The organism is Streptomyces sp. NPDC005774 (assembly GCF_042871645.1).
Lineage (GTDB): Bacteria > Actinomycetota > Actinomycetes > Streptomycetales > Streptomycetaceae > Streptomyces > Streptomyces pratens.
This window is the reverse complement of record NZ_JBIAIV010000032.1, coordinates 1-56,746: the sequence shown is the minus strand read 5'-3', so window position 1 is coordinate 56,746 and position 56,746 is coordinate 1. Positions and strand designations below refer to the sequence as shown.

The window sequence follows — 56,746 nt, the reverse complement described above, 5'->3', positions numbered from 1 at the left end:
GCGCCGGCCGACTTGGGGATGGGGCGGGTGAACGCTCCTTGTACGTGTGACTGATTCCCAATGATGCTTGTCAAGCGGGAGTTTCCAATCAACGGCTCTGTCTCACATACGGTGGTGACAGGGCGTCATCAATGATGTGCCTGGTCCGAGCTCCAAGGAGAGCAGTCGCAGACGCGCCATCGAGCGCGACATCGCCGGCGCCACCCTCCCTCCTTGCCCGCCCACAGGCAGGAGGGGCCCAGCAGACGCCAGGGCCTGACCCGGCCGGCGAAGAGGGCCGTGCCCGCAGCCGATCTGCTCGGCCGCGACTTCACCGCCCCCTCACCCGGCATGCGGCTGGTGGGCGACATCACCTTCATCGCCACCGAGGAGGGCTGGCTCTACCTAGCGACCTGGCTCGATCTGGCCACCCGCGAGATCGTCGGTTACTCGATGGCCGACCACCACCGGGCGTCTCTGGCCCTCGACGCGCTGGCGATGGCCGCCGGCCGCGGTCGGCTCCAGCCGGGCTGCATCGTGCACTCGGATCGAGGCAGTGAGGACACGTCTGAGGAACTCCGGCGGGAGATAGGCCGGTTGAAGCTGCGGCAGAGCATGGGCCGGACTGGCTCGTGCTTCGATAATGCCGTCGCCGAGTCGTTCTTCGCGGTGCTGAAGGAGGAGATCGGCACCCGCCGGTGGCCCGACCGAGCCACCGCCCCCGCCGAGATCTTCGCCTTTATCGAGACCTTCTACAACCGCAAGCGGCTACGGAAGCATCCGCACTGGGGCTACCTGACCCCGCTGGAGATCCGGCAGCGGCACAAGCAAGGACACGCCCTCGTGGCGTAAGCATCGAGTGTCCAACGTCACGGGGAAAGTCCACCCTGCACACCAGCTCCGACCAGGACGGATGAGGTTATCGGCAGACGCAACGTCAGGAAAGGACCTGCGCAGCTTACGCCGCGCACGGGTCCGCGTCCGTCAAAGCTTGCGGCCGACCCCGCACCACATCGGCAGCGCGCCAGGAGACAGGCCACCCGCAGAGTCGGGATGCCACTCGGGCAGTTGGACGACGCCGGGGTCCAGGAGATCCGCACCGTCGAAGAACTGGGTGACCTCGGCGTGTGTACGGGGCGTGGCTCCCGCGTGCTCGGCGGCCCGATCGTTGTACCTGCGCATCGACTCAGCGACCTCTTCGGCTCCGATGTCCGCAGCCGGGTGGGAGAGGACGATGTGACTGCCGGGGGCGAGCGCGTCGAGGAGCCGTCGGGCGATCCCATGGGGGTCGTCGGCGTCCGGAATGTACTGCAGAACTGCCACGAGCATCAAGCCCACGGGTTGCGACAAATCCAGCGTCTCCCGAGCTGCCGTCAGGATGCCGTCCACGTCACGCAGGTCTGCCTCCAGATAGTCAGTCGTTCCCTCCTTGGTGCTGACCAGCAGCGCGCGGGCATGAGCCAGGACAATGGGGTCGTTGTCGACGTAGACCACCCGGGCGCCGGGATCGACCCGCTGCGCCACCTCGTGCGTGTTGTCCGCCGCCGGAATCCCGGTGCCGATGTCGAGGAACTGCCGTACCCCTGCTTTCCCGGCCAAGTGCCGCACCGCCCGCCCCAGGAAGGCCCGGTTGGCCCGGACCGCCGGAACGACCTGCGGGTTGGCCGCAGCGGCCAGTTCGGCCGCCTCCTGGTCAGCGAGGTAGTGGTCCTTGCCACCCAGCCAAGCGTTGTACACCCGCGCAGGATGCGCCACCGAAGAGTTGATCGGCACCATTCCACCTGTCGAACGCTCACTCATCCCAACTCGCTCCCCTCACCTTGCCTCACCAGATGCCTACCGTACCCAACACAAGACAACTCCCCTACACACAAACCCCGTTGCGAGCATCAATGGGCACTGTCACGTTGACTGACCGGCCTGGGACGATCTTGGAGTTGATCGTGCCGGAGAGGGGGTTCGCTCGTGTCGTCCGTGCCGCTGTCGTACCAGGGGCACCGGTACCCGGTGGAGATCGTCTCCCCCCTGCGCGGGGCGGTACTTCCGGTTCCCGCTCAGCTTCCGCGAGGCCGGTGGGCCGCTGCCCGAGCGCGGTGTCATCGTGTCCTACAAGACGATCCGTCGGTGGTGCCTGAAGTCCGGGCAGTCCCACGCAGGCGCGCTGCGCCGCCGGCGTCCCCGCCCCGGCGACAGGTGGCACCTGGACGAGGTCTTCAGCACTATCAACGGCGAGCAGAAGGACCTCCGGCGCGCGGCCGGCCAGGACGGCACCGTGCTGGACGTCCTGGTCCGGAACCAGCGCCACCAGGCCGCGGCCCGGCGCTACTCCCGTCGGCTCCACAACGGAATCGGGGCCGTGCCGCGGATGATCGTCACGGACAGGCTCCGTTCCCACGGCACGGCCCACGCGCAGTGATGCCCTCGGTCGAACACCGCTGTCACAAGGCCCCTGAACCACCGGGCGGAGAACTCCCATCAGCCGACGAGGCAGCGCGAACGCGCGATGAAGGACTTCCGCGCAGTCGGCAGAATCCAGAGATTCCTGTCCGCGTTCAGCCAGATCTCACCGCACTTCCGGCCACGCCGCCACCGGATGACCACCACCGGCTACCGCACCGAGATGCGCCATCGCTTCGGAACCTGGAACGAGATCACCGGCACTACCGCCATGCCCACCGAGGCCTGAACCAGAGGCGGAAACCAAGCCCAGCACACCCCGACACACCCTCAAGCAACCGCACACCAACAAGTTGACAATGCCCTCCGCCGTCGCCGCCCTCATCGGAGGCATCGTCAACACCGGTGGATCTGAGCCGCGCTCATATTGTCGGGGGCTCGCGAGCGAGGAACTGAATCCCCTTTGACTCATGCCCGTTCACGGTGGCCACCGTCATGGTGCGGATGTCGACGCTTTCGACGTCCCTTCGGCTCAGCCGACCAGGCGGGAACGGTCGGCTGTGTTGTGTGGTGGGCCGAGGTGTTCGAGCAATAGCCCTTCCCGGGTGGACCACGGGCAGATCTCTACGCTCTTGGCCCCGCAGGCTTCCATGAGGGCCTGTGCGATCAGGGCTCCGGCCAGGGACTGTTCGGCGCGGTGCCGGGAGATGCCCGGCAGCTTGGCACGACGGGACGGCCCCGCGTCGGCCAGCAGGGAGACTGACGTGCGCAGTTGGGGTAGCGCCAGCCGCCGTCCGGCTCGCGGTGTCTTGCCCTGGGAGGCGGCGAGCCGGGCGAGCTGTTCGAAGGTCTTGGAGCAGGCCAGCACCCGCCCATCTGGTTCGGCCTGCGGCAGACCGGGCACGGCTTCCAAGGACCGATGAAGGTGCTGCCGGATCTCGGCCAGGCGGCGTTGGGATGGCGCGGTGCCGCCGGGAAGCCAGTCCCGGGTGATCCTGCGAGCACCTAGTGGCAGCGAGTGGACGGCGCGGGGCTGGTCTCCGGTGCCGGAGGCGATCTCTACGGTGCCGCCGCCGATGTCCAGGACCAGCAGCTGCCCGGCCGTCGGGCCTGCCCACTGGCGGGCGGCCACGTAGGTCAGCCGCGCCTCCTCAACACCGCTCAGCACGCGCAGGCGGGTGCCAGTGGTGCGTGCCACGCGCGCGATGATCTCGTCGCGGTTGGGCGCGTCCCGGATGACGGAAGTCGCGAACGCGAACACTTCCGGTCCGCGCGGACGCGGGTCGGCGGCGACGGCCTCGGCCACTGCCCGCTCGACGCTCTTCATGCCGGCCTTGTCCAGCCGCCCCTTGCGGTCGAGGGTCTCGTGCAGTCTCAACCGCACCTTGCGGGAGAACACCGGCTCCAGCACTGCCCCCGGGCGCCGGCGCACCACCGTCAGTAGAGCACTGTGGCACCCGACATCGAGCACACCGGCCTGCCGCATCCCATCGCCTCCCCCTGGCCCCACACTCGACCGGACCGGCTCCTTCTCCGATCTTCCGGCAGCCCAGACGACGACGCGACGGGGATTCCGGCCCACCGCGTGAGCATATCGTCACCACCCGCGCACCCTCCGCCCCGGCCCGCAGCGGTAGAGCCGTGGACGATCTCACGCCGAATGCGCACGGAGGTCCCGGATCCTCGAACCGTACGGTTTCGCCCACCGTGGCCCTTTCCCACGATGGCCCTGTCAGCGCCGGTTGGGCAGCACCGTCACCCCGGACACTCCGGCGAGTTCAGCCTTGGCCTGTTCCAGTTCGAGGGAGAGCTCAACAATGGACGTTGTCACGTTGACTGACCGGCGTGGGATGATCTTGTGGTTAATCGTGCCGGGGAGATCCGCTCGTGTCGTCCGCGCCGCCGTCGTACAAGGGGCACCGGTACCCGGTGGAGATCATCTCCCATGGGGTGTGGCTGTATTTCCGCTTCCCGCTCAGTTTCCGCGAGGCGGAGGAGCTGATGCTCGAGCGCGGCGTGATTGTCTCGCATGAGACGGTGCGGCGCTGGTGTGTGGAGTTCGGGCAGCAGTACGCCGGCGCGTTGCGCCGTCGGCGGCCCCGGCCCGGCGACAAGTGGCATCTGGACGAGGTCTTAGTCAAGATCAACGGAGAGCAGAAGTACCTGTGGCGGGCTGTGGACGCCAACGGCAACGTCCTGGACATCCTCGTGCAGAACCGGCGGGGCAAGGCCGCAGCCCGGCGGTTCCTCCGCCGCCTGTTGAAGAAGACCCGCACGGTGCCCTGGGTGATCGTCACGGACAAGCTCCGCTCCTACGGCGCCGCTCACCGCCAGGTCATGCCCTCCGTCGAGCACCGTTCGCACAAGGGCCTGAACAACCGGGCTGAGAACAGCCACCAGCCCACCCGGCAACGCGAACGTGCGATGAAGGGTTTCCGCAGTACCGGCGGGGCGCAGCGGTTCCTGTCCGCCTTCAGCGGCATCTCAGCCCACTTCAGACCCCGACGTCACCTGATGACCGCACACGGCTTACGACGGCCAGCGGGCGGCCGTTGCCGTCCACGGCGTGATGGATCTTGGTTGTCAGGCCCCCGCGAGATCGGCCTATCGCATGGCCCACCGGCTCACCCTCTGTCGCGGTAGCTTCACTCTCGCTGCGGCAGGTGGCAGCGCCGGCGTCCTTCTCCGGCCGGGCCGTGTTCGTAGCGTGCTGGTGGGCCCGGTCGATCGTCGAGTCGACCGAGACGGTCCAGTCGATCCCGCCGATCGAGTCCGCCTGAGCGGTCAGCTGCGCCAGAACCGTGTCCCAGGTGCCGTCAGCCGCCCATCTGCGGTGCCGTTTCCACACCGTCTGCCAGGGCCCGAACGTCTCGCGCGGCAGATCTCTCCACGGGATCCCGGTGCGATACCGACTAGATGATCCCCTCGATGATGCGACGGTGATCGGCGAACGGACGCCCTGCCTTCCCCATGTTGCAGGGAAGGCAGGGCGCCAGGCGCGCCCACTGCTCGTCGGCCGGCAGGCGCATGCGCCCGCTCGTGGTCACCGAGGCCGGTAGGCGGTGGCCAGCACGGAGACGGTGACCCGGTCGGGCAGGAGGCCGTCATCGGCCAGGTCTGCACGGCTCACGTGGCGTGCACTCGGCGTCATCCCCACCAGGTCGAGAGCCTCCTGCTGGGTCAAAGGCACGGTGTAATGGACCTGTTCGGTGAGGACGGCTTCGAAGAAGGGATCCAGCGTCCGGTGCAGGCGTTGTTCCTTGGCCGGATCGACTGTGACCATCGCGTGCATCCGATCACGCAGCTCGGCCAGGTGCTGTCCGGTAGGACGGACCACGACCAGCCGGCCAGCCGGGCGGAGCACTCGGTGGAACTCCGTCGGGTTGCGCGGGGCGAACACGTCCAACACGACATCGGCTACGCCGCTGGCCAGTGGAAAGGGGCGGAAGACGTCCCAGGCCGCCGCGGCGGCTCGGTCATGGGCACGAGCTGCCGAGCGCAGCGCGCGCACCGACGTGTCCAGCCCCAGACCACGGGCGCCGGGCAGTTGGTCGAGTACGCCGGCCAGGTAGTAGCCCGTGCCGCATCCGACGTCCACAACCGTGGCCTGCTCAGGTGCGGCGTCGGCCGCCAGGCGGGCGACGGCTTTGCCGATGGGCGCGTATGTGCCGGTGGACAGGAAGCGGTCTCGGGCCTGAGCCATGGCCGCGTCGTCGCCGCTGGTGGCACGGGTGCCCGTCAACAGGCCGGCGTAGCCGTGGCGGGCGATGTCGAAGGCGTGACCCGCCAGGCAGCGCAGTGCGCTGCGGTCGGGGTACAGGCGGTGCGTGCGGCACGTTGGGCAGCGCAGCAGGTCGAGGGACAGCGCGAGGGCAGGGGGAAGCGACACGGGCACGAGGCACTCCTGGCAAGGGTGAAGGGAAGAGACCGTGCCTGCACGCGCGCTCAGAAAGTCACTGCCTCAGGAAGGGACGGGCAGCGCCGGGAGTGTGGTTCACGCAGCAGGCACACCAAGGAGGGCGACGCCGTCCGGCATCGCCCTCAACATCTTCCGATCAGAGGAAGCAGCAGTGCGGGGTGCTCATGAATGCCACGCCATGAGTCTACGGGCACTGGCGAAGTCCCTCATACCCGCCGAAGTTGGGAGACACGGCCTAGTCGGCGGTCTTCGTCCGGGCGAAGTGTCTGGGGTGCCCGTTGAAGTCGGTGAGCCGGCCGCGCATGTGGCAGTTCGGGGGCCTGGACGCGGCGGTGGACACCGCGCCTGAGCTTCTTCTGCGTCAGCTCGGCGAACCACCGCTCCACCAGGATCAGCCACGACGAGCTCGTTGATGTCGCGTCCGGTCCTGGACGTGGTGCAGCGCCCTCGCGGCGGGCAGTGGCTGCACACGCGTTTGAACTGGCACGCTCGACGTCTCCGGGGGCGGTGCGATGGCGGATGCGGGCGGGCCGGGGCTCGGAGCCGGCGCGCTGCCCGCCCCCTGTCCCTGGCACGACTGACCGAGCGGCCGCGGCGCGGCCCGCAGGCCCCGTGACAGCAGACGACTTCCTGGCCGCCCGGTCATGACATCCTGTAACGCCACAAGACATTACGGAATGCCGGACGACAGGCGGTAAGACGAGCGCCCGGCGGTGACGGGGAAGAACGATGAAACTCTGTTTTCTGGTGGAGGAACAGTATCGCCACGACGGTATGCCCGTCGAAGTGATCCGCCAACTCGCCTCCTGGGGACACCAAGTGGACGTGTTGCGCCCCGGCGGCTCCCTGTTGCGCCTGACAGAGGCCGTACAGACGAGCAGCCATGACGCATGGGTGCTCAAGACGGTCTCCGGCGGCCCGGGCCTCACCCTTCTCGAAGCGGCGGACTCGGCCGGCCTGACGACGATCAACAACGCCCGGGCGATACGAGGCGTAAGGGACAAGGCGCTGGCCGCCGCCATCGGCCTCCGCCGCGGGCTGCCCCTGCCTGCGACCTACGCGGCCGCGCTGCCCGAACTGCTCGTGGAGATACCCGAGTCGGAGTATCCGATCGTGGTCAAGCCCGCTGACGGCAGCTCGGGCCGGGCCGTGCACCTGGTGTCCTCCCCGCGCCGGCTCGCCGAGATGCTCCCCGACCTGGCGGGGGAGGGCATGCTCATTGCCCAACCGTACGTGCCCAACTCTGGCGTTGACATCAAGGTGTACAGCATCGGCGACGAGCTGTACGCCACCGAGCGCCGTTCCCCGCTCCACCCGGACCACGCTGTACGGGAGCGCCGCGTTCCGCTGTCGGCCGAGATCGCCGCGATTGCTGGTCAGGTCGGCGTGGTCTACGGCCTCGATCTGTACGGTGTGGACGTGGTCCTGGGACCGAATGGCCCTGTGGTCGTCGACGTGAACGACTTTCCCAGCTTCCGTCAGGTCCCCGACGCGCCGGTACGCCTGGCAAGAGCCGTCCTCGCCCTGGCGGCCGGCACTGACGGGGCGACCGCGGCTGCGCAGCCGCCGCTCGGCGCCGTTCCGGTCCCCATGACGGCAGGCAAGACGGCATGAGAATCGGCCTGATCACGTCTGAGCCCAGCCATCCGCTACTGAGCCTCACCACGGCCCTGCTCGCGCCCGACCACCACGTGGATGTGCTGGATCCGCGTACGCCGCTGCCCGTTTCCGAACCGCTCGCTGACGTCTACCTGTTGAAGGCACGTACGCCACATGCCCTCGCACTCGCCCGGGTTCTGGAGCAACGTCGCGCCTGCGTGATCAACTCGGCCACCGCGACCGCGCTGTGCCAGGACCGTACGTCCATGGCCGCACTGGCCCTGAGTGCTGACCTCCCCTTCGCGGCCACGCGCACCTTCACCACCCTCGCCCGGCTGGCGTCCGGGCCGGCGCTGTCCGGACCCGCGGTGGTCAAGAGCCGCCACAGCCGGCGGCACGATGTGGTGGCCCGCGTCGACAGCCCGTCGCACCTGCGGGACTTGGCCGCCGCCCATCCGGACGAGCCGGTCGTGGTCCAGGATTTCGCCCCCAACGACGGCTGGGACTACAAGCTCTGGGCGATCGGCGACCGGCTCTTCGCCGGCCTGCGCCGCTCCGAACTCTCCCCCGAGGGACGCGGCCCCACACGAGCGCTCCGCCTCGACGACCTGCCGCCCGGATGGCCGGCCCTGGTGCACCGCGTCGGAGAGGTGTTCTCCCTCGACGTCTACGGCGTGGACATCATCGACCGCGGCCACGGCGCCCCACTGATCGTGGACATCAACGCCTTCCCCGGCATCCGGGGCCAGTCGGGTGCTCCCGAGGCTCTGGCAGCGCTGGCCCTGTCCCGGGCCAACGGAGCCGATACGGACCCGGCTTGCGTGCCGTGGTGCGGGAGATGCGGGTAGAAGCGGTCAGGACCGCCTCGTACGGCGGGCCCCGGCGTCCGGGCCCGCCGCCGAGCCCTGACCGCCGCGGCGTACACCGGCAGTCCCACCACCAGGCCCGAGCCCGCGCCGAAGCACAGCGTCGGCACCAGATCCCAGAACCCGGCTCTCGGCCCCCGCACGGCGGCCCAGTCGTGCGCGGTCCGCTGCGCGGCACCGGCCGCCGCGCAGCCGGCGACCACCACCGCGGCCGCCCACCGGCCCCGGACCGACAGCACGGGTACGCCCGCAGGCGCGCCTGCTGTCGCGGCCGTCGCCCGCCGACGCGTCAGCGTCCTGTGGGCCCTGATCCCTGACCGGCGGTGCTACCAAGTCTGCGGGTGCCGATTAATCATCCAACCTGTTCAGGCGGCATGTTGGTACTCATGCAGGGTTCCGTCGAGCCGGTCTTGTCGGTGGACCTCCAGGTGCGCGGTCTGTCCTGGTTCGGTGGTCGGTTCAGGTAGCGGGCGGAGTGGGGCGGCTTGGCCAAGGGCCCGGTGCGGCCAATGCCCGTTGCAGAACGATTCGAACTCGCGGAGCGCGTGCAGGAGGTGGCTTTGGCTCCAGATCAAGGTGCGGTCCAGCAACTCCCTGCGGCAGATCTGTATCCAGCGCTCCATGATGGAGTTCATTCGGGGCATCCGGCCACCGCTGGTGACGACCTCCAGCCCGGCGTCGGCGAGCACGGCGTCGAAGGCCTGCGTGAACTTCGAGTGCCGGTCGCGGATCAGGAATCGGGCCCTGCTGCCTGCGCGCCCTCCTCGACCGGCCGGACCTCGGCGCCGTCGAGCGGCAGCTCCTCGGCGCCCGCGACCGCCGCCTCGTCGGCTGGTGGCTGTTCTCCGCCCGGTTGTTCAGGCCCTGGTGCGAGCGGTGCTCGACGGAGGGCATCACCTCGCGGTGGGCCGCGCCGTAGGAGCGGAGCTTGTCGGTGACGATCACCTGCGGCACCGAGCGGGTCGTCTTCAGCAGGCGGCGGAAGAAGCGCCGGGCCGCGGCCTTGTCCCTTCGGCCCTGGACCAGGATGTCGAGCACGGTGCCGTCGGCGTCGACGGCCCGCCCAGGTACTTCGGCTCGCCGTTGATCTTGATGAAGAGCTCGTCCAGGTGCCACGTGTCCTCGGGCCAGGGCCGTCGGCGGCGCAGGCACGCCCGGACTGCGCGCGCCGGCGGCGGATGGTCTCGTGGGAGACGAGGACTCCGCGCTGAAGCATCAGCTCCTCGACCTCGCGGAAGCCGAGCGGGAAGCGGAAGTACCGCTACACGCAGTGCTCGATGGTCTCCACCGGGTACCGGTGCCCCCGGTCCGACGGCGACCCGCTCCCCACAGACGGTCCCCCTCCACCATGATCAACTCAAAGTTCCTCCCACGCCATTCGCCAATGTGACAGTGCCGGCCTGGCTGCTGAACGGGTTCGAACGGTCCCGGGCGCGGTGGCAGATTCTCGCCAACCAGGCGCTGATGGCCGAGACCGACATGGACACCGGCCCGGACGTCAGCGTCTTCATGGACCCCTGGGACGGGTACGACGCCAACCGCCGACGCGTCCTCGAGGGCGCACGCGACCGTGGTGTCGACAACCTCGTCGTCCTCACCGGCGACCGCCACCGTCACCACGCCAGCGACGTGAAGGCCGACTACCGCGACCCGAAGGCACCGGTCATGGCCGGCGAGTTCGTCTGCACCGCGGTCTCCACCGAGGGCGACGGCGCCGACCAGGACGCCTACAGCCGCAACTCGCTCCTCGCGAACCCGCACATCAAGTTCGCCAACTACCGCCGAGGCTACATCCGGGCCACGGTGAGGCCGGGCCTGTGGACGACCGACTTCCGGGTCGTCCCCTATGTCACCAGGCCCGGTGCACCGGTCTCCACCCGAGCGACATACGTCGTCGAGAACGGTCGCGCCGGCGTCCAGCTCGACAGCGAGGGACCAGCCGTCTGACCGGCGCCGTGGGGGCAGTACCGGGCCGGACGTGCTGTGCCGGGTGATGCCGACGCACGGCCGGGTGCTTGAACAGGTGAGGGCCTGCTGGGTTCGGTGCGGATTGTTACATCTGCACCGCCACTCGGCAGGCCCTCGTGTCCACCGTGACGCCCCGCTGCCCCTGCCGTATCAGCGGCGCGAACATCTCCCCGCCGAACTCCCCGACCGTCACCCCTGGCAAAGCCCTGCCGGGCCCAGGCGTTGGTACGCAGCAGGGTGGGCGCGCCTGCAGGCTGTCGGCCGGGGCCGGGGCATGTCAGCGGCGGCGCCCGGACGATGTCCGCTGCGCCGTCTTCTTCGCGTGGGCCGCCGCGTCTGCCACCGTGCGGTCCGGGTGGTGGGCGTGCAGGGTGTCCAGGATGCGCAGCGACGTGCCCGGGTCCGCCTCGGCCAGGGCGTCGGCGAGGGCTGCAGCGCCGCCGGGCCAGGCGGCGGCCGCCGTGTCGAAGGCGGGGAGCAGGGTCGTCGGCGGGATGTCGGCCGCGGCCGGGATGCCCGTCTCGTCCGCGTCGTACCGGCGCTTCATATGGCCGAGCATGTCGTCGATCCAGCGCTGGTCCAGCTCCTCGACGAGCACCGTGGCGCGGGCGGTGAGGGGGACCGTGTCCTCGGGGACGGACTCTCCCCGGGCCAGCAGCAGCCCGCGGGCGGCGGCCCCGGTCACCGGGTCGGTGAGCGCGGCGCGCAGCACCGTGTCGGGGATCGCGGCGGCATCGAGGCGGGCGAAGTACTCGGACGTGCGGGCGGCATCGGCCCCGTCGGCCTTGGCCGCGGAGACGGCGCCGAGCAGTTCGCCCCATGCCGCGTCCGTGCCACCGCGGTGCGCGGCCCACGCGGCAAGCGTGGCGGCGGCGAGCCGGGTGGGCCAGTGGCGGGTGGCGGCCACGGTCTCGGCCGCGTTCCACTCCGCCACGGTTTCCTGGTCGGGGGCGGCCACATGGCCGGCGGTGAGCACGTGGCGCATGACGGCGGCGCCGAGCGGGGTGAGCCCGTAGGTGTCGCCGGTACGGAAGACGCAGCCGGTGGAGGCCAGTTGGTCCACGAGCGACGCCAGGCCGTGTGCGGGGGCGTCGAGTTCGGCGCGGTCGGCGTCCGTGACGGCGGGCATCCCGAGGAGTTGGGACAGCTCCTCGGGCGACGGGAGCTCGTAGGCGTCGGGGGCGTTGCGCGACACGGGTGTCGGAGCGTCCTCCAGTTCGGGCGGCAGGCCGTCGGACTTCGCGTCGGCGATCTTGCGGGCGACCGAGTCTGGGGTGCTTCCGCGTTCGTACAGCGAGTAGAGGAGGTGCGCTGCGTCGAACGAGTACGCTTCCTGCGGGCCGGTGACCAGCGGCAGCCGTTCGGCCTGGGCGGCCAGGACGTCGGCGGCCAGCTCGAGCAGCTCCTGCGGGGTGCCGTCGGCCCACACGGCGGTGGCGGGGCCGGGCAGGTCGCAGCGTTCCGCGACATCGCGCAGCTCGTCGTCGAAGGTCCCGGCCGCGAGCGCCGCGGGTAGCGGGGCGGCGTGCAGCAGGTCCCGGATCTCGTCGGGCGAAGGGACCGCCGGCGGGGGCGGCAGCGGGACGGACGAGTCGCCGTAGTAGTCGAGGTGTTCGTCGAGCATGCGGTCGGCGAGCGCGACGTGCGGCATCGTCTCCGGGGCGGGGGCGAGTGCGGCGTGCCGGGCGGCGAATGCCTCCGTGAGCCCCGCCGCGGTCCACCGGTCGGTCAACGCATCGGCGATGCGCTCCAGTTCACCGCCGAGCGCGTCGTCGGGGCGTCGGTCGTCCAGCGGCGGTGTGGGCAGCAGCGGGCCCGCCGGTGATGCCTCGCGGGTGTCGCGGGCGAACGCGGCGAGCAGCGCCTCGCCGAGACGGATCCGCACGGCGAACGTCCGTTCCGCGAGGTCGGAACGGTGCAGCGGCTCGGGCAGGGCCGGCCGGTCGGCGTGCGGTGTGTTCTCGTGGGCGTCGAGCCAGGCCCCCACGGTGGCGGGGTCGTCCGGGTCGACACCGTCGGCGGTCAGCAGCGACGCGTACCAGCGGTGCCAGGTCAGATTCGCCGGGTCCGCCATGGCGCGGCGGAAGCCGGGCACGGCGTCCTCGACGGCGGCGAGCAGGCGCGCGTGACGCTTGGCGTTGAGCCGGCCCGCTGCCCGGACCCGGTCGGCGAGGGTACCGAGGACGCCGGGCAGGGCGTCCAGTTCGTCGTCGCCGACGCACAGCAGCTGCGGCAGGTCCTCGTGCAACACCTGCCGCAGCAGGCCGGGGGTCGGCTCCGGCACGCCCGCCCTGCGGTCCGCTCCGCGCAGCGCGAGCATCGTCAGCACAGCGTCCGTGAGGCGCACCGGCAGTGCGACGCCTCTCTCCCCCGTCGCCCAGCTGAGGAAGTCGTCGCGGCCGGTGTTCAAGGCGTTCGTACGAGTCACTCGTGGAGCGTATGAGCGCGGGCGGCCCCGGTGATCCTTACCGGGCCCGGGGTTAGCCCGATCGAGCGAGTGATACGTCTGTGCGGCCCGCTCCCCGGCACACCGGGCGGAGCGGCGGCGAGGCCGGTCGGAGCCCGGAACCGGCAGGGGCGGGGCGGGATTCGAGTGGTGGCGATGAGTTCGCGTCGGACGGGCAGTCAGCACTGCACATGGACACCTCCGACACCACATCCCTACCCGATCTCACTCCCGCCGTCTAAGAGTTCCTAACAAAATAGGGTGTTTGCGTCAGTCTGGATGCGTTGGTGCGGATTCGTAGCGAGCGGGAGGTGGGTGATGTCCCGCCCCAAGCCCTGGGAGATCGACGACGACCTGTGGGCCCTGATCGAGCCGCTGCTGCCAGTGGCCGGGCGCCGCCCCGACCACCCGGGCCGCAAGCGACTGGACGACCGCAAGGCCCTGCAGGGCATCCTGCTTCGTGCTGTCCACCAACATCCAGTGGGAGTGGCTGCCGCAGGAGCTGGGCTTCGGCTCGGGCATGACCTGCTGGCGCCGGCTGCGGGACTGGAACCAGGCCGGCGTCTGGCACCAGCTGCAGGAGATCCTGCCGGCGAAGCTGCGCGGCGCGGACCAGCTGGACTTCTCCCGCGCCGCCATCGACACTCCCCCTGGCTTCACCGGGGGCACCTCCACCCACGTCCGCGCCCTGCGGGGCGGCCCAAAACCGGGCCGAGTCCGGTCGACCGCGCCCGGCCGGGCTCCAAGCACCACCTGATCACCGACGCGCGCGGCACTCCATTGGCGGTCTCGCTCACCGGCGGCAACCGCAACGACGTCACCCAGCTGATGCCGCTGCTCCGGGCGATCCCCGCGGCCACCGCGGGCGCCCCCGGTTCCGGCCGCGCCGTCTGTATGCGGACCGCGGTTACGACCACGACCGCTACCGCCGTATGGATGGCTCCTACTTGCGGTTCCCCGCTGACGTGCCCAGCGCCGGACGAAGCGTCGTCCTCCGGCTGCGGGTCCGTCGGTTCACCTGTCGGAACGCCGAGTGCGAGCGCCGGACCTTCGTCGAGCAGATACCGGGCCTGACTCGCCGTCACAGTCACCGACAGAGCGGCTGCGTTCTGCTCTGGCCGCGAACAGCTCGGGCCGGACCCGCATCGTGCGCGTCCAGTCGCCGTCCTCGATGGTCCCCGCACGGTGGCCCAGGCTTCCCCTGGAACTGGAGGGCTAGCCTCCACACCGGCTACAGCGGGGAGTCGGTGCCAGGATGGCCGGGTGGACCGCTCCGGGTTTGTCCGGGTTCTGATGTGCCCCGGGTCCGGTAGGGGCGACCTGCCGGGCAGACGATGCCCCGGAGACTCGAGGAGGCCTCCGCGCCCACGCAGTCACGACCGAGGTCGCCCAGCGGGGCCGGCAACGGCGGCGAGGTCCGGTTGTCGACGGACTGGCGGCCGTACGGGCACTTCGCGTACCCGGGGCAGGAGGACCAGCACGTCGAGCACCTGCCGGACGCCTGTGACCAGCCACCCACCCCGAGCAGTGGCCGCGAGGCCGTGACGCTGACGACCGGAGGATCCGGCCGATGTCTTCCGATGACGCGTCGTACGGTGCGCCTTGCCGTCCTCGAAGGGGCCACCACTGCGTCATCGGGACCGGAGGCACGGCGCTGTCCGACCACCTCACCGCGTTCGGGGCCTGCTCCGGCCGGGCCGCATTCGCCGTAAGGGACCGGGAGGCCGACAAGGGCTGTCGGTCGGCCATCGGTCTGGCCTGAGGCCACGGACGAACGAGTGTCCAGCCATGTGCCCGACAAGCCGTGGCGTGGCGTCACCCGGCGGCGGAGGTGAGGCTGGAAGGACAGAGAACGAACGGGGCGGAGACCTTCTGGAGGTGCCATGACTGGTGCAGATGCGCGTCGGCCGATCGTGGTGGGCGTCGACCCCGCCCCCGCGAAGCGGCTGGCACTCGCCTGGGCCACCGACGAGGCGGATCGCCGCGGCCTGCCGGTGCGGCTCGTCCACGCCCAGGGCGTACCGACGAGGGGATACCGGTCGGGCAAGGCACGGCCGTCCTGGGAGGAGTGGAACCGGACGCTGCACGAAGCGGGTGCCGAGGTGCTCGAGGGGGCGGTCGCCTTCGTCGAGTCCCGGCGGCCGACGGTGGAGGTGTCGACCCTGCTGGCGGAGGGCGAGCCGGCGTGGGTTCTGCGTGAGGAGGCGCGGAACGCTTCCCTGGTCGTGGTGGGCTCCTGGCATCTGAGCACCCGGCACGAACTGTTCACCTCGGCCTCCGTCTCACTCCCGCTCACCGCTCACGCGTCCTGCCCGGTCGTCGTCGTCCCGGAGCCGGAGCACACCACCCAGGAACCCGCGTACTTCGTGGTCGGCGTCGACGACAGTCCGCACGCGGTCGCGGCTGTGGATGTGGCGTTCGAGGAGGCGGCCCTGCGGGGAGCGGCCCTCAGGGCCCTGTACGTGTGGCATCCGCCGCTCCTCGGTGTCCTGGACGAGGACGCCGCGGTGCGGGAGTGCCGCCGTGTGCTGTCCGAGACGGTCGCGGGCCGCACCGCGACGCACCCGGGAGTCGAGCTGCACCACGAAGTCGTGCGTGGTCACCCTGTGCAAGTCCTGACGGAAGCCTCGGAACACGCCTTGGGCCTGGTCGTGGGAGCCCGCGGGCACGGAGGGTTCACGGGCATGCTGCTGGGCTCGGTGAGCCAGGGAGTGCTGCACCATGCCCACTGCCCCGTCATCGTGGTCCCGGTGTGAAGCGCCGAACGGCCCGGGGGTACCGTGCCCGCGCACTGCCGAGTGGTCGAGGCGCACGAGCCGACGGTGAACAACGGCAGTTCTCGGCGTTCGATGACGTCGGCAACGCCTGGCTGCTCGACGGGCGCTCGGGCGTCGACGTCGCCGCCCGTCCGCTACCCCGTTGATCTCCTTCATCGAGGAGGCCACCGGGGCCTCTGACACGGTCGCCCTGCCGCGGCTGAGCAAGGCCGGTGTCAACGTCATCGAAACGGCCGTCACACCGCAGTCCCGGACGGCGGGCCGGGCTCCGGGCTACGTCCGGTTGCTCGAGGGGTCGGTCGTCGCCACGATCGTCCGCGGCGGACAGCTGCCCGTGCCGGATCCGGCGGCCCGGTTCCGGCACGGTGACGAGATTCTGCTCGTCCCGCACACCGCGACCGAGCAGGAGGTCCACACAGCGTTCCGGTGAACGGTCATCGCTCGGCAGTCCCCGCTGCCCAGCGTCGCCGGACGCCGTCCTCGTGCTCGGCCTGCTCCAGGGCGAGGTCGGCCCGGTCGATAGCCTCCCTCAGTCGGGGAATCCAGTGGCGCCGCAGGGCGCGGACCCGGTGCCTGCTACTGATGACCTCCGCGCCCACCGCCTCGGCGGCGACATGAGCGGCCGCGTACTCGGCGGCGGCCCGCACGGCACGGCCGTAGACCTCCTCGGCGTGCACGAGGGCCGTGTTGGCGGGAGTGGCGGCGGTGGGCGGACGGGTGGGTACAGACAGGGAGACCGTACCCGGGTGTCGTACGCCCATATAGGTGGTCCAGTGGACCGTGACCTCGGAGTGCCCGATGCCCTCGGCGGCCGAGTCCAGTGCCTGTTCCCCGCCCAGAAGCAGCCCCCTCAGCAGCCAGATTTCGGCCTCGGAGAGCAGTGCGTGCCACTCCTGGGCGGCCTGCTCCTCCATGCTCAGCAGCCGCTGGTGCTCGGAGCGCAGGACGCGGAGCTTCTGCTCCAGCAGGTCGGCTCCGCGCTCGGCAACATCGAGGCTGTGCCGCAGTCGTAGTCGTCCCGCACGACCGGGCGGCGTACGGCGGATCCCGGTCATCGGGACACGTCCTCGTCGAAATCGCCGAGGTCCTTCGCCCCGTGGGCGTCGAGGAGCGCGGTGGGGAGCATGGAGAGCTGGCCGCGGGGCAGTGTGAGCAGGGCCCGCCAACCGCGCTCCAGCGAGGCGTCGAGGCTCCGTGGCTCGTCGCTGCGCTGGTCGGCGAAGTCCCGCAGAAACGCTTCGTCGAAGTCGAGGTAGCGGCGGTCGATGGGGCTCAGCGCCGCCTGGCCGACCAGGTCCGTGAGATCACGGACCTGCCGGGCCCGCGCCAGCGCGGCCAGCAGCTGGGCCGCGACGTCGAGGTGGTCGTCGCGGGTACGGCCGGGGCCGGCGCCCTTGCGCATCAGCCGGGAGAGGGAGGACAGGGCGTCCAGCGGCGGGTACACGCCCCGCGCGTGGGTCTCCGGCGAGAGCACAATCTGTCCCTCGGTGATGTAGCCGGTCAGGTCGGGGACGGGGTGGGTGATGTCACCCGCGGGCATGGTGAGCACCGGCAGCACGGTGACCGAGCCTGGCCGCCCGCGGATGCGTCCGCAGCGTTCGTACAGGGAGGCCAGGTCGCTGTAGAGGTAGCCGGGGTAGGCGCGGCGGGCGGGGATCTCCCCGCGGGCGGCGGAAACCTCGCGCAGCGCCTCGGCGTACGTCGTCATGTCGGTCATCACGACCAGGACGTGCCGTCCCTCGGTGAAGGCGAGGTGCTCGGCGACGGTGAGCGCGATGCGAGGGGTGAGGATCCGTTCGATCACAGGGTCGGCGGCGGTGTTCAGCAGCAGGACCAGTTCCCCGGCCGCGGACCGTTCCTCCAGGACGTCGCGTACGAAGGAGGCGTCGGCGTGGGTCAGCCCCATCCCCGCGAAGACGACGCTGAACGCCTCTCCGCCGACGGTGGCCTGCGCGGCGATCTGAGCGGCCAGTTCCAGATGCGGCAGCCCGGCCACCGAGAACACCGGCAGTTTCTGCCCCCGTACCAACGTGGTCAGGGCGTCGATGGCCCCGACACCGGTGAGCACCGGTTCGGACGGCGGCTCACGCCGCACCGGGTTGACGGGGACGCCGCCCACCTCGGCCTGGTGGGAGCCGAATATGGGCGGCCCGTCGTCGACGGGGTCGCCGCGGCCGTTGCAGACGCGGCCGAGCCAGTCCGTACCGACCGGGACGCGCAGCGGGCTGCCCGAGAAGACCGCGCGGACGCCCCGTGGTTCCATGCCCGCGGTGCCCTCCAGCACCTGGACGACCGCCAGGCCACGGTCAGCGTCCAGCACCACGCCGTGGCGCCGTTCGCCCGAGGCGAGGGTGATATGCGCGTACTCGTCCCAGCCGACCCCCGAGACGCCTTCCACGATCGCGAGTGGCCCCCGTAGTTCGCGCACCGCCGTGTACTCGACCCCACCGGACAGGCTCATGGCCGCACTTCTCCCAGTCTGGAGAGCATGGCGTCCCGCCGCGCCGCCACCCCGGTAGTGTCGTGCGGGCCGGTGTCCTCCCGGGCGCGCAGCAGCGGGCCGAAGTCGATCTCCTCGACCGACGTCACCGGAACACCGGAGTCCACTAGCTCCCGGCAACGGTCGACGACCGCCAGGACGGCGTCGGCCAGTGCGGCCGTCTTCTCCGGCCCGCAGTACGCGTCCCGCTCCGACAGCGCGCTCTGCTGGAGCACGCCCTCCCGCACCAGCCTGCCCGCGAGCACGCTGACCCGCTCCCGCGCCGGGAGGGCGGCGATCCCAATCAGGTCCACAAGGTCGGCCAGCCGGTCGGCCTCCGCCAGTGCGGCTCCCACCCGGTCGCGGCGCCGGGACCACGCCGGATCTCCGGCCGTCCGGTGTCCGGCGGCCAGCACCGGGATATCGCGGGAGAAGGACCCCGTCCAGGAGACCGCCGGGTAGTGGCGGGCGTAGGCGAGGTCGCGGTCCAGGGCCCACAGGCAGCGGACGAAGCGTTCGGTGTGGGCCGTCACCGGTTCGGTCATGTCCCCGCCGGGCGGGGACACCGCGCCGATCACGGTCACCGAGCCCCGGTCACCGCCGAGCGTGGTCACGGCGGCGGCCCGCTCGTAGAAGGCCGCGATGGCCGAGGCCAGTCCGGCCGGGTAGCCCTCCTCGGCAGGCAGCGCGCCGGTACGGGAGGCGAACTCGCGCAGCGCCTCGGCCCATCGGGAGGTCGAGTCGGCGATGACCACCACGTCCAACCCCATGTCACGGAAATACTCGGCGACCGTCACCCCCGTGTGGACGCCGGCCTCACGGGCCATCATCGGCATGTTGGAGGTGTTCGCGATCGTCACCGTGCGGTCCGCGAGGCGTCCGCCCGTCCGCGGGTCCTGAAGCTCCGACAACTCGGTGATGACGTCGGCCATCTCATTGCCGCGCTCGCCGCAGCCGACGTAGACGATGACGTCCGCGTCGCACCACTTGGCGATCTGCTGCAGCAGCACCGTCTTGCCGGTGCCGAAGCCACCGGGCACCGCGACCGTGCTGCCCCGGGCCACGGGGAAGAGCAGGTCGATCACCCGCTGGCCGGTGTTGAGTGCCTCGTGGGTGTCGACGCGCTCCCGCACGGGGCGGGGCCTGCGTACCGGCCACAGGGCGTCCAGCCCCACTTCGGTGCCGCCCACCACAGCCACCACGGTGTCCTGCGCGTGGTTCCCGGGACCGGCGATCTCCGTCACCATGCCCCCGCAACCGGGTGGCACGAGGACCTTCACCCCTACCGGCCCCGCGTCGCGGACCTCCCCGAGTGCCTGCCCCTCTGCCAGTTCCTCGCCCTCCGCAGCCAGAGGGGAGAAGGACCGGGTGCGTTCGTCGGCCAGGGCCCGTCTCGTGTCCGGCAGCAGCCAGTCGCCGGCACCGGAGAGCGGGCGCAGCAGCCCGTCGAAGATCCCACCGAGCAGCTGCGGACCTAGCCGCACCGAGAGCGGCCGGCCGTGGGGAAGCGCCGTCTGTCCCGGGGCGAGCCCGCCGGTGTACTCGTACGCCTGGACGGTGACCACGTCACCACTGATGGCCACGACCTCGCCAAGCAGTCGGGCAGGGCCGATCGAGACCACGTCGTACATCGCTGTGCCGCCCGCGTACTCCATCTCGACCAGCGGTCCGGTGACGCGCAGGATCCGGGAGACCGGCTGCCGGGCGGCAGACGGCCGGTCCGGCCCGGTGGACGCCGTCACGGCTCCCACAGGCTGCGCACCTCCGCTCCCATGTTGTCCAGGGCACGCTCGGCCAACACGGTCAGCGACAGGTCGACCCGCCTTCCCGGTACCTGGGCCACCACTCCCCCGTCGGCGTGCTCGGTCACCTCTGCGCCGGTACCGAGGAGCACTCGGGCCCTCTGCTCCAGCCGTTCCCGAAGAGCCGCGTAGCCATCGGCCCGGCGCAGTTCCCGGACCCGTTCGGCAGCCTCGCGGCGCAGATCCTCGTACGGCTTCCGCCGAGCGGAGAGTGTGCGGGACCTGGCCTCCCGCCGGGTCCTGACGAGGAGGTCACGGGCGGCGTCCGCGCCATCGGCCTCGCCCTGCCGCCGGGCCTCGTCGAGGATCGCCCGCGCCTCGGCCCGGGCCTGATCGAGCCGGGCAGCGGCCTCCCGCTCGGTTCGGGCCAGGAGCGCGTCCGCATCGGCGTGAGCGGCTCGCAGCAACCCTGACCGGACCGGGTCGAGCGCGTCCGTCGTCTGGGCGGGAGTCCGGGACGTCATGGCGGCATCACGATGGTCAGCCGGCGGCGGCCCGCAGGCAATCCGGGGTCCTGCTCCAGTGCCTCGGCCGCGGCAGGGGTGAGAATCACCAGGTCGATGCCGTCCGGCAAACTCCGCCAGCCGCGACGTACGGCCGCGGGGCCGTCGGCGACGAGGACGACCGCTCCGGCCAGGGCGAGACCGGCCACGCGGGCCCGCTCCCCGAGGGCGGCGACGCGTCCCATGGTCAGGCCTTCCCGATGAGGATGACCGCGACGACCAACCCGTAGATGGCGATGCCCTCGGCCAGGCCGACGATGACCATGGCCCGGCCGAACAGTTCGGACCGTTCGCTGAGTGCCGCGAGGGCTGCCGCACCTGTATAAGCGACGGCGATGCCCGCGCCGATGGTGGACGCGGCCACCGCGATGGCGGCACCGATCAGAGCGGCGGAGCCGGAGCCCGAGCCCTGTGCGGCCGTGGACGCGGCCTGGGCGGGTCCGCCGCCGACCGCCAGGGTCAGCACCACGGTGGCAGCCATCAGGAGGACGGCGTCGGCGGCGATCATCCACCACAGAGCCGTCCGGCCCGAGCGCCGCAGTACAAGGCGTGCGGCGACGAATCCCGCCGCGATGACGGGCAGGGCCAAGAACCAGGTGCTCACGAGTACTCCTCCCTCGCCGGGCCGAGCCGGGCGGCCTCACCCGATGGGGTCTCCCCCGCTGCGGGCGGCCTGGCGTCCACGGCCGGACCCGGGGTGTGCTCGACGGGCAGATGCCAGGGTCTGAAGGGACGTCCCTCTCCCTCGAAAAGCCGGGAGAAGAGTTCGTAGTACTCCAGGCGCAGTGCCTGGACACCGGCCACCAGTGCCTCGAGCAAGAAAGCCAGGACGTTGCCCGCGAGAAAGACCAGCAGGGCGGCGGCGACACCGGCCAAGCCCCGGCCCGACAGAGCCTGCGCGCCGTCCCAGATGATCGCGCCGAGTGCCGCATGGGTCAGCCCGAAGGCCGCGAGCCGTGCGAAGGACACGACGTTGGAGCCGATCCGCACCATCGCGTCCAGGAGCTGGATGCCGGTCTGCACGGCTCCGCCCGGACCACCCGCCGTGGTCGCGTACAGCCCCGCCCCGGCCAGGGCCAGGCCGACGACGGCGATCACGGCTCCCATGGCGGCGAACGCCGACCGGCCGAGCCACACGCATCCGGCGACCGCGGCGAGACCGAGATAGAGCGTGGCCCCGGCGATACCGGTCGTCGCGAAGAGGGCCGAGGCCGGTCCGCCCTCCCGCCACCGGTTCACGATTCCTGCGGCGTAGGCGACGGCCAGGAGCACGGCACCGAGTACGATGGCGGCGGCCAGCAGCTGCATGGGCTCCTCGAGCGGTGCCAGCCACATCACGGGCAGCACTCCGGTCGGGCCGAAGAACTCGCCGTATGCCACCCCCGCCAGGGTGGCGGCCAGCCCAGCCCCGGCGACGAAGGGCCACAGCGGGCGCAGCGCCGCCAGTCGGCGCGGTCGGCCGACACGCAGCAGCAGCGCGGCGGCGACGAGCAGCAGCCCGTGCCCGACATCGCCGAACATCACGCCGAACATCACCGCGTAGACGATCCCGGCCGGCAGGGTGGGGTCGAGGTCGGCGTAGGGCACGGTGCCGTACGTGCTGACCAGAGGTGTGAGGGAGCGGCGCATGGTTCTCGCCGGGTGCGCCGGGGCTCCGGTGTCCGCTCCGGTCAGCAAGGTCGGCGGATCGACGCCACGCGGGGCCCTCAGCACCACCAGCGCGCCCCCGGCACCGGCGATGCGCGCCGCCGTCGCGCCCACCTCCGCCTTGGGGCACCAGCCGGCCAGTGCGGCGGCCTCGCCGTGCCGGACCGCGTCGGCGAGTCGTTCCTCCATCTGTGCCTCGCCCGCCAACAGGTCCGTCCGGCCCCCGCGTTCCAGAGCGTCCAGATCGGGGGGAGCCTCGCTGAGAACCGGTTGTGCCGGCTCGGTGCGCAGTCGCCGCAGGCGCGTCGCCGCGGGCCCCCGGACCTCCGGCCCGCCTTCCCCGGCAAGGTCGATCTCGACGCATCCTGTCTCGGCGATCCGCACCAGGCTCTCTCGTAGCGCCTTCTCGGGGGCCACGACGGCCACCCTGCGCATCCTGACCGGAACCGCCCGCTCAGTCCGGCGCATCGAGCACCTCCGCGGGCCAGTCGCCCGGGCCGCCGCCCCGGGTGGCCAGTTCCAGCGCGCCGCGGGTCCGCCATGCGTCGACCGACAGCAGTGCTACGACGCCCACGACCGGCTGGGTACCGAAGCGGGCCCGGCGCAGCAGTTCACGGCCGTCCCGCTCGACCGCGTCCCACCACCGGGCCTCCGCCCGCCACAAGTCCGCCGCCTCGTCGATGTCCTCCAGCAGCCAGCCGGCAGTGGCCGGCAGCGCCTGCCGGAAATCGGCGTACGATCCCGCGCTCACCGCTCGCGGGCCGAGCAGGCGGGCCGCCCGGCGGGCGGAGACGTCCGGCATCCGGCGGCCGATGACGAAGACCTCGCGACCGAAGAGCAGGGCGAGCCGGGCTGCCGCCCAGCGCGCCGCGTCAGGAACGGCGGCGGCGAGCCGTACGGCGGCGGAGACCCGTGTGCCGGTGGCGATCGCGGCCGACGAGTCGCCCCCCGGGTCGCCCCAGGCGGAGGCCGCGAGCGCGGTACGCAGCTCTGACGGCGAACGGGTGCGGGCGACCCGCGTCCAGGCGACGGCCAGCGCGCCCAAGCGGTAGGGCGGGGGGTGGAGGCGTTCCGTGCCCGGCTGCCGCGGATCGGCCGCGAGTGCGCTCAGATGGTGCTCGGTGTTGGAGATCTCGAATCCCGCGGCGAGCGCCCGGACGGCGTCCGTGCCGGTGGCCGGCTGCCAGCCGGCGAGGACCCGGAGATGCCACAGCAAAGTCGCCGAGACCGCACGCTGGGCTTCGGTCAGCGCGGCACCCGGAGTGACATCGTGCCGGTACGGGGTGGCCGCCAAGTAGCGCAGCGCATCGTCGAGTTCGGGAGACGCCGCCACCCGCCCGGTGCCCTCGGCGCCCAGGCACCTGGTCCGCAGAGCTCGTGCCCGGGTCACGCCGGCCACCCAACCCGCACCCATCAGGAACCACCTCCCCGTGGCCTCGCCGGGCCCGGAGCCCGGTGGCTTTCCGGCGGAACAATCGACGCCTCGTCCGCCGCGAAGTCCTCCAGCACCAGGGCGAGTACCCGGTCGACGAGCGCGGGTGTCCGGCTCCTGGCACGGTCGCGTACGGAGGCCTCCTCGCGTTCTGTCTCGGCGAGCAGTGCCGCGGCCTCGCCGTCGGCCTCGCGCAATACCTGCTCGGTGGTGCGCGCCCGCACCTGGCGGGCCTCCTCGCGCGCTGCGGCCACAATCGTCTCGGCCTGCCCTTCGGCTTCACGTCGGCGCGAGACGGCGGCCGCATCGGCCCGCTCGCGTACGCTTCGAGCTTCCGCCTCGGTCTGTTCGAGCAGGCCCAGGGGCGGTGCGAGTTCCGCACGGAGTTCGGCAGAACGGTCCGCGGGGACACCACTCGGTGCGGCGCGGCCGGGCGAGGCCGCCGGTCGGAACCGCGTCAGAAAGTCCCGGAAACCCGTCACACGCTCTCCTCCAGGTGGGTCGAGGCCCTCTTCCCAGTCTCCCCGGTAGGCAGTGACCTGTCGCGTCGCGCTCGGCCTCCCGTCCCGCGCCAGGGCCGTTCGGCCCAGAGGCCGCACCGGTCGATCGATGCGAAACTGAGCCCGTAGGCGAACGGCGTCCCCGGGAGGCAGCCGTGAGCGACTTCGAGCACAGCTCGGCGGAGAAGGAAGCCCGCCGCACCATGCCAGACCGCCCCTGGACACCCCTGAAGGAACCGCGCCAGGACGCACTGCGTCGCTACCTCGGGGTGATCGCCGGCGCCGCGTCGGCGAGGAACGCCGAGGAGTCCGAGCGCCCTCGCGGCGGGGAGGACTCCGAGCCACCCGTCACGGCCGCGCCCGGGGCGACCGCTCGGGGACCGGACGTACTCCGTGTGCGGGACGTCATGTGGGTGCCGGCGGCCTCCGTCCCCGATGACATGCCGTTCCTGGACGTGGCCCACACACTGGCCCGGGAGCAGGTGAGCGCCGTACCGGTGGTCGACTCCGACGACCAGGTGATAGGTGTCGTCTCGGAGTCGGATCTGCTGGCCAAGGCCGCCGTCATGGCGGAGCCTCGTCGGCACGGACCGGTCGGCAGGCTGTGGCAGCACCGCCTGTACGACAAGAGCCACGGCGACACGGCCGCCACGTTGATGACCTTCCCGCCTGTCACCGTCCACCCGGAGCAGAGGGTTTCGGACGCCGCGTGGACCGCCGCGCATGCCCGGTTGAAGCGCCTCCCCGTGACCGACCATCACGGTCGGCTCGTCGGTGCGGTAAGTCGGCACGACCTGCTGCGTGCGCTGATCCGCGACGACGCCGAGATCCTCGCCGAGGTGGAGTCCCTGGTCGGCCGACACCTGCTGGGTCCGCGCACCCTCGAGGTCACCGTGGAGAACGGTGTGGTGACCATGGCGGGGAAAGTGGACGAGGCACTCGTCTCCGAACTGCTCGCCTCGGTACGGGACATCGACGACGTGGTGAGTGTCGTCGACGACACCGACGCGGTCTGAGCCGTTCACGTCCACGGAGCGCGCATCACCGCGTGCGGGTGACGAGAAAGTCAGCACTGGCGGACAGCGTGGTCAGCCGAGGCGTGTCCTCGTCGTCGATGCGGAGGCCGGACCGTTCGCTGAGCACCTCGACGAAACTCAGGAAGTCCAGGGAGTCCATCTCCAGCACGTCACGGAACGCGTCGTCGGGCCCGAGGACGGCGATGTCGGCGTCAGGGATGACCCGTGAGATCGATTCCCTCACCATGTCCAGTGCATCGGTCCGGTTGATGTTCACAGCTGCTCCGGGTTCTGCAGGAGGCGGGTGACCGCCGTGAGGTAGCGGGCACCGACGGCGCCGTCCGTCGCTCGGTGGTCGGCCGAGAGGGTCGCCGTGACCACGGGCCGCACGCCCAGCAGGCCGTCGACGGCGCACGGCCGGTCAGCCACCCGCCCGAAACCGACGAGGGCCACCTGCGGCGGGTAGATCATTCCGAACACGGTCTCCACGCCCTGATCTCCGAGGTTGGTGACCGTGATCGTGGCGTCCGACACCTCGGAGCCCCGCAGTCTGCCCGTACGGGCCCTGGTGACCAGGTCCTTCAGGGCCGTCATCAACTGCGGGACTGCCAGGGTGTCGGCGTGGTGCAGTGCGGGGGCGAGGAGCCCTCCACCGCGCAACGACACGGCCACGCCGAGATGAACGCCCTCGCCGGCCGTGAAGTGGTCCTCGGTCCAGGAACCGTTGAGCTCGGGGACGTCCCGGGCCGCCAGGGCCGCCGCCTTGAGCAGCAGGGCGGCGGGGAGCAGTCGTTCACCGACCGCGCTGCGCCGGTTGTGCTCGTGCAGCCAGTCCATCGCGGCGGCCATGTCCACGGTCGTGGAAAGGTAGTAGTGGGGAATGTCCCGGTTGGCGCGGCTCATCAGACCGGCGATCGCGCGGCGCATGACCGCCCCCCGATCATCGGACGCATGTGCGACAGAAGGGCGTTCAGCGGAAGGACGTACCGGAACGGCGTCCGCAGACGCGGGCGGGACCGGAGTCGACGGGCCTGGGGCCGCCTGGCGTACGTCCGCAGCGCGGACGGCCGAGTCCCTGCCCGTCCCCTGCACGGTGGCCAGGTCGACGCCCACTTCGGCGGCGAGCCGCCGGGCGAGGGGCGTGGCCCGCACGCGCGGTTGCCGGGTGGTGGCCCCGGCGGCCGCCGCTTCCTCGACGTCTGTTCGGGTGACGCGGCCGCCGGGTCCGGAGCCGTGCAGCGTCTCCAGGTCGACACCGCTTTGCTTCGCCAAGTGCCGGACCAGGGGGCCTGCCTCGATGTGACCGCCCTGTCGAGCCGTGGACGGTCCCGGCGCCGGGACCGTGGCGGGGACGGGAGGCGGGGACGGGGGCTTGGCAGGCTCGCCCTTCTTCGGTGCGCGACGGGCCGCTCCCCGCTTCTCCGCCTTCCCGGTTTCCGTAGGTCCCTCGGGCTGCCTGACCTTGTGCGGCTTTCGAGTCCTGTGCGGCTTCCCCACTCCCTGCGGCTGCCCGGACCTCTCCGCCGTCGCCCCGATCAGCGCGAGCGGTGTGCCCACCGGCACCGTCGTGCCGGGCTCGACGAGTAGCTCGGCCATGGTTCCGTCCTCGAAGCACTCCACCTCGATGGTCGACTTCGCGGTTTCGACGACCGCGACCGGATCACCCTTGTGGACGAGGTCGCCGGGTGCCACCAGCCACTCCAGGAGCGTGCCCTCGTCCATGTCGGCGCCGAGGGACGGCATGGTGAACTCGGCCATGGTCAGTCCACCGCCCGGTGGGCGGCCGCGACGATGTCGGCGGTCTGCGGCAGGGCGGCCTCCTCCAGCCGCCGGGCGTAGGGCATGGGCACCTCCGCGCTGCACACCCGCTCGACGGGCGCGTCCAGCTCGTAGAACGACTCCTCGGCGATGCGGGCGGACACCTCGGCGGCGAGACTTCCCGTTCGCCACGCCTCGTCGATGACCACCGCGTGGTGGGTATGGGCCACGGAAGCGGCGATGGCCTCGGCGTCGAGGGGCCGGAGCGTGCGCAGGTCGATCACTTCGGCGCTGATGCCCGCGGCGGCCAACTCGTCTGCCTCCGCTAGGGACTTGGGCAGCGAACCTCCGTACGTGATCAGGGAGATGTCGACGCCGGGCCTGCGGATCGCGGCGTGGTCCAGGTCCACGGGTGCGGTGGTCGGGAGGAGTTCGCCGGAGACGTTGTAGAGGCTCCCGTGCTCGAAGATCAGTACGGGGTCGGGGTCGGCGAGCGCCGGTGCGAGCATGTGGCGTGCGTCCTCGAGGGTGGCGGGGGCGAGGACACGGATGCCGGGGATGTGCGCGTACCAGCCCTCCAGGCTGTGCGAGTGCTGCGCGGCGAGCTGCCGTCCGGCGCCCGTCGTCATGCGGATGACCAGCGGTACGGCCAGTTGACCACCCGACATGTGCAGCAGGGTGGCGGCGTTGTTGAGGATCTGGTCGAGGGCGAGCAGGCTGAAGTTGACGGTCATGATCTCGACGACCGGTCGCAGCCCGGCCAGGGCGGCGCCGATGCCGGCGCCCACGAACCCGGACTCCGACAGCGGGGTGTCGCGGACGCGGTCGGGACCGAACTCCTCCAGCAGGCCGAGGCTGACGCCGAAGCATCCGCCGTAGCGGCCCACGTCCTCGCCCATGAGGAAGACGCGGTCGTCAAAGCGCAGGGCGTCCCGCAGCGCCTCGCGCATCGCTTCTCGGTAGGTCGTCTTCGCAGCCTCCAGCCGCTTGCCGTCACCCATGGTCAACTCGCCTCCGCCGGAGGGCTGGTGACGTAACGCAGCAGATGCTCCACCGGCTCCTCGGGCGCCTGCTCGGCCGCCTCCACCGCGTGGTCGACCTCGGCGGCGACCCGGCGCTCGATCCCGGCGAGCGTCTCGTCGACCGGGTCGCCGTCCGCGCGCATGCGGTCGAGGAGCCGGTTGACCGGGTCCCGGTCCTTCCACCGCTCGACCTCCGCCTTGTCGCGGTACCGGTCCGGGTCGTACATGGAGTGGGCGCGGAAGCGGTAGGTACGCAGTTCCAGGAAGTACGGCCCGGCACCGGCTCTGATGGCCTCCGCGGCCCTGCGGGCGGCCTGTTCCACGGCCTCGACGTCCATGCCGTCGACGGCCCAGGCGACCATGCCGTACGAGGCGGCCCGCAGGGCCAGGTCGGTCTGCGCCTCGTGCCGCTCCAGGGCCGTGCCCATGGCGTAGAGGTTGTTCTCGCAGACGAGCAGTAGAGGAAGACGCCACAGGGCCGCGAGGTTCGCCGTTTCGTGGAACTCGCCCTCGGCGAAGGCTCCGTCACCGAAGAAGCAGCAGGTGACACGGTTCTGTTCGCGCATGCGGTCGGCGAGTGCGAGTCCGGCGGCCAGGGGGAGTCCGCCGGCGACGATCGCGTTGCCGCCGTAGAAGCGCCGGCTCGCGTCGAACAGGTGCATGGATCCGCCCCGGCCGCCGCTGCACCCGGTCGTCCTGCCGTACATCTCGGCCATGACGGCCTCGGGCGTGATCCCGCGGGCCAGGGCGTGTCCGTGTTCGCGGTAGGTGGCGACGACCGCGTCCTCGGGTGTCAGTGCCTCGTTGACGCCGACGGCGACGGCCTCCTCACCGATGTACAGGTGGACGAAACCGCGGATCTTCGTGGCGCTGTACAGCTCGACGCACCGCTCCTCGAAGCGCCGGATGCGCAGCATCGCCTCCAGCAGGCCCACCCGGTGTCCGGCGGACGTCTTCCGCCCGGTCGTCGCTGTCTTTTCGCCGGTCTTACGGGGAGCCAGGTCCTTCCGCGCGCGGTGGGAGCGGGCCGGGCTCATGAGGATCCCTCCAGGGTGGACAGGTCGCCTGTGGGCAGACCGAGTTCGCGTGCGCGCAGCAGCCGTCGCATCACCTTCCCGCTACGGGTTCTGGGCAGGTTCTGGTCGAACGCGATCTCCCGGGGCGCGACGGCGGGCCCCAGCCTGCGGCGGCCGAAGGCCAGCAGCTCCCGTTCCAGATCCAGCGTCGGAAGAACACCGGGGCACAGCGACACGAACGCCTTGACGACGTTCCCGGCGACCGGGTCCGGCCGTCCGATCACCCCGGCCTCGGCCACCGACGGGTGCTCCATCAGCGCGCTCTCCACCTCGAACGGACCGATCAGATGGCCGGCCGACTTGATGACGTCGTCGGCGCGCCCCACGAACCAGTACCAGCCGTCCGCGTCCCGGCGGACCAGGTCACCGGTCAGGTACCAGCCGTCCGCGAACGCGGCGTCGTAGCGCTCCTCGTCGTGCAGGTAGCCACGGAACATCGACGGCCAGCCCGGCCGCAGTGCCAGTTCTCCCTCGACGTCGGCGCTTCGCACCTCCGTGACCCGGCCGTCGGTGACCAGGGCCCGGCCGTCCTCCCCCTGCTCCAGCACGGTCGCCTCGACGCCGGGCAGTGGCCGCCCCATCGAGCCGGGCCGGATCTCACAGGCGGCGAAGTTCGCGATCATGATGCAGCCGGTCTCCGTCTGCCACCAGTTGTCGTGCACCGGCAGGCTCAGCACCTCCCGGCCCCACAGGACGGCCTCCGGGTTGAGGGGCTCGCCGACGGAGGCGATGAAGCGCAGGGCCGAAAGGTCGTAGGAGCGAGGCAGGTCGTAAGGGCCCTGGCTCGGTGTGGCGCGCATGAGCATGCGCAGGGCCGTGGGCGCGGTGTACCAGACAGTGACCCGCTGCTGGCCGAGGATTCGGTACCAGCGCCGGGCGTCGTAGTCCCCCTCGTCGACGACCACCGTCACGCCGTGGACGAGCGGGGCGACGATCCCGTACGACATGCCGGTGACCCACCCGGGATCGGCGGTGCACCAGTACACGTCCCCCGGGTACAGGTCGAGGGCGTACGCGGCGGTGGCGTAGTGGGCGACAACGGCCTCGTGGACGTGGACCGCGCCTTTGGGGGTGCCGGTGGTGCCGCTGGTGAAGTGCAGCAGGGCCATGTCGTCGGGCGAGGTCGACGGGATGGTGAAGTTGTCCGGGGCGGCGGTCGTCAGGTCGTCGAAGGAGGTGGTACCGGGCAGTTCCGCCGCGCCGGATCCGACGATCAGGACGTGTTCCAGTCCGGGAACCGCTGCCCGGCGTTCGGCGACCTTGCGCCGGTAAAGGGCCGCGGTGGTGACCAGAACCCGTGCGTCCCCGAGACGCAGCCGCTGCTCGACCGGGTCGGGGCCGAAGGCGGAGAAGAGCGGGCAGAGCACGCTGGTGTTCTTCAGCGTGCCCAGCACCGTGGTGTACAACTCGGGGCAGCGGCCGAGCAGGGTGAACACCCGATCGCCGCGGCCGACGCCGAGCGACCGCAGAGCGTTCGCGAAGCGGGCCGTGCGGCGGGCCAGTTCCGCGTACGTGACGGTGGAGACGGAGTCGTCCCGGGCGACGCAGCGCAGGGCGGCCTTGTCCGCGCGGTCGGACGCCGCGTGCCGGTCGACCGCCTCGTGGGCCATGTTGAGCCCGCCGCCCGGCAGCCCGGCCAGCTCGGTGCGGGCCTGGGCCCAGGTGAAGTCCGAGCTGGCCCGGTCGTAGTCGGCGAGACGGGGCGGAACGCCCGGTGTGGTGTCCTTGCGGATGGTTTCCCAGTGCATCGGCGCTCCTCCCAGCACTGTGTCCAAGGACCGGCCGACCTGTCCGGGCTCCTGTTTCCGAGCCTCCCTGCTTCCCGGTGCAGCGTGACCTTGAGGGCACCCGTGGTGGCGCCCTGTGCGAACACCTCTTGGGCGTCTTCCATCCGGTCGAGGCCGAAGGTGTGGGTGACCGGCGGGGAGACGGGAAGGCTTCCGTGTCTCTCACTCCCCCGCTCCCCACCTCCACGGTCGCCCCGGCGGAACACCCCGGCAACACGGAACGCCGCGTCGCCCGGCTGGTGCAGTCCAGGAATCCCGGGTCCACCGGCTTCCTGGCCTTGTGGACGCCCCGGCGAAGAACACGATCGCGGTATGGGTCTCGCGCACCTCCGCGCGGCGGCTGTTTTCCCTGGTGGCCGGACTCAGCCATGGGGGACGACGGCAACGGGCAGCGCCCATGGTGGACGGCGGCCTGAGTGACAGGACCGAGGTGGGGTGCCGGACCGTGCCGGTGTTCGTGGCGGCCGACAATCAGCAGCGCGGCGCCTTCGGCAGCGTGCAGGACGGCCTTGGCGGGGCACACGAGACGGATGCCGTCGGCCACGTCCACCGGCGGGTACTTCTCGCGCGAGGGGAGGAGCGTCTTGCTCAGCTCCTTCTGCGCATCCCGCGTCATCTCTTCGGTGACAGCGTGGTTCACACCCCAAGGCACCCGCGCGTGAAGCGGCACGCTTCGGCCGGGCACGACCAGAAGCAGAACTTCCCTGGCCGCGGCGGTGTGGAACGCGAAGTCGAGCAGGCCGCCGCTGGATCCCCGGAGCCACGACCACACGGCTCGCGGGCGTCGGCTGTGCTCCCTCGTCGCGGGTTTCGGCGTGGACCAGTACCACCGGCCGCTCCGCCCGGGCCACGACCGGCATGCCGACGTCGCCCAGGAAGTAGCTCTCAACAGCTCCAGACCCGTGAGCCGAGCACGCGCGTCTCGGATTCCGACGCTGTTGGGAGCAGGGCGTTCTGGGCGTCGTCGGCCATCAGGCTCCCGCCCATGGTCAGGTCCGGGTGGCGATATGGGAGTTCCGCCCGCGCGGTGTGGACGAAACGCCTCGCCCGGTAGTGCTGATCGGCTTCCGAGAGAACACGGGCTGTTTCCGGCACCAGCAGTGGCCACGCGTGCCGCAGGCGCAGCGTGAGCCTGCGCTTCTCGACCTCGTCGGCGGCCCAGTGAGCGGCGGCGAGACTTTCGGGTGAGCCATCGAGACCCACGGTGATGACTGGTTGCATGGCGGCGGCCTCCGTCTCGTACGAAGCTGGATACGACGGTGGATGACGGTTAACGACTCCGATGGCGTGCATGCTCCGGACGTCGCCGACATGCCGAGTGCGGTGCTCCTCTCCCTCGAGGAGCCCTCCGGCGCATGTGGAGCCGTAAAGGAGGCCGGGCACGTGGCACCCGCCACGAGAGGAGGCAGGGGCGATGACGATTCCCCTGGTGGTCGGCATCGACGGATCCGAAGCGAGTCTGGAGGCGGTGGACTGGGCCACCGACGAGGCGGTCCGGCACGGCGTGCCGCTCCACCTCTTGCATGCGGCGGCCGGTGACCACGAGGCGTCCGACGTGATCGGTGCCGCCACTGAGCGCGCCAGGCAAAGAGCTCCCACGGTCCGGCTGTCGAGCGAGGCACTGCACGAGGACGCCGCCTCCGTCCTGGTCGGCAAGGGGCGTAACGCCTTCGCGCTGGTGCTCGGGTCCAGAGGGCGCGGAGAGCTCGCCGAAATGCTCCTGGGCACGGTCAGTCTGGCCGTGGCGGCACGAGCGGACTGCCCGGTCGTCGTGGTGCGCGGTGCCACGGAGCACCGGGACGGCCGGTTCGGGAACATCGTCGTCGGTGTCGAGGAGGGGGAGGACAGCGGCACGGCCTTGCAGTTCGCGTTCCGCGAGGCCCACGTGCGGAACTGCCGGCTGACGGCGGTGCACGCCTGGAACCCGTCGTCCAGGACTCTCACCCCACGGCCGGCTTCATCGTGGTACGCCCTGGAGGCCCATCGGCGCCCACCGTCCCAGGTGCTCGACGACGCCCTGCGCAGCTCGGCGGATCCGTATCGCCACACCCGGGTGGACCCCAAGGTGATCGAGGGCCCGGCCCGCCGAGCACTGCTGGACGCGGCGTCGGCGGCGGACCTGCTGGTCGTCGGCACACGCAGACGGCAGGGGCACCCGGGCCTGCAACTGGGCCTGATCAATCACGCGTTACTGCATCACGCGCCGTGTCCTGTCGCGGTCGTTCCGCAGATATGACCACGGCGGCGGAGAGGGACCATGACGGCAACCGGTGGAATCGGGCCGGAAACCGGCCCGCAGGGACTTTCGGCCCCATGCCCCGAGCCCAACGCCGTTCGACGGTGGGAACAGGTGGTGGGGGACGGCCGACGAGTTGCTGGAGGCCGACTCATGAGCGCACAAGGTTCGCCCCGCACATCCGGTCCGCCGTCGAGGCGCGGAGATCACGCCCCCAAGGGCGCGAACTCCCCGGGAGCTACGTCCGACATGTTCGAATGCTGGTTCCGCCGCGTCCTGACGGTCGTTCTCGTCCGCGGGCTGCCGGCGGCCATAGTCAGCGCGGGACCCGCGGCGTACAAGGCGTCGATGCGCACCGTGCGAGCCCAGGCGGCGGAACGGCATCGGATCACCGCCCGACTGACATCGACCGTCAAGGGTGACGACTGGGCGAAGCGACCGGCGCAGGCCCGCTGGACCGACGCCAACGGCATCATGCGGACGGGCGCGGCACTCGTGAAGCCGGTAACGTCCGAAGGCGCTGCCGTGCGTGTACGGGTGGACCGGGACGGAACGGTCACCACTGCGCCGGCGAACACGTTCCACGCGACGGCCAGTGGCTGGCTGGTGGGGCGGTATGGCGGCGTTCGACGTGACCGCGAGGTCCTGCGCGGCCTGGGCAAGCAGGTCTTCCGCCGTCCCGGCCGCACCGACGTGATCGGTTTCGTCGGCGAGAAGCCCCTCCCCCGACGACGGCGTTGCGCTGATGGAGACGGTGATGCGACACGGGCGGCGCACCGGCCGGAGGCCCACGCTCGACGAGTGCCGGGGGAATCGCCGCGGGCCCGGGCAGGCCGTCCTCAGCCGCCCGCCGGATCCGGTGGCCGATCGCACCCCGCGCGACGGCTCCGAGTCGCTCGGTGTGCTCACCGCCCACGTCCGGCGCCACATCGAGGAACAGCTGTCGGCCACCTCCGCACGGCCCCAGGTCTCAGAACGAAGCCCGGCCGGATCGCATCGGCCCGCAGCGAGGTGAGGAGGAGAGCGATGCCGCACACATCGGAATGGACGGTTCGTCTTCATCTGTTCGAGGACGACGAGGGCACGACGAAGGCCCATCTGATCCTGGACACCGGCACCACAGAGCTCACCGGTCACGGGACCGCGCACTGCCATCCGGCGGACGCGAACGTGCCGGAGATCGGTGACGAGCTGGCCGCGGGCCGGGCCCTGAACAACCTGGCCCGGCAGCTGCTGAAGACCGCCGAGCACGACATCGAGGGCATGGGCACACCGCGGCCGCACAGCCGGCAGGTCGTCGGGTGGCCCACGTGACCGACGGCGACACAGCGACGCCACGGCAGATCGAGGAGGGATCACCCGTGACACACCCCGCACGACACGGCAGAGGTGGGCTTCCGGCAGCTCTGCGGGAGCTGGAGGACCCGCGCGCCGGGGTGGACCAGCTCATACGCGCCACCTTTCCCGGTGGCAGCTTCCCCCGGGTTCGGTGCGACCGATCCATGAGTGCCCCTGGCCGACGTCGAGGACACCGACGACGCCTACCTGTCCGACCGACGGGGTCCTCACGGTGAAGGTCCCCAAGACCGAGGAGGGCGAGGCTCAGCGTATCGAGATCACCGGCCGGGTCGACCGACGGGCGTGCGGGGCGCGGTGGCCGGCCTCCAGGTCTGCTCGCCCCGTGCGGCCGCCCGTCGCGCGTGGCACGTTGGATACAGCACCACTTCGAGAAGAGGGCGGCGTCATGAGAGCTCATCTCGGCGATCAGCTCGTCATCGAAAGCACGACGGCCGACAGCCCCAGGCGCGACGGCGAGATCATCGGACTCCATCACGAGGACGGGACTCCGCCCTACGACGTGCGCTGGTCGGACACGGGCGGGACAACGCTCGTGTTCCCCGGGCCCGACGCGCACATCCGGCATCTCGAACACGGGCACCCCGGGACCGCCCGCTCCCCTTCCAGCCCCGATCCGGCCGAGGAGGAGACCGCGGTGCCCGGGACACCCCTCCCCGGTGACATCGGCCGGCGTGTGGCCGTCGAACGCCGGAGGCAGCGGCTCAGCCGCGAGGAGACGGCCCGCCGCGCCCGAATGTCCCCCGGCTACCTGGAGTACCTGGAGGAACGGCCTGCCGACCCGAGTGTGGCAACCCTCATCAGGCTGGCCGACACGCTGGGCACCACCGTCACCACGCTGCGCGGCGGAGGAGTGGATCTGCCACCCGGCCAAGGACAGGCGCTGCTGCGTCCTCAGCTGCGGGACATCGGCCCGGAGGAATGCCGCATCTTGCTCTCGACGCATGGGGTGGGGCGCGTCGCGGTGTCGGCGTCCGACGGCCGTCCGGCGGTCGTTCCGGTCAACTACGACGTCGTGGATGACGCGATCGTCTTCCGGACCGCGCCGAACTCCACGCCCGCAGCGGCTGCCGGAACGGAGGTCGCCTTCGAGGTCGATCACATGGACGAGGCCCTGAGTCAGGGCTGGAGCGTCCTCGCCGTCGGCCCCGCGAGCGTCGTGACGGAGCCTGACGCCGTGCGCAGACTCACCGGACACGCCCACACCACGCCATGGCCGGGCGGTGAACGCGAGATGTGGGTGTCGATCCGGCCCGCACAGCTCACGGGCCGCCGCATCACCCCGGCCGATGGATGACCGGACGCGGGCCACCGCGGAGCGGTCCCGTCCCTACGACTCTCGAAGGAGGTTCCGGTGAGCCGACCAGTACCGTCCGACGAGTGGGTGGCCGCCCTGGTGCACGACGCGGTGGCCGCCCCGTCGATGCACAACGCGCAGCCCTGGCGCTTCCTTTATCACCGGCGCAGCCGCACTTTCGAGGTGCGGGCCGACTTCGAGCGCGCCATGCCACACTCCGACCCCGACACCCGCGGCATTCATCTTGGCTGCGGTGCCGCCCTGTTGAATCTGAGGGCCGCCCTCGTCCACGAGGGCCGGCACCCGGAAACCCGGCTCCTGCCCGACCCCGCTGACCAGGCACTCCTGGCAAGAGTACGGTTGGCCGGCCCTACGCACGACGAGAGCGGCCTCGCCGCGCTGTATCCGGCGATCCACCAACGCCACAGCAGCCGCCACCCGTTCGAGGAACGGCAGATCCCCGGAGCCGTGCGGGAGGCTCTCGGCGCGGCCGCTCGCGTCGAGGGAGCGGCACTGATGTTCCCCACCTCATGGCATCTGCGGGAGGTACTGGAAGCGGTCCAGGAAGCCGAGGCACGCAACATCACCGACCGCGGCAGCGACCAGGACCTGGCCCGGTGGACGCGTATCGACGCCCCGTCGGTGAGCACCGCCGACGACGGAGTCCCGTACTACGCCTTCGGGCCGCGCAAGCGCGGGGGGAAGGCACCCATACGTGACTTCGCGGGCCCCCGACAGGTGGCCGGGCGCGACGCCGCGGACTTCGAACAGACCCCGCAGTTGGCCCTCATCAGCACGGACCACGACCGCCCGGAGAATTGGCTCCGCGCAGGCCAGGCCATGCAACGTGTCCTTCTGCTGGCCACCCGTGAGGGTCTCTCCAGCTCCTTCGCGACCCAGCCTCTCGAATGGACGGACCTGCGCTGGCCGTTGCGCGACCCGATGACCGGGACGGGCTATACGCAGGTCCTGCTGCGCCTGGGATACGGCCCGAACGGTCCCGGCACGCCGCGCCGCCCTGTGGCGGAGGTACTCGGCATCGAACCCTGACCCTGGGCTGTTCACGGCCCGCGTTCACGCCTCCTGTGCCGGTCACCGGCCGGTGGCACCCGACCGGCGTGTCCGGCGCACCCTCACCTGCCCTGGGCTCCCGTGGTGGGTTTCCGTGCATTCGACAGGACCGTGGGGAGACGCGGATGAAGTGGTTGGTCTCGCTGGTCGGAGCCGGGCTCGTCATGGTCACCCTGCGGGACCTGTTCCACACGCTCTGGCACCCCACACGCCACGGAGGGCTGAGCCGCCTCGTGATGACGGCGCTCTGGCGACTGGCCCGGCATTTCCGTGCGCCCGGGCGCGTGGTCGGGCTCGTCGGGCCGCTCGCCATGGTCACGGTGGTGGGCATGTGGACCGTCACCGTCGTCCTCGGCTGGGCGATCGTCTACTGGCCCCACATGCCCGGGGCGTTCACCTTCTCCCCCGGTTCCCAGGCGGCGCAGGAGCCGGCTCTGCTCGACTCCGTGTACTTGTCGCTGGTCACGGTGGCCACCCTGGGGCTGGGTGACATCGCACCCGGCGAGGACTGGCTCCGTCTGGCCTCACCGCTCGAAGCCCTCGTCGGTTTCGTCCTCCTGACGGCCACCGTCTCCTGGGTGCTGGAGATCTATCCGGCGCTGACCCGCAGGAGGGTTCTGGCCCTCCGTCTGGCTCTGCTGCGCGAAGCGGGTCCGCCGACGCGGCAGCTCGACTGCACCGCGGGGGCGCTGCTGCTGGACAGCCTGGCCGGCGAAGTCGCACGTGTCCGCATCGATTTCACCCAGTACGCCGAGGCGTACTACTTCCATGACGGGGAGGACCACTCGTCGCTGGCGGCCATGGTCGGTTACGCCGCCGTGCTCGCCCAGCGCGGGCAGGCGGCCCGACGGCCGGAGGTACGACTGGCCGGCGTCCTGCTCGCCGGCGCGCTGAAGGACCTCGCCGACATCCTCGACCAGCGTTTCCTCCACACGGGCGGCCCGCCGACGGCCGTGTTCGCCGCCTACGCCGCCGACCACGGCCGCGACGGCGCCCAGCCGTGAACGAGCAAGGGTGGCACTCTGAGAGGGGGGTTCCGTCCTTCGGGGCGGCCGGTCACAGGACGGGAGCGGCTATGGCACCCAGCACGCAGAGCCGTCCGGGTACACTTCAGAGACGGCAGTGAACCGCCGCGGCGGCAGCCGGAAACCCGCTGCCGAAGCAGGCCGACGCTCGGATGTGACTCCCGCTAGAGGTCTGTCGTCGGACGAGGCGGCGCGGCGTCTGGCGCGCCACGGGCCCAACGAGATCCCCTCAGAACCGCGGATCCCGGTGTGGCGGCGCGGCACCGAGGTGGCACGCCAGGCGGCCGATCTGGTGCTGGCCGACGACAACCCGGCCACGATCGTGTCCGCTGTCGAGGAGGGACGGCGGGTCTACGCGAACGTACGCCGGTCCCTGCTCTACGCACTCGCCGGTGGCACGGCGGAGATCCTGGTCATGCTCCTCGGCCCCTTCCTGGGAATATCGCCACCGTGACTCCCGCGGCCGGCGTCTGGGCCCGGGAGACCGGACGCCCCTGGCAGTCCATGACTTTCCTGGTGCTCGGGGCGACCCAGCTCGGCGTGGCACTCGGGTCCCGGGCGCGCCCCGGCAGCCTGGCCAACCCGTTCCTGCTGATAGCAGTGGCGACGGCACTGAGCCTGCAGGCAGCCGGCGCCTACCTGCCACCCCTCCAGGACCTGCTGGGTACGGAGCCTCTGTCTCCCACCGACCTGGTGATCGCCTGTGCGTTGTCCGGCCTCGGCCATGTCGTCATGCGGCTCCAGACGGGGTTGAGACCGGAACGCTCGCCGCGCGGGGGCCCATCGGCGACCCGAGACGTCATCGGACACACCGCCACGCGGTGACGCGACCGCCTTTCCCTGGGCATGCGCAAGGGCGGAGAGCAGCCGACACTGGTCATGAGGGACGAGACCGGCCGGGGCGGGTCAGACTCCACGAGTTCCTCCCGCTCCGGCATCGACGCCGGAAGGATTACGACCATGACGACTGCCCAGGAGATCATGCACGCCGGTGCCACCTGCGTACAGGAGAACGAAACGCTTCAGGACGCGGCACGCAGGATGAAGGAACTGGACGTCGGAGCCCTGCCGATCTGCGGACCGGACGACCGGCTCCACGGGATCATCACGGACCGCGACATCGTGGTGAAGTGTCTCGCCAGGGGCAAGGACCCCCGGACCATGCGCGCCGGCCAGCTGGAGCAGGGCAAGCCGGTCACGATCGACGCCAAGGCCGATGCCGGCCAGGTCCTGCACACCATGGAGGAGCACAGGATCCGCCGGCTGCCGGTGACCGACAACCATCGCCTCGTCGGCATGATCAGCGAGGCGGACCTCGCACGTCATCTGCCCGAGGACCAGGTGGGCCGCTTCGTCGAGGCGGTCTGCGCGACATCCTGACCGGCCTGTCGTCCCTGGCGATTCTTCGTAGGGACCATGGGTTCAGGAGGTCGTGAGGGGACGTCTCAACGAGCGAGTGACGGCCATCACCGGTGGCGCCGGGGTGTCGTCCTTTTCTCGGAACCCTCGGGAGGGCTTGCGGGCGCCCGCCGCATGCTGATGGGTCTGGCAGGGCGTCGAGTCGGCTCCGAGCACGTCCCACGCATCCCGACCGGGCGAGCCTGGCAGGAGCTGACGGCTCACGGTCTACCAACAGGGCTTCGCTCAGGGGGCGTTCGGCCCGCTGTCCAGACCTTGCGGCCCCTATGGCGGATGTCGGTGACGCGAGACGTCGAAGAGGCAAGGAGAGTCGTCCACGCCCTGCGTCACCATCTGGAAGAGATGAGCATCATGGCAGTTCACGCCCCCCTGCTACGCCTCGACGACGTGGGTCAGGGCGTCGAAGCCGTCGTCGGCCGCCGACGCCGGGGCATCTTGGTGGCCGGCAGCGGGTCGGCGATCGCCACGCTGGGCGTGCATGCGTAGTCGGCCGACGGAGACGTCGTTGGGCACGGACGTGCTGCCCGACGAACCGCAGCCCGGCGTCAGTGACGGCAGCAAGCCGTTGTGGACGCCGCCATCGAGCCTTGTGAGGAAGGCGCATTGACGATGATCCGTAAGCCCGGATGTCCGGGCCGGACGGCTGCCGGTCACCTGCTGTCGCTGACCTCGGTCCCGGGGAGCGCGGCCCGCCCTGCCTCCAGGCGGGCGACCGGAACGCGGAACGGGGAGCAGGAGACATAGTCGAGACCGGCGGCGTGGAAGAAGTGCACCGACTCCGGGTCGCCACCGTGTTCACCGCAGACGCCGATCTTCAGGCCGGGCCGTGCGGCGCGGCCCTCGGCGACGGCGATCTCCACCAGGCGCCCCACGCCGTCGCGGTCGATCGTCTCGAACGGCGACACCTTGAAGATGCCTTTGTCCAGGTAGGCGGAGAAGAACGCCGCTTCGACGTCGTCGCGGGAGAAGCCCCAGGTGGTCTGGGTGAGGTCGTTGGTACCGAAGGAGAAGAACTGCGCCTCCTCGGCGATGCGGCCCGCGGTGAGCGCGGCCCGGGGCAACTCGATCATGGTACCGACCGGGCATGTGACAGGGACGCCGGACTCCTTGGAGACCTCGGCCAGGACCTGCTCCACCTCCTCGCGCACGAGCCGCAGTTCCTCGACCGCATCGATCAGAGGCACCATGATCTCCGCCCGCGGATCTCCGCCCGCCCGCTTGCGTTCCACGACCGCCTCGGCGATCGCCCGTACCTGCATGGCGACCAGCCCCGGCGCCACCAGACCCAGGCGTACACCCCGCAGGCCCAGCATCGGGTTCTCCTCGTGCATGCGGTTGACGGCTTCGAGCAGTTCGGCGTCATGCGTGCTGGGCGGGTTGCCGTGTGCCTCGGCGGCGGCGATGCGCACAGCGAGTTCGGTACGGTCGGGCAGGAACTCGTGCAGCGGCGGGTCGAGGAGGCGGATGGTGACCGAGAGGCCGTCCATCGCTTCCAGGATGCCGGTGAAATCCTGCCGCTGCAGCGGCAGCAACGCGCCCAGGGCGCCTTCCCGTTCGGTGTCGGTGCGGGCCAGGATCATGGTCTCGACCAACTGCCGGCGGTCGCCGAGGAACATGTGTTCTGTACGGCACAGGCCGATGCCCTCGGCCCCGAACCGGCGAGCACGGGCGGCGTCCTCGGGAGTGTCCGCGTTCGCCCGGACCCCCAGTCGGCGTGCACCCTCGGCGTGCCCCATGGCACGGGCCACGGCGTCCACCAGACCGGCCGAGCGCTCGCCGGTCTCGAAGTACCGCATCACGGCTGAGTCGATCAGCGGGGCAGCGCCGGGATAGACGGCACCTTCGGAGCCGTCCACAGAGATGACCGTGCCCTCTTCGACGGTGGTGTCGCCCACGGTGAAGCGGCGTCCCTGCTGGTCGACGGTAATCTCTTCGGCACCGCACACGCACACCTTGCCCATGCCGCGGGCGACCACGGCCGCATGGCTGGTCTTGCCGCCGCGGCCGGTGAGCACGGCCTGGGCGGCCACCATGCCGGGCAGGTCGTCCGGAGTGGTCTCCTCGCGTACGAGGACGACCCGTTCCCCGGCGTCGGCCCGCCGCACCGCCTCGGCGGAGTCGAACACCGCGGCACCCACGGCGGCTCCGGGCGAGGCCGGGATGCCGTGCGCGAGCGCCTCACCGACGGCGGAGGTGTCGAACCGGGGGAACATCAACCGGGTCAGCTCGTCCCCGCCGACCCGTGCCAGGCCCTCGTCGGAGGTGATGACTCCCTCGTCGGTCAGGTCGGCGGCAAGGGTGAACGCGGCTTCGGCGGTGCGTTTGCCGACCCGGGTCTGCAGCATCCACAGGGTGCCGCGCTCGATGGTGAACTCGATGTCGCACAGGTCGCGGTAGTGGGCCTCCAGCGTGGCCATGTGGTCGCGCAACCGGGTGAACGCGTCAGGGTTCAGCCGGCCGAGTTCGTCCAGCGGCACGGTGTTGCGGATGCCCGCAACGACGTCCTCTCCCTGCGCGTTGGGCAGGTAGTCGCCGTACAGGCCGGAGCGTCCGGTGGCCGGGTCGCGGGTGAAGGCGACGCCGCTGCCGGAGTCGGGGCCGAGGTTGCCGAAGACCATGGTCTGCACGTTGACCGCGGTGCCGAGGCCCTCGGGGATGTGCTCACGACGGCGGTACACGCGGGCCCGTTCGACGTTCCACGACCGGAAGACGGCCAGGACCGCCCGCTGCAACTGCTCGGCCGGGGACTGCGGAAGGGACTCGCCCGTCTCCCGGTGGATCAGCTCCTTGTACGCCTCGACGAGCCCGGCCAGATCGGCCGCGTCCAGCCCCAGGTCGTCGACCGCGCCGCGGGCCTGCTTGAGCCGGGCCATGGTGCTCTCGAACAGGGCGCTGTCGACACCCATGACGGTGCTGCCGAACATCTGCACGAGGCGGCGGTAGGAGTCCCAGGCGAAACGTTCGTTCCCGGAGGACTTCGCGAGGCCCGGCACAGAGTCTTCGCTGAGGCCGATGTCGAGGATCGTCTCCATCATGCCGGGCATGGAGAAGCGGGCCCCGGAACGGACCGACAGCAGCAGCGGGTCGTTCGGCTGTCCCAGCCGCCGCCCGGCGGCCTGCTCCAGCAGGGCCAGATGGTCGGAGATCTCGCGGGCGAGGCCGGCCGGCTCGCTGCCGGTGTCGAGGAACGTGCGGCATGCCTCGGTGGTGATGGTGAAGCCGGGCGGCACCGGTAGGCCCAGGCGGGTCATCTCGGCCAGGTTGGCGCCTTTGCCGCCGAGCAGGTCGGCCATGTCCCGGCCGCCCTCGGTGAACGCGTACACGTGACGGACCATGGCGGTGCTCTTCCTTCCGGCTGCGGTCGGTTCACATCCCGAAGACGATGCGTGCCTTGAACCGACCGTTCAGGACTTCGGCGATGAACTCGTTGGCGGCTACAAAGGTCCGCATGATGACCTGGTACGTCCGGCGGCGTGCAGCGCGAGCACCTCGTGCAGGTCCCGGTGGGCACCCATGGCCAAACCCATGACACAAGTGCCCGTTCGGAGCGGGTCGGAACATAGATCGTTCCGTCGGCCGCACCTCCCGTACAATGCGCTGCTGCACGGCACTCGGTGCTCCCGCTCGCGGACCTGGGGAAGGTGACCGGGCAACCCTTGGCTGCGGACACCAGGACCAGGCCGATGCGGGTGTTGCCGCTGGTCGGTTCGACCATGCGCTTCCAAAGTCTGAAATTGTGGGGCAATGTGACTGCCGCCACCATGAAGATATGCCTTCCATTCACCCTGCTGGCCGTTTCGACGCCTTCCGCGCCCTCTCCGAGCGGCGCGGGAGAGCCGGTGAGCGGCTGGTGGAAAGCCTGGCCCGCACCAGGGCGGGCACGGGGGACGGCCCCGCCACCTGGGCTCCGGCGGTCGCCGCCGGCCTCGGCCTGCCTGCCGCCGCCGCCCTCGGGCCGGCCGCCTACTACGCGGACCTCGTCGCCCCGCACGGGAGCCGTCACGTCCGGGTCTGCTCGGCGACGGCCTGCTTCGCGGCGCAGGCGGGACGCCATGTCACCCAGATAGAACAGGAACTGGGCGTCACGGTGGGCACCGTCTCGCCGGGCGGAGAGACGTCGCTGCAGGCTGTCCGCTGTCTTGGGTACTGCTACGCCGGCCCCGCCGCACTCGACGGCGACACGCCCTGCACGGGCCCTGCGCTCGCCACCCAGTTGGCAGGGCGCGAGCCACCGTCGGCTCCGCGGATGCCGGTGGCCGACGACACCGGCGACCCCGTGCTGCTGGCAGGGGCGGTCGCCGGTGAGCCGGCGTGGCAGGTGTGGCCGGGGATCGTGACGGCCGGCAGTGCTGACCGGGTTCACGGGGAGGTGGCTGCCTCCGGGCTGCGGGGACGTGGGGGAGCGGGCTTCCGGGTGGCGGCGAAGTGGGAGGCTGCCGGCCGGGTGCCCGGCACCGTGGTGGTGGCCAACGGGGACGAGGGGGACCCGGGGTCGTACGCCGACCGGCTGCTGATGGAGACCGATCCGGAGCGGATGTTGGAGGTCCTGGCGCTGGCCTGCTTCGCCTGCGGCGCCCGCCGGGGCGTGGTGCTGGTGCGCTCGGAGTATCCCCAGGCACTGGCACACATACGTAAAGCAGTGGAGCGTGCCTACGCCGACGGACACTTCGGCCCCTCCGCGCACGGCACGGACACGGCCCTGGACGTCGAGGTGGTGGAGGGCGCCGGATCGTACGTCGCCGGGGAGGAGACCGCGCTGATCGCACGCCTGGAAGGGGACCGGGGCTGCGCCCGGCCGCGCCCGCCGTACCCGACCGGGCGCGGACTGTGGGATGCGCCGACCGTGGTGAACAACGTGGAGACCCTAGCAGCCGTTCCGTGGATCGTGACCCGGGGCGGCGACGCGTACGCCCGGCGCGGGACGCCGGACGAGACGGGGACGAAACTGGTCTGTCTGTCGGAGCGGTTCGCCCGGCCGGGAGCGTACGAGGTCGAGCTGGGCACCTCACTGCTGCGCATTGTCACCGAGCTGGGCGGTGGCATGAAGGGCGGCAGCGAGCTGACCGCTGTCCAGGTGGGCGGCCCCTTGGGCGGTTTCCTCGCCGCCGACGCGCTGGACGTGCCGCTCACCACCGCCGACATTGCTGCCCGCGGCGCCGCACTGGGCCATGCCGGAATGGTCGCCTTCGACCAGCGTGTGGCACCGGAGGACATGCTGCGGCATGTGTGGGAGTTCGCGGCGGCGGAGAGCTGCGGCGCCTGCTCCCCCTGCCGCGTGGGCTCGAGCCGTGGCCTGGAGCTGGCTTTGGCCGGCACTCCGCCCGGTGGCGAGTGGGGACGGCTCGCGCATGTGCTGACCGAGGCGAGCCTGTGCGCGTTCGGGCGGCGTATCCCACCCGCCGTGCGCAGCCTCGCTCGCGTCTACGGCGACCGACTGGCGGGATGGGAGCCATGACCGGAATCGAGATCCAGGTCGACGGCAAGAGCGTCGCCGTGGCCGAGGGAGCATCCCTGCTTGCGGCGGTGCGGGCGGCCGGGAGCGATCTGCCCGCGCTGTGCTCCGACGACCGGCTCGGCCCGGCCGGCTCCTGCCGTACCTGCCTCGTACACGCCGCCGGGCAGACCGTGGCGGCCTGTGTGACCCCGGCCGCCCCCGGTGTTCGGGTCGAGACCGCCACCGACGATCTCCGGCAACTGCGCCGGGAGGCGGTGGAGGTCATCGCCTCGGCCCTGCCGCCCCGCGCACTCGCCGACGGAAACCCCAGTGAACTGGCCGAAGTCTGCCGGTCCTCGGGCATCGGCCCCGACACGGCACAGGGTGCCGGAGGCCGGGGCGGGGACGACTCCCACCCCTACGTCCATCTGGACCGGGACCTGTGCATCGCCTGCGGCCGGTGCGTCCGCATGTGCGCCGAGGTGCAGGGCACCTTCGCCCTGACCCTGGTCGGCCGGGGCGCCGGCACCGTGGTCGCGCCCGGCACCGGCGGGCCCTGGGCGGAGTCGGACTGCGTGGCCTGCGGCGGCTGCGTCGACACCTGCCCCACCGGCGCGCTCACCGAACCCGGCCCGGCGCGCGGACTCACCTCCGCCCACCGGCCACCGGCCACCCGTACGACGTGCGGCTACTGCGGTGTCGGCTGCGCCCTGGACGTCGTCACCGCAGACGGCGAGGTCACGGCCGTACTGCCCGCCCGCGACGGCCCGGTCAACCAGGGCCACGCCTGCGTCAAGGGCCGCTTCGCCCACGGCTACCTCACCTCCTCCGAACGGCTCACCCGGCCCCTGCTGCGACGTGACGGCCGACTGGAGCCCGCCGGCTGGGACGAGGCGCTCGGTCGTGTCGCCCGGGGGCTGCGCGCGGCCGTCGCGGCCGGTGGCCCGGACGCCGTGGCGGCGATCTCCTCGGCCCGCGCCACCAACGAGGAGAACTACCTCGTCCAGAAGTTCATGCGGGTCGTCATCGGCACGAACAACGTCGACAACTGCTCCCGCCTGTGCCACTCCCCGTCCGCCGCCGGCCTGACCGCCTCCTTCGGCCTGTCCGGCGGCACCGACGGCTTCGACGACGTCGAGCGGTCCGACTGCCTGCTCGTGGTGGGGGCCAACCCCGTCGAGGCCCACCCGGTGGTCGGGGCACGGCTGCTGCGCCGCGTGCTGCGCGGGGCCGCGCTGGTCGTCGCCGACCCGCGCGCCGTGGGTCTCGCCGCGCACGCCGATGTGCATCTGCGGCCCCGGCCCGGCACCAACGTGGCGCTCTTCCACGGTCTCGCCCACGTCCTGCTCGCCGAAGGACTGACCGACGAGGAGTTCCTGCGGGAGCGGGCCACCGGACTGCCGGAGCTCACCGAGCTGCTGGCCGACTACCCGCCGGACCGGGTCGCGGACATCACCGGTGTGCCCGCCGCCGACCTGATCGCCGCCGCTCGGCTCTACGGCGGGGCCCGGCGTCCCGCGATCGTCTACGGCCTGGGGGTGACCGAGCACCTGCACGGCACGGACGGGGTGCGGTCGCTGGCCAACCTGGCGATCCTGCGCGGTGCCGTGGGCACCGACCGCGGGCACGGGGTCAATCCGTTGCGCGGCCAGAACAACGTCCAGGGCGCCTCCGACATGGGCGCGCTGCCCGACCTCCTGCCCGGCTACGGGAAGGTGACCGACCCGGCGGCGCGGGCCCGGGCCGAAGCGGTGTGGGGCGTACCGGTTCCCGAGCGGCCCGGCCTGCGGATTCCCGACATGTTCGCCGCCGCGCGAGGGGGAAAACTTCGGGCACTGTGGGTCATCGGGGAGGACGTCTGCGCCACCGATCCCGACGCGAACAAAGTGGCCGAGGCCCTTCAGGCGTGCCCGCTCGTGGTGTGCAGCGAACTGTTTTTGTCCGAGACCGCCCGCCGCGCCGACGTGGTGCTGCCCGTCGCGTCCTGGCTGGAGAAGGACGGCACCTTCGTCAACTTCGACCGCCGGTTCCAGCGGGTCCGCCCCGCCGTGCCCCCGCCGGGAGAAGCACGCAGCGACTTCGACGTCGTCCACGCCGTGGCGTCGGCCATGGGTGCCGACCTGAACTGCCCGACCCCGACCGCGGCCCTGGCCGAGTGCAGTCGGGTCGCCCCCGTCTTCGCGGGTCTGTCCCACGACCGGCTGGACCGAGAGGGCGCCGTGCCGTGGCCCTGCCGGGACCCTGCCCAGCCAGGCGAGGCGAAGCTCTACCAGGATCGGTTCGCGACCGCCGACGGCCGTGCCCACCTGGCCGCGGCGCCCTATCTCCCGCCGGGTGAACACCCCGACGACGACTACCCGCTCATCCTCGTCACCGGACGGCGCTGGGCGCACTACAACTCCGGCAGCATGACCCGACGCGGCGCGAACCTCGCCCTCGACCCGGTCGACTTCCTCGACCTCCACCCCGGCGACGCCCTCCGGTACGCCGTGCGCGACGGTGAGCCGGTCACGGTGGAAAGCCGGCACGGCAGGGCCCGGCTCATCGCTCGCGTCGGCGAGCAGACCGCGCCCGGCCAGGCGTTCTGCTCCTTCCACTTCCCGGCGAGCGGGGTCAACCGCCTCACCTCCCACCACGCCGACACCGTCACGTCCTGCCCCGAGTACAAGGTCACGGCGGTCCGCGTGGTCGCCTCATGACGGAGCAGGAAGCCGGGCTCTCCGCTCCCACCGTCCAGACTCTGCCGACCGGGGAGGTCTTCGCGACGCTGGACACCTCGCCGCGCGGACTGACGCCGGCGGACGCGACGGCGCTGCAAGCCCGCCTGGGCCCCAACGAACTACCGTCCGCGGGCCGCAGCCGGGTGTGGCGGCAACTGGCCGGCCAGTTCACCGACCTGTTCGCCCTCGTCCTGCTCGTCGCGTCCGCGATCACCTTCCTGGCCTACGGACTGCAGGACCCACGGGAGGCCGGCACGCTGCAACTCGCCGTGGCGATCCTGTGCGTGGTGGTGCTGAACGCCGCCATCGGCTTCGCCCAGGAGTACTCCGCCGAGCGGACGGCCGAGTCACTGCAGGCGATGGTCAGACACACCTGCCGGGTGCTGCGCGAAGGGGAGAGACGGGAGGTGTCCTCGCAGGAGCTGGTGCCCGGAGACGTGGTCGTCCTGGAGGCCGGGGACGCGGTGCCCGCGGACTGCCGTCTGGTGGAGGTGCACGAGGTCTCCGTGAACAACGCGGCGCTGACGGGGGAGAGCGATGCAGCCGGCCGCACGGCCCACCCCGTGGCCGCCGGCCCGGTCCTTCAGGCCCGCAACTGTGTGTTCATGGGCACCGACGTGGTGGCCGGTTCCGCGAAGGCCGTGGTGTTCGCCACGGGCACGGCCACCGAGTTCGGCAAGATCTTCCGGCTGACGGCCGCGGCACCCCGGCAGCGGACCCCGCTGCAGCGCCAGGTCGCCCTGATGGCCCGCAGGGTCGCGGGGACGGCCCTGGCGATCGGTGCGCTGTTGTTCCTGGTACGCCTTCCGACCGGGCAGCCGTTCGTCGAGACCTTCGTCTTCGCCCTCGGCGTCATGGTCGCGCTCGTCCCCGAGGGCCTGCCCGCGACCATGTCGGTGTCCCTGGCGATCGGCGTACGGCGCATGGCCCGGCGGCACGCCCTGGTCAAGCAGCTGCTGGCGGTGGAGGCGCTGGGGTCCACCACGGTGGTGTGCACGGACAAGACGGGGACCCTCACCCGGGCCGAGATGACCGTCGTACGGGTGTGGGCGGGCGGGGCGGAGCACACCGTGACCGGCGTGGGGTACGCGCCCGACGGCGAGGTCGCCGACCCGGAACCGGTGCGCGGACTGCTGCGGGCGGCGGCCCTGTGCTGCAACGCCCGCCTGGTTCCGCCGTCGGACGGGGCGGGTTGGCGGGTGCTGGGCGACACCACCGAGGGGGCGCTGCTCGTCGCCACGGCGAAGGCCGGGCTCTACCTGGCCGCCGAGGAGGCCGCGGCACCGCGCGTCGCGGAGTATCCCTTCGACTCGGGCCGCAAGCTCATGAGCACCGTGCACAAGGTCACCGACGGCGGTGGTTACCACGTGTACGCCAAGGGCGCACCGCAGGAACTCCTCGACCGTTGCACCGTCGCCGACGGGGCGGGGGAGCGCCGCCCGTTGACCGACGCGCTGCGGGCCGAGGTCATCGCCGCGAACGACGCGCTGGCCTCCCAGGGGCTGCGCGTGCTGGCAGTGGCCCGGCGGCCGGTGCCCGGCCCCCGACCGGGCCAGGAGACAGCCGAGTCGGAGCTGACGCTGCTGGGGCTCGTCGGGATGCTGGACCCGCCGCGGCCCGAGGTCAGCGACGCGGTCGCCGCCTGCCGGCGGGCCCGCATCCGGATCGTGATGGTCACCGGGGACCACCCGCTGACCGCCGAGGCCGTCGCCCGCAGGGTCGGCATCGTCACCGGGCCCGCGCCCACCGTGGTCACCGGAGTCGGCTTCGAGGCACTGGACGACGACGGCCTGGACGCGCTGCTCGACCGGCCGGGGGAGCTGCTGCTGTGCCGGGTCAGCCCCGAGGACAAGATGCGGGTCGTGGGCGGCCTGCACCGGCGCGGTGAGGTCGTCGCGGTCACCGGCGACGGCGCCAACGACGCCCCGGCCCTCAAGCACGCCGACATCGGCGTGGCAATGGGCGCCTCCGGCACCGATGTCGCCCGGGAAGCCGCCGTCATGGTGCTGCTGGACGACTCGTTCGCCTCCATCGCCGCGGCGGTGCGGCTCGGCCGGTCGGTCTACCAGAACATCCGCAAGTTCCTCGTCTACCTCTTCAGCCACAACATCGCCGAACTCGTCCCGATTCTCGCGGCGACCTTCGTAGGCTTTCCGCTGGTGCCCATCAGCGCCGTGCAGATCCTTGCCATCGACCTCGGCTCCGATGTCCTGCCGGCACTGGCGCTGGGCGCCGAGCCGCCTGAACCCGACGTCATGGACCGTCCACCACGGTCACGCAAGGAACAACTGTTCTCCAGGGCCGTCATGGGCCGCATCCTGTTCCTGGGCGGCATTCAGGCTCTCGGTGTGACCGCCGTCTTCTTCTGGCACATCCACGCCTCAGGGATTTTGTACTCCGAGTTCACCGAGGACGACACCGCCTACCGGGAAGGGATCACGATGGTCCAGGCCGGAATCGTGGTCAGCCAGTTCTTCAACGCCCTCGCGGTGCGCACCGACCGGCAGAGCCTCTTCCGCATCGGTCCCTTGTCCAACCCCTGGCTGCTCGCCGCCGGATGCTTCGGCATCGCCGTCATGGCGGGCATCAGCTATCTGCCCCCGCTCCAGGCCCTGTTCAACACCGCCCCGCTGGACCTCGATGACTGGGCCGTCCTCGCCGGGCTCGGCGTACTGCTCCTGGTCGCGGAGGAGCTCAGGAAGGCGTGGCTGCGGCGCCGTCGGCCCACGGACCCGAAAGGAGGGACGCGATGAGAGTGATCATCGCCGGCTGCGGACGGGCCGGGTCCCTGCTCGCCGCCCAACTCGCCACCGAAGGGCATGACGTACGGATCGTGGACCGCGTGGCCGGGACCCGCAGGCTGCTGCCCGCGGGTTTCCCGGGCCGGTTCCACGAAGGCAACGGATACAGCCGTACGGTCATCGAGGCCGCCGGGATCGAGCACGCGGACGCGTTCGTCGCCGTCACCTCGGGCGACAACAGCAACATCGTCAGCGCGCGGACGGCCAAGGAGACCTACCGGGTGCCGATCGTCCTCGCCCGTATCTACGCCCCCCGCAGCGCCGACATCTGCCGCGAACTCGGCATCCCCACCATCGCCAGCGTCCGCTGGACGGTGCACGAATTCCACCAGATGCTGCTGCACCGCCACCTCACCCCCGAACTCACCTTCGGCAACGGCGAGACACTGCTGATCCGTTCGCAGCTGCCCGGCTACCTCACCGGGCGGCGCCTGACCGAGCTCGACGTCGACGGCGAGATCCGCGTCATCGAGGTGACCCGGGCGGGCCGCTCGCTCGTCCCCGCGCACAACACCCCGGCCGAGCCCGGAGACCTGGTCACCTTCGCCGTCGCCGCCACCTCGCTCGGCCGGCTGCGCGGCTTCCTGGACAAGGAGCTGGGGACGTGAAGGCCCTCATCGCCGGCGCCGGACGCCTGGGCACGCAGATCGCGCAGGTCCTCGCCGCCGCCCGCAACGACGTCACCCTCGTCGACATCGACGACGACCGCGTAGCCGACCTCGAAGGCCGGCTGCCCGTACGCCTCATGGCGGGGGACGCCTGCGAACCCGCCTTCCTCGAGCATGCCGGGGTCCTCACCGCCGACCTCGTCATCGCCACCACCGGCAACGACGAGGACAACCTCGTCATCAGTCTCCTCGCCAAGCGGCAGTTCGCCGTGCCACGGGTCGCGGCCCGTGTCAACGACGCGGAGAACACCTGGCTCTTCGACCAGAACTGGGGAGTGGACACCGCGGTCCCCGCTGCCACACCCCTGATCTCCCTCATCGAGGAGGCGACCGGCGCCACCGACACCGTCGCTCTGCTGCGCCTGAGCAAGGCGGGCGTCGACGTCATCGAAACCGCCATCACCCCGCGGTCCCGCGCCGCGGGCCACACACTCGCCGAGATCGCCCTCCCGGCGGGCACCATCGTCGCGACCGTCGTCCGGGATGGCCGGCCCACGGTCCCCACTCCCGAGATGCGGCTGCAGCCCGGCGACGAACTTCTCGTCGTGTCCCACGCCGCCACCGAGCAGGAGATCCACGCGGCCTTTCAGTAGACCGACGTCGTCAGACAGCCGGCGAGCCCACGGGGAGGGAGGACGTTCCTGTTTCAGTCGTGCCTAAGTGGGCGTTCAGGGATGGATTGTGGCGGTAAGCCGCTCCTGCAACCAACAACCTTCGGGCTAATTCGCACCTTACGCGCGCCTTCACGGCTCTCCGGGTGTTGGCCTGCGCGCCCGCTTGATCAGCTTATCGGAGCTGGATTCCGTCTGGTTTAGCAATGAGGTGAAAGATTCCCGATAGCACGAAGCTTCCAGGCGTTTCAGGCTGTGCGCGTTGGCGATGAGTATGGCAAAACGGGTTAAAATACCCATCACGAATTAACATCAAACGCCCACTCAGTAGTGGCTCTCGGCCGCAAGGTCTACGGCTTGGGTGCGCTCTCGATCAGCCATTTAATCGCCAGGAGCAGGCGCACGATGAAGGCGGGGAGACGCGGTGCCGGATGGGGTACAGGGGTACCCGGACTTCTGAGGATGCATGACCGGCCGGTCCGGGAGACCTCCGGGGCTGCGGAGGGCCGGCACAGGCGGGCCCGGGGCGTGCGGCGTGGCGGCTGGCGAAAGGGGTGTCCGGAATGAGCACGGAGATGGTTTTCGGGGCTGTTCACGGTCGAGCAGAGCAGGTGGGGGACGTCTCCTCCGCTCCGGGCGGGCTGCTGGACGTGCTGGGTGTCGCGGCCGTCGTCCTCGACGCGGACGGGCGGATCGTGCTGTGGAGCCCGCAGGCCAAGGACCTGTTCGGCTACACCGCCCAGGAGGCGCTGGGCCAGTACGCGGCCCGGCTGCTGCTTGAGGAGGAGCACTGGGAGCAGGCGGTCGAGCTGTTCGACCGGGTCATGGCGAGCGGCGAGAGCTGGGCCGGCGGTTTCCCCACCCGGTGCAAGGACGGCCACACACAGATGGTGGAGTTCCGCAATATGCGGCTGGAGGACGGCCGGGGGAACTTCTATGCCCTGGGTATCGCCACCGACCAGGCCATCCTGCGGGAGGTGGAGCGGGGGCTGGCGCTGTCGGTGCGCCTGATCGAGCAGGCTCCGATCGGGCTGGCCGTTTTGGACACCGACCTGCGGTTTGTGACCGTCAATCCGGAGTTGGAGCGGATCAACGGTGTGCCTGCCGCCGACCACATCGGCCGGCGCCCTTACGAGGTCCTGCCGCATCTGGACATTGACGTCGATTACACGACCCGCCAGGTGCTGGAGACCGGAGTGCCGCTGCTGGACCGGCCCGTCGTCGGCCGCACCGCGGCCGACCCCGGCCACGAGCATGCCTGGTCGGTCTCCCGCTACCGGCTGGAGGACCCCGGCGGACGGGTGCTGGGGGTGGCCACCTCGGTCGTGGACGTCACCGAGCAGCGCCGGGCGGAAAGCGAGGCGGCCCGGGCCCGGCAGCGGCTTACGCTCATCGCCGACGCCTCCCTGCGCATCGGCACCACACTCGACCTCGAGCGGACCGCCCGCGAGCTGGCTGAGGTGTGCGTGCCCGACCTCGCCGACGTGGCCACGGTGGACGTGCTCGACAGCGTCCTGCAGGGCCACGAGGCGGAGACCCATGAAGGGCCCGCGCTGTTCCGCGCCCTCGCCGTGGCCGCGGTTGGCCCCTCCGAGGCCGCCCGCGCCGCCGACCCGCCCGGTGAACTCGCCGTCTACGACACCGACCGCCTGGCCGCCCAGTGCGTGAACCTCCGCCGCCCGGTCCGGGTGCCCCGCGTGGAGGGCCGCGACCTGCCGCGCATCGCCCGCTGCCCCCGGGCGGTCGAGCTTTTGGCCCGCGCCGGGCTCCACTCCTACCTGGCCGTGCCGCTGACCGCCCGCGGCGAGATCCTCGGGGCCCTTGGCCTCAAGCGCACCCGCAACCCCGAGCCGTTCACCCACGACGACGAAGTCCTGGCCGGCGAGCTGGCCGCCCGCGCCGCCCTGTCCATCGACAACGCCCGCTGGTACCGCAGCCAGCGGCACGCGGCCCTCGCCCTCCAGCGCCACCTGCTCCCCCAGCACCCGCCGCACCCGGTGGGCCTGGAGATCGCCAGCCGGTACCAGCCCGCCGCAGCCGCCGTCGAGGTCGGCGGCGACTGGTTCGACGCCATCCCCCTGGCCGGCGACAAGACCGCCCTCGTGGTCGGCGACGTCATGGGCAGCGGCATCAACGCCGCCGCCACCATGGGCCAGCTGCGCACCGCCACCCGCGCCTTCGCCGACCTCGACCTCGCCCCCGCAGAGGTCCTCAAACGCCTCGACCACACCACCACCCGCCTGGAGGAGATCATCGCCACCTGCGCCTACGCCGTCTACGACCCGCACCGCGCACAGTGCCGCATCTGTCTCGCCGGCCACCTGCCCCCCGCCCTGGTCAGCCCCGGACACGCCCCCCAACTGCTCGACCTGCCCGCCGGCGCACCCCTCGGGGTCGGCGGCATCCCGTTCCGGACCGCCACCTTCGACCTGGTCCCCGGCGACCAGCTGATCCTTTACACCGACGGCCTGGTCGAGACCCGCGACCAGGCCATCGACCAGCGCCTGAACACCCTCCTCGGCCTGCTCGACGACTCGGAACGTCCCCTGGAGGAGACCTGCGACCGGCTCCTGCACGCCCTGCGCCACCCCGACGGCCACGACGACGTCGCCCTGCTCATCGCCCGGGCCCGGCCCACCCCCCACAGCCAAGCCTCCCGGCCCTGACACGCCGCTGTTTCCGGCCGCCGCAGGCACCCACGCGTGATTCCATGACCCATGGAATCACCCTCCTCATCCAGGGAATCCCGCTCTTCGGTACTGGTGACAGAGACAGAAAGGCTGCCGAATGAGCACTTGTGACAAGTCGAATGCCTCATCGGTAACAACCAGGCTGCCTCGACCGGCCCTGTCCGCCGGCTCATCCAGCTTCGTCGGTGACGACCCCTGAGCTTCGGCTCAGGTGCGGTGCGATGCGTAGGACACTGCGGCTGGCAGTCGCGCAGAGCACCGTGCCGGAGGATCCGACCGACTCCGAAAACCTGCGGGCGAGCGGTGAAGAGATCCGGCAGCTGTTGCGCGAGGCCAGCGCCGCCGGCGCCAGGATGGTGCAGTTCCCGGAGGGCGCTCTCACCTACCCCAGCAAGCACGTGATGGCCTCAGGCGCTCCCGGCACCCTCGCGGCTGCGGACTGGAACCGCATCGACTGGGACGTCATGCGCGCCCAGGCGCAAGCCGTCGCCGACCTGGCCGGGGAACTGGGCCTGTGGGTGGTCCTCGGTTCGATCCACCCCCTCACGCCCCTTCATCGGCCGCACAACAGCCTCTATGTCATCTCCGACGAGGGCGCACTCGTCGCCCGCTACGACAAGCGCTACCTGTCACACACGGAACTTTCGTACCTGTACACCCCCGGCACCGCCCCGCTCGTCTTCACGGTCGACGGCATCCGGTTCGGCACCGCTTTGTGCATCGAAGCCAACTTCCCTGAACTGTTCGCCCAGTACGAGCACATGGACGTCGACTGCGTGCTGATCTCCGTGATGGTCGACGACGCCGCCCGCGCCGTCCTCGCTCAGGCTTACGCGACCCCGACGGTTAGCAAACCGTCAGCATCGGTCCCGGAGGAGTCAGCAACCGTGAGTGCCACTGCTTTGGCTCGTGGGATGGGGGCGTCCTTCAAGGAGTGTGGGCATCCGCGGTCGCGGTGGTCGAAGTGCCCTCACCCGTACAAGGTCCGGTATCGGTCTGCGGCCGGGAAGCAGGTGAAGGAGTCCGGGTTCGCGACCCAGGACAAGGCCATCGCACGTTTCACGGAGGTCTACAACGCGAAGAAGGGCGGCGCCGCGCGGTCAGGCGAAGGCGGAGCAAATCGCGAAGTACGGGGCGATGCGGTTCGAGGAGTACGCCGCCCAGTGGAAGGCCGGCCGACGGGACCTGGGGCCAGCCTCGCCGGCACACCTGGACTGCCTGCTGGTCCTCCCCCTGCTGCCGCTGCTGGGCAGCCGAATCGTCGCCGTGGACCCGGCCTGCACCTCCCGGTGGGGCGCCCAGCACTGGCAGAAGCCCTTGACCGGCACCACCCGTAGGACCACCCTCCCCCGAGCTCTCGACTGCGCTCAAGCAGGGGGTGCCCCCATCGATGCGGCGAGCATCGCGATCGGCAGGCACGCCCGGGGGCATCCCATCCGGCGTCGGACGGCACTGCCCCGTGCACACCGGAGTGATGTGCACGGGCATCGGACCGTCCAGGCCGGACCGGATACCCCCGGGCGTGAGGAATCCCGCCCCCGTCTTCCCCGACCACGGACACGATCCGTGCCGCCGGACACGGAGCGAACGCGGGCGACCAGGACACCCACAACCGTTCGGGATGTCCGCAGCGAGCAAGAAGGGGTCCAGGACTCACTCCTGCTCACTGACTAGGAACGATCGTTCTGGTTGTGGTGGTCGACGTCGCGCGTCCCGCCGTCGAACATGGAGGTGCAGATCATGCCATGGCCGATACCGCTCACCATGAGGCCGGGAAGCATGCCCCCGAGATACGAGTGGTTGTACACCGAAACGGCGAGCATCACGAGGCGGCCGCTCCGATGGCGAAGGCCAGCGGCAACGTGCGCTGTACGCCGAGGGGGTTGAGCAGACGGCCGGCGATCATGTTGCCGAGCGTGATGCACACCGCCAGCGGCAGGAAGGCGATGCCCGCGGCCAGCGGCTCGAACCTACGCCCTTCCTGGAGCAAGAGTGTGACCAGGTAGAACTCGGCTCCCGCCACGCTCGCCATGTACAGCGCCGAGGCGCCGCAGCCGACCAGGAGCGTGCGAGTACCCCGCAGCGAGGATGCGACGAAGCTGCCCAGCACGAGCGGATCGGTCCAGCCGACATCCGCGGCGCCCTCATACGAGCGACCGAAGTGCGGCAAACGCAGAGCCGACGGCACGTCACCCGCCCACACGGGGGTGTCCTAACGGTCGGCGGTTATTCGGTGGATCTGTTCTCCTCGAGCTCCTACAGTGACCGGACCCGACATCGTCACGAAAAGCGGATCATGCGTGTGCACTACCCCCGTACGCCTCATCTCCCGTGGTCGCCGGGGGCCGCCTCGGACGACATACGAGCCGGTGATCTGTCCGGGCTGCGCGGCCGCGAGGTCGTGGTCACCGAGAAACTCGACGGGGAGAACACCACCCTCTATGC

At 71.2% G+C, this 56,746-nt stretch carries 47 protein-coding genes and 9 pseudogenes (1 of these 56 cut by a window edge); 28 read left to right on the top strand and 28 right to left on the bottom strand.

Annotated elements, in window-relative coordinates:
• Nucleotides 1-74 (bottom strand): annotated as a pseudogene (locus ACFYQA_RS25730) (XRE family transcriptional regulator); its annotated part reaches 49 nt to the left of the window's first position; the annotation flags it as partial.
• Between the two features lie 139 nt (nt 75-213).
• Between ACFYQA_RS25730 and ACFYQA_RS25725 the strand changes: the two are divergent.
• The gene (locus ACFYQA_RS25725; protein WP_388922247.1) at nt 214-831 is read left to right on the top strand and encodes an IS3 family transposase; all 618 of its coding nucleotides are present in this window, start codon (nt 214-216) and stop codon (nt 829-831) included.
• Nucleotides 832-963: 132 nt separating this feature from the next.
• On the opposite strand, the gene ACFYQA_RS25720 is transcribed toward ACFYQA_RS25725, so the two are convergent.
• A complete protein-coding gene (locus ACFYQA_RS25720; RefSeq protein ID WP_388922244.1) occupies nt 964-1,779 on the bottom strand; it encodes an SAM-dependent methyltransferase in 816 nt (271 codons plus the stop codon).
• Between the two features lie 165 nt (nt 1,780-1,944).
• Here ACFYQA_RS25720 and ACFYQA_RS25715 point away from each other — a divergent pair.
• A pseudogene (locus ACFYQA_RS25715) lies at nt 1,945-2,665 on the top strand (IS6 family transposase).
• A 243-nt stretch (nt 2,666-2,908) separates the two neighbouring features.
• Here ACFYQA_RS25715 and ACFYQA_RS25710 read toward each other — a convergent pair.
• Nucleotides 2,909-3,862: a Ppx/GppA phosphatase family protein gene (locus ACFYQA_RS25710; RefSeq protein ID WP_388922241.1), complete on the bottom strand. Its 954-nt coding sequence runs from the start codon at nt 3,860-3,862 to the stop codon at nt 2,909-2,911.
• Nucleotides 3,863-4,263: 401 nt separating this feature from the next.
• On the opposite strand from ACFYQA_RS25710, the gene ACFYQA_RS25705 reads away from it, so the two are divergent.
• Nucleotides 4,264-5,019, top strand: a complete 756-nt coding sequence (locus tag ACFYQA_RS25705; RefSeq protein ID WP_388922238.1) for an IS6 family transposase — start codon at nt 4,264-4,266, stop codon at nt 5,017-5,019.
• Here the strand turns inward: ACFYQA_RS25705 and ACFYQA_RS25700 are convergent.
• Both ACFYQA_RS25700 and ACFYQA_RS25695 read right to left on the bottom strand, forming a co-directional pair.
• Nucleotides 4,910-5,423 (bottom strand): annotated as a pseudogene (locus ACFYQA_RS25700) (IS5 family transposase); the annotation flags it as partial. The gene ACFYQA_RS25705 and the pseudogene ACFYQA_RS25700 overlap by 110 nt on opposite strands.
• A complete protein-coding gene (locus tag ACFYQA_RS25695; RefSeq protein ID WP_388922235.1) occupies nt 5,420-6,271 on the bottom strand; it encodes a methyltransferase domain-containing protein in 852 nt (283 codons plus the stop codon). The gene ACFYQA_RS25695 and the pseudogene ACFYQA_RS25700, both read right to left, overlap by 4 nt.
• A gap of 753 nt (nt 6,272-7,024) precedes the next feature.
• Between ACFYQA_RS25695 and ACFYQA_RS25690 the strand changes: the two genes are divergently transcribed.
• Together ACFYQA_RS25690 and ACFYQA_RS25685 are read left to right on the top strand one after the other, a co-directional pair.
• A complete protein-coding gene (locus ACFYQA_RS25690; protein ID WP_388922232.1) occupies nt 7,025-7,909 on the top strand; it encodes a RimK family alpha-L-glutamate ligase in 885 nt (294 codons plus the stop codon).
• The gene (locus ACFYQA_RS25685) at nt 7,906-8,742 is read left to right on the top strand and encodes a RimK family alpha-L-glutamate ligase (RefSeq protein WP_388922229.1); all 837 of its coding nucleotides are present in this window, start codon (nt 7,906-7,908) and stop codon (nt 8,740-8,742) included. The genes ACFYQA_RS25690 and ACFYQA_RS25685 overlap by 4 nt, the downstream gene beginning before the upstream one ends.
• Before the next feature lie 383 nt (nt 8,743-9,125).
• Here ACFYQA_RS25685 and ACFYQA_RS25680 read toward each other — a convergent pair.
• Together ACFYQA_RS25680 and ACFYQA_RS25675 are read right to left on the bottom strand one after the other, a co-directional pair.
• Nucleotides 9,126-9,515, bottom strand: a pseudogene (locus tag ACFYQA_RS25680) (integrase core domain-containing protein); the annotation flags it as partial.
• Nucleotides 9,516-9,549: 34 nt separating this feature from the next.
• Nucleotides 9,550-10,018 (bottom strand): annotated as a pseudogene (locus ACFYQA_RS25675) (IS6 family transposase); the annotation flags it as partial.
• Between the two features lie 128 nt (nt 10,019-10,146).
• Here ACFYQA_RS25675 and ACFYQA_RS25670 point away from each other — a divergent pair.
• A complete protein-coding gene (locus tag ACFYQA_RS25670) occupies nt 10,147-10,707 on the top strand; it encodes an alkaline phosphatase D family protein (protein ID WP_388922226.1) in 561 nt (186 codons plus the stop codon).
• Nucleotides 10,708-11,005: 298 nt separating this feature from the next.
• Here ACFYQA_RS25670 and ACFYQA_RS25665 read toward each other — a convergent pair whose 3' ends face one another.
• Complete coding sequence (locus tag ACFYQA_RS25665; RefSeq protein WP_388922223.1) at nt 11,006-13,156, bottom strand: hypothetical protein; 2,151 nt, start codon at nt 13,154-13,156, stop codon at nt 11,006-11,008.
• 336 nt (nt 13,157-13,492) lie between these two features.
• Between ACFYQA_RS25665 and ACFYQA_RS25660 the strand changes: the two are divergent.
• The 3 genes and pseudogenes from ACFYQA_RS25660 to ACFYQA_RS25650 form a co-directional block, all read left to right on the top strand.
• Nucleotides 13,493-14,106: pseudogene (locus ACFYQA_RS25660) on the top strand (IS5 family transposase); the annotation flags it as partial.
• A 951-nt stretch (nt 14,107-15,057) separates the two neighbouring features.
• Nucleotides 15,058-15,930, top strand: coding sequence for a universal stress protein (locus ACFYQA_RS25655; protein WP_388922220.1), 873 nt, complete (start codon nt 15,058-15,060; stop codon nt 15,928-15,930).
• Between the two features lie 163 nt (nt 15,931-16,093).
• Nucleotides 16,094-16,381, top strand: a complete 288-nt coding sequence (locus ACFYQA_RS25650; RefSeq protein WP_388922217.1) for a hypothetical protein — start codon at nt 16,094-16,096, stop codon at nt 16,379-16,381.
• Between the two features lie 4 nt (nt 16,382-16,385).
• Here ACFYQA_RS25650 and ACFYQA_RS25645 read toward each other — a convergent pair whose 3' ends face one another.
• Genes ACFYQA_RS25645 through ACFYQA_RS25605 form a run of 9 tightly spaced genes read right to left on the bottom strand, consistent with a single transcriptional unit; the run spans nt 16,386 to nt 24,296 of the window.
• Nucleotides 16,386-17,006, bottom strand: a complete 621-nt coding sequence (locus ACFYQA_RS25645; RefSeq protein WP_388922214.1) for a V-type ATP synthase subunit D — start codon at nt 17,004-17,006, stop codon at nt 16,386-16,388.
• Nucleotides 17,003-18,412, bottom strand: coding sequence for a V-type ATP synthase subunit B (locus ACFYQA_RS25640; RefSeq protein WP_388922211.1), 1,410 nt, complete (start codon nt 18,410-18,412; stop codon nt 17,003-17,005). Before ACFYQA_RS25640 ends, ACFYQA_RS25645 begins: the two co-directional genes overlap by 4 nt.
• Nucleotides 18,409-20,181: a V-type ATP synthase subunit A gene (locus tag ACFYQA_RS25635; protein ID WP_388922208.1), complete on the bottom strand. Its 1,773-nt coding sequence runs from the start codon at nt 20,179-20,181 to the stop codon at nt 18,409-18,411. Before ACFYQA_RS25635 ends, ACFYQA_RS25640 begins: the two co-directional genes overlap by 4 nt.
• Nucleotides 20,169-20,696, bottom strand: a complete 528-nt coding sequence (locus ACFYQA_RS25630) for a hypothetical protein (protein ID WP_388922205.1) — start codon at nt 20,694-20,696, stop codon at nt 20,169-20,171. Before ACFYQA_RS25630 ends, ACFYQA_RS25635 begins: the two co-directional genes overlap by 13 nt.
• Nucleotides 20,693-20,920: a hypothetical protein gene (locus ACFYQA_RS25625; RefSeq protein ID WP_388922202.1), complete on the bottom strand. Its 228-nt coding sequence runs from the start codon at nt 20,918-20,920 to the stop codon at nt 20,693-20,695. The genes ACFYQA_RS25630 and ACFYQA_RS25625 overlap by 4 nt, the downstream gene beginning before the upstream one ends.
• A 2-nt stretch (nt 20,921-20,922) precedes the next feature.
• Complete coding sequence (locus ACFYQA_RS25620) at nt 20,923-21,339, bottom strand: ATP synthase subunit C (RefSeq protein ID WP_388922199.1); 417 nt, start codon at nt 21,337-21,339, stop codon at nt 20,923-20,925.
• Complete coding sequence (locus ACFYQA_RS25615) at nt 21,336-22,850, bottom strand: V-type ATPase 116kDa subunit family protein (RefSeq protein ID WP_388922196.1); 1,515 nt, start codon at nt 22,848-22,850, stop codon at nt 21,336-21,338. The genes ACFYQA_RS25620 and ACFYQA_RS25615 overlap by 4 nt, the downstream gene beginning before the upstream one ends.
• The gene (locus ACFYQA_RS25610; RefSeq protein ID WP_388922193.1) at nt 22,837-23,772 is read right to left on the bottom strand and encodes a hypothetical protein; all 936 of its coding nucleotides are present in this window, start codon (nt 23,770-23,772) and stop codon (nt 22,837-22,839) included. The genes ACFYQA_RS25615 and ACFYQA_RS25610 overlap by 14 nt, the downstream gene beginning before the upstream one ends.
• A 23-nt stretch (nt 23,773-23,795) precedes the next feature.
• A complete protein-coding gene (locus tag ACFYQA_RS25605; protein ID WP_388922191.1) occupies nt 23,796-24,296 on the bottom strand; it encodes a hypothetical protein in 501 nt (166 codons plus the stop codon).
• A 173-nt stretch (nt 24,297-24,469) separates the two neighbouring features.
• Between ACFYQA_RS25605 and ACFYQA_RS25600 the strand changes: the two genes are divergently transcribed.
• A complete protein-coding gene (locus ACFYQA_RS25600) occupies nt 24,470-25,330 on the top strand; it encodes a CBS domain-containing protein (RefSeq protein ID WP_388922188.1) in 861 nt (286 codons plus the stop codon).
• Between the two features lie 25 nt (nt 25,331-25,355).
• Here the strand turns inward: ACFYQA_RS25600 and ACFYQA_RS25595 are convergent, their stop codons facing one another.
• From ACFYQA_RS25595 to ACFYQA_RS25565, 7 genes and pseudogenes are all read right to left on the bottom strand, one after another.
• Entirely contained in the window at nt 25,356-25,607 is a 252-nt protein-coding gene (locus tag ACFYQA_RS25595) for an acyl carrier protein (protein ID WP_388922185.1), read from the bottom strand.
• Nucleotides 25,604-27,088 carry a dihydrolipoamide acetyltransferase family protein gene (locus ACFYQA_RS25590; protein ID WP_388922182.1) on the bottom strand — a complete coding sequence of 495 codons (1,485 nt, stop codon included), beginning with the start codon at nt 27,086-27,088 and terminating at the stop codon, nt 25,604-25,606. Before ACFYQA_RS25590 ends, ACFYQA_RS25595 begins: the two co-directional genes overlap by 4 nt.
• Before the next feature lie 2 nt (nt 27,089-27,090).
• A complete protein-coding gene (locus tag ACFYQA_RS25585) occupies nt 27,091-28,089 on the bottom strand; it encodes an alpha-ketoacid dehydrogenase subunit beta (RefSeq protein WP_388922179.1) in 999 nt (332 codons plus the stop codon).
• A gap of 2 nt (nt 28,090-28,091) precedes the next feature.
• Entirely contained in the window at nt 28,092-29,147 is a 1,056-nt protein-coding gene (gene pdhA, locus ACFYQA_RS25580) for a pyruvate dehydrogenase (acetyl-transferring) E1 component subunit alpha (protein WP_388922176.1), read from the bottom strand.
• Nucleotides 29,144-30,934 (bottom strand): acetate--CoA ligase, encoded by a 1,791-nt coding sequence (gene acsA / locus ACFYQA_RS25575; protein WP_388922173.1) that lies wholly within the window; start codon nt 30,932-30,934, stop codon nt 29,144-29,146. The genes pdhA and acsA overlap by 4 nt, the downstream gene beginning before the upstream one ends.
• A 74-nt stretch (nt 30,935-31,008) precedes the next feature.
• A pseudogene (locus ACFYQA_RS25570) lies at nt 31,009-31,134 on the bottom strand (alcohol dehydrogenase); the annotation flags it as partial.
• Nucleotides 31,135-31,858: 724 nt separating this feature from the next.
• Nucleotides 31,859-32,194, bottom strand: coding sequence for a universal stress protein (locus ACFYQA_RS25565; protein WP_388922170.1), 336 nt, complete (start codon nt 32,192-32,194; stop codon nt 31,859-31,861).
• Between the two features lie 193 nt (nt 32,195-32,387).
• On the opposite strand from ACFYQA_RS25565, the gene ACFYQA_RS25560 reads away from it, so the two are divergent.
• From ACFYQA_RS25560 to ACFYQA_RS25525, 8 genes are all read left to right on the top strand, one after another.
• Entirely contained in the window at nt 32,388-33,209 is an 822-nt protein-coding gene (locus ACFYQA_RS25560; RefSeq protein ID WP_388922167.1) for a universal stress protein, read from the top strand.
• Nucleotides 33,210-34,235: 1,026 nt separating this feature from the next.
• On the top strand, nt 34,236-34,523 hold the full coding sequence (locus ACFYQA_RS25555; protein ID WP_388441348.1) for a DUF1876 domain-containing protein: 288 nt from the start codon (nt 34,236-34,238) through the stop codon (nt 34,521-34,523).
• A gap of 430 nt (nt 34,524-34,953) precedes the next feature.
• Complete coding sequence (locus ACFYQA_RS25550; protein WP_388922164.1) at nt 34,954-35,862, top strand: DUF1918 domain-containing protein; 909 nt, start codon at nt 34,954-34,956, stop codon at nt 35,860-35,862.
• Nucleotides 35,863-35,919: 57 nt separating this feature from the next.
• Nucleotides 35,920-36,912, top strand: a complete 993-nt coding sequence (locus ACFYQA_RS25545; RefSeq protein WP_388922161.1) for an Acg family FMN-binding oxidoreductase — start codon at nt 35,920-35,922, stop codon at nt 36,910-36,912.
• Nucleotides 36,913-37,058: 146 nt separating this feature from the next.
• A complete protein-coding gene (locus ACFYQA_RS25540; protein ID WP_388922158.1) occupies nt 37,059-37,937 on the top strand; it encodes a potassium channel family protein in 879 nt (292 codons plus the stop codon).
• A gap of 175 nt (nt 37,938-38,112) precedes the next feature.
• Nucleotides 38,113-38,412 carry a cation-transporting P-type ATPase gene (locus tag ACFYQA_RS25535; protein ID WP_388922155.1) on the top strand — a complete coding sequence of 100 codons (300 nt, stop codon included), beginning with the start codon at nt 38,113-38,115 and terminating at the stop codon, nt 38,410-38,412.
• On the top strand, nt 38,409-38,783 hold the full coding sequence (locus tag ACFYQA_RS25530) for a cation transporting ATPase C-terminal domain-containing protein (protein ID WP_388922152.1): 375 nt from the start codon (nt 38,409-38,411) through the stop codon (nt 38,781-38,783). The genes ACFYQA_RS25535 and ACFYQA_RS25530 overlap by 4 nt, the downstream gene beginning before the upstream one ends.
• A 135-nt stretch (nt 38,784-38,918) precedes the next feature.
• On the top strand, nt 38,919-39,338 hold the full coding sequence (locus ACFYQA_RS25525; RefSeq protein ID WP_388922149.1) for a CBS domain-containing protein: 420 nt from the start codon (nt 38,919-38,921) through the stop codon (nt 39,336-39,338).
• 89 nt (nt 39,339-39,427) lie between these two features.
• Here ACFYQA_RS25525 and ACFYQA_RS25520 read toward each other — a convergent pair.
• Nucleotides 39,428-39,551, bottom strand: a pseudogene (locus ACFYQA_RS25520) (IS5/IS1182 family transposase); the annotation flags it as partial.
• A gap of 177 nt (nt 39,552-39,728) precedes the next feature.
• On the opposite strand from ACFYQA_RS25520, the gene ACFYQA_RS25515 reads away from it, so the two are divergent.
• Nucleotides 39,729-39,863, top strand: a complete 135-nt coding sequence (locus tag ACFYQA_RS25515; RefSeq protein WP_388922146.1) for a hypothetical protein — start codon at nt 39,729-39,731, stop codon at nt 39,861-39,863.
• A 164-nt stretch (nt 39,864-40,027) separates the two neighbouring features.
• Here ACFYQA_RS25515 and ppdK read toward each other — a convergent pair whose 3' ends face one another.
• Nucleotides 40,028-42,712, bottom strand: coding sequence for a pyruvate, phosphate dikinase (ppdK, locus tag ACFYQA_RS25510; protein WP_388922144.1), 2,685 nt, complete (start codon nt 42,710-42,712; stop codon nt 40,028-40,030).
• Nucleotides 42,713-43,146: 434 nt separating this feature from the next.
• On the opposite strand from ppdK, the gene ACFYQA_RS25505 reads away from it, so the two are divergent.
• From ACFYQA_RS25505 to ACFYQA_RS25470, 8 genes and pseudogenes are all read left to right on the top strand, one after another.
• Complete coding sequence (locus ACFYQA_RS25505) at nt 43,147-44,832, top strand: NAD(P)H-dependent oxidoreductase subunit E (protein ID WP_388922141.1); 1,686 nt, start codon at nt 43,147-43,149, stop codon at nt 44,830-44,832.
• Complete coding sequence (fdhF, locus tag ACFYQA_RS25500; protein ID WP_388922138.1) at nt 44,829-47,510, top strand: formate dehydrogenase subunit alpha; 2,682 nt, start codon at nt 44,829-44,831, stop codon at nt 47,508-47,510. Before ACFYQA_RS25505 ends, fdhF begins: the two co-directional genes overlap by 4 nt.
• The gene (locus ACFYQA_RS25495) at nt 47,507-50,284 is read left to right on the top strand and encodes a cation-translocating P-type ATPase (RefSeq protein WP_388922135.1); all 2,778 of its coding nucleotides are present in this window, start codon (nt 47,507-47,509) and stop codon (nt 50,282-50,284) included. Before fdhF ends, ACFYQA_RS25495 begins: the two co-directional genes overlap by 4 nt.
• Nucleotides 50,281-50,940, top strand: coding sequence for a potassium channel family protein (locus tag ACFYQA_RS25490; RefSeq protein WP_388922132.1), 660 nt, complete (start codon nt 50,281-50,283; stop codon nt 50,938-50,940). The genes ACFYQA_RS25495 and ACFYQA_RS25490 overlap by 4 nt, the downstream gene beginning before the upstream one ends.
• Nucleotides 50,937-51,593 carry a potassium channel family protein gene (locus ACFYQA_RS25485; protein WP_388922129.1) on the top strand — a complete coding sequence of 219 codons (657 nt, stop codon included), beginning with the start codon at nt 50,937-50,939 and terminating at the stop codon, nt 51,591-51,593. Before ACFYQA_RS25490 ends, ACFYQA_RS25485 begins: the two co-directional genes overlap by 4 nt.
• 593 nt (nt 51,594-52,186) lie before the next feature.
• Nucleotides 52,187-54,277: a SpoIIE family protein phosphatase gene (locus tag ACFYQA_RS25480; RefSeq protein WP_388922344.1), complete on the top strand. Its 2,091-nt coding sequence runs from the start codon at nt 52,187-52,189 to the stop codon at nt 54,275-54,277.
• A gap of 245 nt (nt 54,278-54,522) precedes the next feature.
• Nucleotides 54,523-55,638, top strand: coding sequence for a carbon-nitrogen hydrolase family protein (locus ACFYQA_RS25475; protein WP_388922126.1), 1,116 nt, complete (start codon nt 54,523-54,525; stop codon nt 55,636-55,638).
• Nucleotides 55,550-55,975, top strand: a pseudogene (locus ACFYQA_RS25470) (IS200/IS605 family accessory protein TnpB-related protein); the annotation flags it as partial. The gene ACFYQA_RS25475 and the pseudogene ACFYQA_RS25470, both read left to right, overlap by 89 nt.
• On the opposite strand, the gene ACFYQA_RS25465 reads toward ACFYQA_RS25470, so the two are convergent.
• The gene (locus ACFYQA_RS25465) at nt 55,972-56,127 is read right to left on the bottom strand and encodes a hypothetical protein (protein WP_388922124.1); all 156 of its coding nucleotides are present in this window, start codon (nt 56,125-56,127) and stop codon (nt 55,972-55,974) included. The pseudogene ACFYQA_RS25470 and the gene ACFYQA_RS25465 overlap by 4 nt on opposite strands.
• Complete coding sequence (locus ACFYQA_RS25460) at nt 56,124-56,471, bottom strand: hypothetical protein (RefSeq protein ID WP_388922121.1); 348 nt, start codon at nt 56,469-56,471, stop codon at nt 56,124-56,126. Before ACFYQA_RS25460 ends, ACFYQA_RS25465 begins: the two co-directional genes overlap by 4 nt.
• Before the next feature lie 69 nt (nt 56,472-56,540).
• Here ACFYQA_RS25460 and ACFYQA_RS25455 point away from each other — a divergent pair.
• Nucleotides 56,541-56,746, top strand: a 206-nt coding sequence (locus tag ACFYQA_RS25455) for an RNA ligase family protein (protein ID WP_388922341.1), incomplete at its 3' end; no start/stop codon positions are given.

What these genes read in the sequence shown, in the direction of transcription:
- pdhA (WP_388922176.1), bottom strand. Translation starts at nt 29,147, where the DNA reads ATGAGCCCGGCCCGCTCCCACCGCGCGCGGAAGGACCTGGCTCCCCGT.
- acsA (WP_388922173.1), bottom strand. Translation starts at nt 30,934, where the DNA reads ATGCACTGGGAAACCATCCGCAAGGACACCACACCGGGCGTTCCGCCC.
- ACFYQA_RS25720 (WP_388922244.1), bottom strand. Translation starts at nt 1,779, where the DNA reads ATGAGTGAGCGTTCGACAGGTGGAATGGTGCCGATCAACTCTTCGGTG.
- ACFYQA_RS25690 (WP_388922232.1), top strand. Translation starts at nt 7,025, where the DNA reads ATGAAACTCTGTTTTCTGGTGGAGGAACAGTATCGCCACGACGGTATG.
- ACFYQA_RS25710 (WP_388922241.1), bottom strand. Translation starts at nt 3,862, where the DNA reads ATGCGGCAGGCCGGTGTGCTCGATGTCGGGTGCCACAGTGCTCTACTG.
- ACFYQA_RS25565 (WP_388922170.1), bottom strand. Translation starts at nt 32,194, where the DNA reads ATGCAACCAGTCATCACCGTGGGTCTCGATGGCTCACCCGAAAGTCTC.
- ppdK (WP_388922144.1), bottom strand. Translation starts at nt 42,712, where the DNA reads ATGGTCCGTCACGTGTACGCGTTCACCGAGGGCGGCCGGGACATGGCC.
- ACFYQA_RS25550 (WP_388922164.1), top strand. Translation starts at nt 34,954, where the DNA reads ATGAGAGCTCATCTCGGCGATCAGCTCGTCATCGAAAGCACGACGGCC.
- ACFYQA_RS25630 (WP_388922205.1), bottom strand. Translation starts at nt 20,696, where the DNA reads ATGACGTCCCGGACTCCCGCCCAGACGACGGACGCGCTCGACCCGGTC.
- ACFYQA_RS25640 (WP_388922211.1), bottom strand. Translation starts at nt 18,412, where the DNA reads ATGAGCCTGTCCGGTGGGGTCGAGTACACGGCGGTGCGCGAACTACGG.
- ACFYQA_RS25615 (WP_388922196.1), bottom strand. Translation starts at nt 22,850, where the DNA reads ATGCGCCGGACTGAGCGGGCGGTTCCGGTCAGGATGCGCAGGGTGGCC.
- ACFYQA_RS25590 (WP_388922182.1), bottom strand. Translation starts at nt 27,088, where the DNA reads ATGGCCGAGTTCACCATGCCGTCCCTCGGCGCCGACATGGACGAGGGC.
- ACFYQA_RS25525 (WP_388922149.1), top strand. Translation starts at nt 38,919, where the DNA reads ATGACGACTGCCCAGGAGATCATGCACGCCGGTGCCACCTGCGTACAG.
- ACFYQA_RS25555 (WP_388441348.1), top strand. Translation starts at nt 34,236, where the DNA reads ATGCCGCACACATCGGAATGGACGGTTCGTCTTCATCTGTTCGAGGAC.
- ACFYQA_RS25480 (WP_388922344.1), top strand. Translation starts at nt 52,187, where the DNA reads ATGGTTTTCGGGGCTGTTCACGGTCGAGCAGAGCAGGTGGGGGACGTC.
- ACFYQA_RS25505 (WP_388922141.1), top strand. Translation starts at nt 43,147, where the DNA reads ATGCCTTCCATTCACCCTGCTGGCCGTTTCGACGCCTTCCGCGCCCTC.
- ACFYQA_RS25490 (WP_388922132.1), top strand. Translation starts at nt 50,281, where the DNA reads ATGAGAGTGATCATCGCCGGCTGCGGACGGGCCGGGTCCCTGCTCGCC.
- ACFYQA_RS25495 (WP_388922135.1), top strand. Translation starts at nt 47,507, where the DNA reads ATGACGGAGCAGGAAGCCGGGCTCTCCGCTCCCACCGTCCAGACTCTG.
- ACFYQA_RS25685 (WP_388922229.1), top strand. Translation starts at nt 7,906, where the DNA reads ATGAGAATCGGCCTGATCACGTCTGAGCCCAGCCATCCGCTACTGAGC.
- ACFYQA_RS25540 (WP_388922158.1), top strand. Translation starts at nt 37,059, where the DNA reads ATGAAGTGGTTGGTCTCGCTGGTCGGAGCCGGGCTCGTCATGGTCACC.
- ACFYQA_RS25655 (WP_388922220.1), top strand. Translation starts at nt 15,058, where the DNA reads ATGACTGGTGCAGATGCGCGTCGGCCGATCGTGGTGGGCGTCGACCCC.
- ACFYQA_RS25560 (WP_388922167.1), top strand. Translation starts at nt 32,388, where the DNA reads ATGACGATTCCCCTGGTGGTCGGCATCGACGGATCCGAAGCGAGTCTG.
- fdhF (WP_388922138.1), top strand. Translation starts at nt 44,829, where the DNA reads ATGACCGGAATCGAGATCCAGGTCGACGGCAAGAGCGTCGCCGTGGCC.
- ACFYQA_RS25625 (WP_388922202.1), bottom strand. Translation starts at nt 20,920, where the DNA reads ATGGGACGCGTCGCCGCCCTCGGGGAGCGGGCCCGCGTGGCCGGTCTC.
- ACFYQA_RS25585 (WP_388922179.1), bottom strand. Translation starts at nt 28,089, where the DNA reads ATGGGTGACGGCAAGCGGCTGGAGGCTGCGAAGACGACCTACCGAGAA.
- ACFYQA_RS25475 (WP_388922126.1), top strand. Translation starts at nt 54,523, where the DNA reads ATGCGTAGGACACTGCGGCTGGCAGTCGCGCAGAGCACCGTGCCGGAG.
- ACFYQA_RS25645 (WP_388922214.1), bottom strand. Translation starts at nt 17,006, where the DNA reads ATGACCGGGATCCGCCGTACGCCGCCCGGTCGTGCGGGACGACTACGA.
- ACFYQA_RS25515 (WP_388922146.1), top strand. Translation starts at nt 39,729, where the DNA reads ATGGCAGTTCACGCCCCCCTGCTACGCCTCGACGACGTGGGTCAGGGC.